The following is a 45,101-nucleotide window of genomic DNA, read 5'->3' on the forward strand; positions in this document are numbered from 1 at the left end:
CCTGCTCTGGGCCGCGGTGCTCGGCGCCGGGGGCGATCGGCGCGTCGGCGGCATCGGGGCGCTGCTGCTCACCTCGATGCACATGACGCTGCTGGGCGCGCTGATCGGCCTGGCGCCCCGTCCGCTCTACCCGATGATGGCGATGCATGGCGGCTTTGCCGGTCTCGGCCCGGTCGAGGACCAGCAGCTCGGCGGCGTCGTGATGCTGGTGATCGGCGGCGCCAGCTATCTGCTGGGCGCGCTGGCCATGCTCGGCGGATTGATCCGGCAGGAGGCACGGGCATGACCCTTCGCATCACCTGGCGTCGTGCGCTCGCGGCGCTCGTCGCCCTGGCGGCGGCGGGCCTGCTCTTCGCCTGGTCCGGCGCGTTCAACGTCGCCGCCTCCAGCGGCCATTGGGCGATCACCGACTGGTTCCTGCACTGGACCATGCGCAATTCGGTGCGCACCCACGCAGCGTTCGCCGCTGAAAAGGAGCCTCGGGACGACCTCGGCCTCGTCAGCGCCGCGGGCCACTTCAAGAACAGCTGCGCCGTTTGCCACGGCGCACCCGGCGTGCCGCCGTCGCCGGTGATGCGGGCAGCCACCCCCCATGCGCCGGACCTCTCGATCAACGCGCGCGAATGGGACGACCACCAGCTGTTCTGGATCATCCAGCATGGCGTGAAGTTCACGGGCATGCCCGCCTGGGCCGCCAAGGAGCGCCCGGACGAGATCCGCCGCATGGTGGCCTTCGTCCGCCGCCTGCCGCGGATGACGCCGGCACAATACCGGTCGCTGACGGACGAAACGCCCGCCGCGCCGCTGGCCGGCGTCTCCGATGCGACGCTGCGGACCTGCACCGGCTGCCACGGCGCCGACGGGCGCGGGCGCGGTGCCGACGACGTTCCGGTCCTGGGTGGGCAGCAGCCCGCGTATCTGCTCGCGGCGCTGCGCGGCTATGCAAGCGGGGATCGCCAGAGCGCGGTGATGCGGCAAGTCGCGGTCATGCTCTCGGATGCCGAGATGCAGGCCCTGGCGCGCCACTTCGCCGCCATGCCGGGCTTGCGTCCCCTCTCCGCTGGCCAGGGCACCGCCCCACGCCTGGTCTACCAGGGACTCCCTGAAAAGGAGCTTCCGGCCTGTCGCTCCTGCCACAAGCCGGGCGGACGCGCGCCGGCGATCGAGGGCCAGAAGGCGGGATATATCGCCGACCGCCTGCGCCACTGGCAGGGAGAGGAAGTCGAGGTCGACGCCCGTCAGTCGCAGGCGACGATGCCGGTGATCGCGCGCCGCATTCCCAAGGAGATGATCGAGCCGCTCGCCGCCTATCTGGAACAGGGCGCGGCGCGGCAGACGGACTGACGCCCAGGCCTCCACAGTGCTCCTGCGAAAGCAGGAGCCCAGGGTTCCGCACGCCGACGCTTGTTGTTCTACTTGGCCCTGGATTCCTGCCTGCGCAGGAATACGGATTCAGAAAAACAGACGGCGCGGCCCACCGGCCGCGCCGCCCAGCCGTTACGCCGCCTCGGCGAGATCCGCCGGGTTCAGGCGGATGAGGTAGTCGAACGCGGACAGCGCCGCCTTCGAACCCTCGCCCATCGCGATCACGATCTGCTTGTAGGGCACCGTGGTCGCATCGCCCGCCGCGAAGATGCCGGCCTGCGTGGTTTCGCCGCGATGGTCGATCTCGATCTCGCCGCGCGGGGTCAGCCCCACCGCACCCTTCAGCCACTCGGTGTTCGGCACCAGACCGATTTGCACGAAGATGCCTTCCAGCGCGATCTCGTGGGTCGTGCCGTGGTTGCGGTCCTTGTACGTCAGGCCGACGACCTTCTCGCCGTCACCCTTCACTTCGGTCGTGAGCGCGGAGGTGATGATCTGGACGTTCGGCAGGCTGGCGAGCTTGCGCTGCAGCACCGCGTCGGCGCGAAGGTCCGAGTCATATTCGATCAGGGTCACGTGCGCGACGATGCCGGCGAGGTCGATCGCCGCCTCGACGCCGGAGTTGCCGCCGCCGATCACCGCCACGCGCTTGCCCTTGAACAGCGGGCCGTCGCAGTGCGGGCAATAGGCCACGCCCTTGTTCTTGTACGCGTCCTCGCCCGGCACGTTCATCTGGCGCCAGCGAGCGCCGGTCGAAAGGATCACGGTACGCGCCTTCAGCGACGCGCCATTCTCCAGCCGCACCTCGTGCAGGCCGCCCGCCTGGGCTGCCGGGATCAGCTTGTCGGCACGCTGCAGGTTCATGACGTCGACGTCATATTCCTTGACGTGCTGCTCCAGGTGCGCGGCGAGCTTCGGCCCCTCGGTATGCGGCACCGAGATGAAGTTCTCGATCGCCATGGTGTCGAGCACCTGCCCGCCGAAGCGCTCGGCCAGCAAGCCGGTGCGGATGCCCTTGCGCGCGGCGTAGATAGCCGCCGCCCCACCGGCCGGGCCGCCGCCCACCACCAGCACGTCGAACGCATCCTTGGCCTTCAGCTTCTCGGCCGCACGCGCGGAGGCGCCGCTGTCGATCTTGGCGACGATCTGCTCCAGCTCCATGCGGCCCTGGCCGAACACTTCGCCGTTCAGATAGACGGTCGGCACCGCCATCACCTTGCGCGCCTCGACCTCTTCCTTGAACAGCGAACCGTCGATCGAGACGTTGCTGATGCGCGGGTTCAGCACGCTCATCAGGTTCAGCGCCTGCACCACGTCCGGGCAGTTCTGGCACGACAGCGAGAAATAGGTTTCGAAGGCGAAGTCGCCATCGAGGTTCTGGACCTGCTCGATCAGCTCCTGCGAAGCCTTGGACGGGTGGCCGCCGACCTGCAGCAGCGCCAGCACCAGCGAGGTGAACTCATGGCCCATCGGAATGCCGGCGAAGCGGACGCCGATGTCGGTGCCGGTGCGGCGGATCTGGAAGCTGGGCTTGCGCGCATCGTCACCGTCGACGACGGCGATCTTGTCGGAAAGGGCAGCGATTTCGTTCAGCAGCTCACCCAGCTCGCGCGACTTTGCGTCGGTCCCGAGCGAAGCGACGAGCTCGATCGGCTCGCGAATGTTGACCAGATAGGCCTTGAGCTGCTGCGTCAGATTGGCGTCGAGCATGGGGAAACTCCGGAAACTTGATACAAAACGGCCCGGGGCGAACGGATTCACCCCGGGCCGCCTGGTTACCCAAGGGGGCTGGGTAATTTAGATCTTGCCGACCAGGTCCAGCGACGGGGCGAGCGTGGTTTCACCCTCTTCCCACTTTGCCGGGCAGACTTCGCCCGGGTGCGCTGCGACATACTGCGCGGCCTTGATCTTGCGCAGAAGCTCGACGGCGTTGCGGCCGACACCTTCCGAGGTGATCTCGACGAACTGGATCACACCCTCCGGATCGACCACGAAGGTCGCACGGTCGGCGAGGCCGGCACCGTCGCGCATCACGCCGAAGTTGTTGGTGATCACGCCGGCCGGGTCACCCAGCATGGTGAAGTCGATCTTGCCGATCGCCGGCGAGGTGTCGTGCCATGCCTTGTGGCTGAAGTGCGTGTCCGTCGAGACGCTGTAGATCTCGACGCCCAGCTTCTGGAACTCGGCGTAGTTGTCGGCCAGGTCTTCCAGCTCGGTCGGGCAGACAAAGGTGAAGTCGGCCGGATAGAAGAAGAACACCGCCCACTTGCCCGCTACGTCGCGGTCGCTGACCTCCAGGAACTTGCCCTGCTTGTAGGCCTGCGTCGTGAACGGCTTCAGCGAGCTACCAATGATTCCCATTCCAAAAACTCCATGCTGCGGATGCGAATGAAATAGGGAGCCGCGGCGCGCGAGGGAAGTGATGAAATCCTATGGAGTTGATCGATTTCGTCGATGACGCATGATCGGGTTACAGGGGGTGCTCCCGCCCCTCACGCTCACTGGTCTGCGTGATCCGCAACGCCGGCACCAGCCATGCCATGGCTCTGCCGCGCCTCACGCTGTGCGCGGTGCAGATAGTCCGGCGCGAACAGCGAGGCTTCCTGCAGCGCGGCGAAGTTGGGAATGCGCAACACGCGGCCCGAGAGGCTGATCAGCCCCGATGCACGCAACTGCTGAAGCGTCCGGTTGATGTGGACCGAGGTCAATCCGGTCGCATCGGCGAGATCGGTCTGCGTGAGCGGCAGGTCATAGCATTCGCCGTTCGAAAGGCCGACGTCGCGCAGCCGCAGCGCCAGCTCGCACAACAGGCTGCCCAGGCGTTCCATGGCATTGCGCTGGCCCAAGTTGGTGGTCCATTCGCGCTGCACCGAAAGATGGACCAGCATCTGCCACCACAGGGCCTTGCCGATGCGGGGATGGTCCCGCGTCAGACGCTGGATGGCCTCGCCCGGAATTTCCATATAGCGGACATCGGTCAGCGCGCCGATGGAGTGATCCATCCGCCTGAGCACCAGGTTGTTGAGATCGCAGCTGTCGCCCGGAAGCAGGAAGCCCACGATCTGTCGGCGCCCGTCCTCCAGCGTCTTGAACTGGCACGCCCAGCCGGAGACGATCAGGAACACCGCCCGCGGCACTGCCCCCTCGGCGATGATGTCCCGCCGAGCGTGTGCCAGTCGGATCGGCAGCGCGAGCATCTGCTGGAGTGCCGCTTCGTCTTCGGGCGTCAGGCGTGCATAGTTGCCGAGGCGGCGGATCAACATCATTCCACCGCTTTGATGTCCGTCGTGCACCCATGCTCCCCTTGCTACGGGGAAGCGGCTTACCGGCGGTCCGTGAAGCGGTAACTCATCTATGTTATTCGTCCTGGCGGAGTTGCGGAACCGCACGACTCCACTGCCGCGCCCGCCGACCTGCGCCCCGGCTTGCGGGTGCTTCAGCAAGGCCTGCGGGGTTATCGGACCCGATCTCCCAGAAGCCAGGCGAAGGCGTGGCGGAGGTGCCGGGCGCCATGCCCCGCGAACACCGCCCCATGGGCAACGACCACCCGCTCCGGATCGAGGTCGATGAGCCCGCGGATCTTTGTCGCCGCCTCGTCGCCGTTCCAGCGGATCAGCACGCGCAGATAGCGTGCGGTGGTCCCGTCGGTCGCACCCGCTGCCGCCATCGCCGCGCGGGTGAAGGGCGGCAGCTTCTCCGGCTGGAGGTTCTCGACGAGGTCCACGAGCAACAGCGTGCGGCTGGCCTTGTGGAAGAAATAGGCCTCGCGAAAGCCCGCTGCGCCGGGAACGATCCCCTGCTCCAGTTCGGAGGACCACGGCTCCTCCGCCGCGTCCTGCAGGTCGCGGTCGATCCGCACACCCGAATTGCGCACCTGGCGCCGGTCGCGAAGTCCCGGAACGCCCCAGGTGGTCGCGTCCGGATAGGCTTCCTGCCAGGCTTTGAGGAACGTCCAGTGCGCGATATTCGGCGCCACCAGGTGCCGGATCGGCCCGATCGCCTCCAGCGCCTTGGCGAGTGCCGGCGTGTAGCGGATCGGGGAGTGAAGCCAAAGGTCACCGTTCCCCAGCCGCACCACCGTCATGCGCACCGGCAGGGTGATGCCCATGGGTGCGATCGGCGCGCCATCGACGATCCAGACATCGTCGGCGAGCGGCTTGGGCGTGTCGAGCGGCGGATAGGCGACTTCGCGATCCCCATGCTCGTGCGCCGAGAGGCGGCTATAGGCGAGCCCGACGGCAGCAGCGCCCAAAGCGAGGCCCGCCCCGATCTTCCAGGCATGGGTAGTGCGTTCAGCGTTCATCTGCCTGTCTCCCGGCTCGTCGCCGGTTCAGCGCGACGGCGCCCGGGAAGTTCCGCCGCCGGCTGCAATGCAGCCGGCGGACGGTTCAGGCGGCGGCCGCCTCTTCCCCGACCCCTTCGATCAGCACCAGCACGTCGTCGATCAGCTTCGCCATGGCGAGCCGCGCCCGGTCCGCATCCCCCGCGACGATCGCTTCATAGACGGCGGCATGGTCCGCGATGCTGGCGGAACGGCCCGCGATCCGGTTGGTGAAGCGGATCGACGTCCGCAGCGCCGTCGCCACCACGTCCCGGAACTGGATGTAGAAGGGATTTTCGGAAGCCCGCAGCACCGCCACGTGAAAGGCGATGTCGGCGTCCAGCGTCTCGTCACGTCCCTGTTCGGCAGCGCGCATCCGGTCGAGCCCGGCGAGGATCGCGGCATGCTGTTCCGGCCCCGCACGCCGGGCCGCAAGCGCTGCCGCCGCCGGCTCGACCGCGACGCGCAGTTCGTTGAAGTGGCGCAGGAGGTTGATCGAGAGCTTGCGCTCCAGCAGCCAGCGCAGCACGTCCGTGTCGAACAGGTTCCAGGATTCCTGCGGCAGCACGAACGTGCCCTGCTTGGGGCGGGCGCCCAGCAGCCCCTTGGCCGCCAGCATCTTCACCGCCTCACGCGTCACCGAGCGGCTGACGCCATGCTCCCTGACGATATCCGCTTCGTTCGGAAACGGCCGGTCGTTGTAGTAGCCGACGACGATCGCCCGTCCCAGCACCTCCTGAAGACCATAGGTAAGATTACGCCCTAACTCCTGCTGCACGTCGGCACACCCCTCCGGTGTTGCAGGCGTTTTCCGCCTGCTTGCTTGTTGCGTACGCCTGCCCCTCGAACCCTTCAAGCCAATTATCGTACAATTGGCTTGCAGTGCCTCCCTCAGGCGCTACACATGCGGGGATGCCATTCGGAGAAGGTGGCCGCAAGATGAGGAGAGAGCGATGCGCCAGGCGTGGATGTTGCTTGCGGCGGTGGCCGTGGCAGGCTTGACGGCCCATACAGCCCAGGCGGGCGAGGCAAAGCGCTCGACCTTCGGCCGCACCAGCGACGGAAAGCCGGTCCCGGCGGTCACGCTCACCAACAGCCATGGCGTCTCGGCGACGGTGATCGCCTGGGGCGCCAGCCTTCAGTCGCTCAAGATGCCCGACCGCGACGGCCGCATCGAGGACGTCACGCTCGGCTATCCGGACATGGCCGGCTATCTCAAGCAGCCCGAGTTCTTCGGCGCCACGGTCGGCCGCGTCGCCAACCGCATCGCGCAGGGCCGCTTCACCCTCGATGGAAAGACCTATCAGACGCCGGTCAACGACGGCCCGAATGCACTGCACGGCGGCACGCGCGGGTTCGACAAGGTCGTGTGGGACGTGGTCTCGGTGAAGTCGGGCACGACGCCTTCGGTCACGCTGCGCTACGTCAGCCGCGACGGCGACCAGGGCTATCCCGGGACGCTCACCGTCGACGCGACCTATTCGCTCGACGAGAACAACGCCCTCACCATCGACTATCGCGCCACCACCGATCGGCCGACCGTCGTGAACCTTTCCAACCACGCCTATTGGAACCTCTCGGGCGAGGGTTCGAGCGCGGGCGCGATGAACCACATCCTGGAGATCCCTGCCCAGCGCTTCACGCCGGTGGACGAGACGCTGATCCCCACCGGCGAGCTGCGTCCGGTCGCAGGCACCGTGTTCGACTTCCGCACGCCGCACCAGATCGGCGAGCGGGTGCGCGACGCCCGCGACATCCAGATGGTCTACGGCCGCGGCTACGATCATAATTGGGTGATCGGCGACCGCGTCACCCAGGACCAGCACCTGATGGCGCGCGTCCACGATCCGCTGTCGGGCCGCGGGTTCGAGCTCTGGTCCAACCAGCCGGGCCTGCAATTTTATTCCGGCAACTTCATCAACGGCACCGTCACCGGCAAGGCGCAGCGCATCTACCGCGGCGGCGACGCGCTCGTGCTGGAGCCGCAGCTGTTCCCGGACACGGTGAACCAGCCCGCTTTCGGGTCTGCGCGGCTCGATCCGGGCCAGATCTATCGCAACACCATGACCTATCGCTTCTCCACGGGGCAGACCACATCGCCCCAGCAGCGCTAATCCCAGGAGCCCCGAACATGACTCGTTTCCTGCTGCTCGCCGGCGCCGCCTTTGCCACGATCACCACCTCGCTTCCGGCCGACGCACGCGACCTGTGGACCCCGACCCAGGCCAAGAGCTGGTACGGCAAGCAGCCGTGGATGGTGGGCGCCAACTACACCAACCGCGGCGCGATCAACCAGTTCGAGATGTGGCAGCCGGAGACCTTCAACCCGCAGCAGATCGACCAGGAACTCGGCTGGGCCCAGGACATGGGCATGAACGTCATGCGCGTCTACCTCCACAACATGCTGTGGGAGAATGACGCGGCGGGCCTCAAGCAGCGGATGGACCAGTTCCTCCAGATCGCCGACAGGCACAAGATTCGCGTCCTGTTCGTGCTGTTCGACAGCTGCTGGGATCCGAACCCGGTGGCAGGGCCGCAGCGCCCGCCGATCCCCGGCGTCCACAACTCCGGCTGGATGCAGGCGCCGGGCGCCGCGCGGCTCGCGGACGCCAGCCAGTACGACAAGCTTGAAGGCTATGTGAAGGACGTCGTCGGCACCTTCGCCAACGACAAGCGCGTGCTCGGCTGGGACGTGTGGAACGAACCCAACAACGAAGGCGGCGGCGGCGGCTCCTACAAGCCTACCCCGAACAAGACCGCGCTGGTCGCGGGGCTGCTGGGCCGCGTGTTCGACTGGGCGCGCAGCGTCGACCCCACCCAGCCGCTCACCAGCGGCGTCTGGATCGGCGAGCATTGGGACAAGGCCGAGACGCTGGACGCGGTGGAGCGCATCCAGCTCAGCCAGTCCGACATCAACAGCTTTCACGACTATAACTGGCCCGAACAGTTCGAGACCCGCGCCAAGCAGGTGTTGAGCTACGGCCGCCCCGTCTTCTGCACCGAATATATGGCGCGCGGGAACGGATCGACGTTCGACGGGTCGCTGCCGCTCGGCAAGAAGTACGACATCGCGATGTTCAACTGGGGCTTCGTCGACGGAAAGACGCAGACCCGCATGCCGTGGGACAGCTGGAAGAAGCCCTACACCTATGAGGAGCCGACCGTCTGGTTCCACGAGGTGCTGCGCGCGGACGGCACCCCCTATCGCAAGGCGGAGGTCGACCTGATCAAGCGCCTCACCACCGAAGCGAACGGCACCCGCCGCCGCTGACCCTCGAAGGGCCGGGTCCGCACAAGCGGCCCGGCCCTTTCGGTATTTGGCTCCGGCCTCGCGTCCATTCCTGCACCGCATCGGGACTCCCCGCCCGATCGGCCGCACAACATGGTTTACACCAGCTTCGTCTTGTTTGACCCTCTCGCCAATGTCCGTCGTGTGGGAGAGCCCGATGCGCCGACTGCCGTCCCTCGCCGCTGCCCTTTCGCTGCTCGCGCTCGCAGGCTGTGAGCGAGCCGATCCCGGCGCCGACAACATCGCTGCGCTGGACGCGGAACTGACTGGGGACGACCAGGCGGCAGCCGCACTCGGCAACCGCATCCTGGTGGATCCCAAGCGCCTCGCCGGCACCAACCAGGGAAGCGCGACGGCGGGGGCCGGGCCCCGCCCCGGTACGTCGGCGAACCCCGCCACGGAGCGGTTGCTGGCAGCGCCTCCAGCCAAGCGTGCCGGCTCCTGCCCCGAGTGCGACGCCGCGCGCCGCGCCGTCACCCTCGCTGCATCGTCCCGGCGCGAGGGGACGGCGCCGGTCGAGTGCACGCGCAGCCTGACCTACGCGACCGACTGGGCAAAGCGGCTGCCGCCCGACCTGCCGCTCCACCCGCAAGCGACGCTCACCGAGGCAGCGGGCAGCCAGGTGTCCGGCTGCCAGTTCCGCGTGGTCAGCTTCACGGTCGAGGCGCCGCTCGGGCAGCTCGTCGACTGGTACTACACCCGCGCGACCCGCGCCGGCTATGCGAGTGGCCACCAGCTTGACGGCAACGAGCATGTGCTCGCCGGCAGCCGCGGGCGCGACGGCGGCGTCTATGTGCTGTTCCTCGCCCCCGATGGCCCCCGCACCAACATCGACATGGTGCTGAACAAGGGCGTTTGAGGCGTTCCCGGTACCACGCGCCTGTTCAGCCGCGCGCCGATGCGCTAGGCGCAGCCGATCATGGGCAATCTTTTACTCGTCATGCTCGGCGGCGCAGTCGGCGCCGGGCTGCGCCATCTGTTCGGGCGCGCCGCGCTCGTCCTCTTCGGCCCCGGCTGGCCGTGGGGGACGCTCGGCGTCAACCTGATCGGCGGCTTCGCCATGGGCCTGCTGGTCGCGGTGCTCGCGCGTGGCGCCTTGGGCGGTGAAACCGCGCGCCTGCTGCTCGGCGTCGGCGTGCTCGGCGGCTTCACCACCTTTTCGGCCTTTTCGCTCGATGCGGCGCTGATGATCGAGCGCGGTGAACTCGCCTCGGCGCTCGCCTATGTCGCCGCCTCGGTCGCCGGCGCGATCCTCGCGCTGTTCGCCGGCCTCTCGCTTGGAAGGATCGCCGCATGAGCGACACGCCCAACGCCGTCCGCCAGTTCACCGTCGGTGCCGACGACGACGGCGTCCGCCTCGATCGCTGGTTCAAGCGGCACCTGCCCGACGTCAGCTTCAACACCGTGTCGCGCTGGGCGCGGACCGGCCAGCTGCGCGTCGACGGCGCCCGCGCGACGCCCGGCGACCGGGTGACCGAGGGCCAGCAGATCCGCGTCCCCCCGCCCGAGCCGGAAAAGGCTCCGCGTCCAAAGGCCCAGCGCCCGCCGCTCGCGCCGGAGCAGGTCGAACTCGCCCAGTCGATGGTCATCCACCGCGACGCGCAGGCGATCGTGCTCAACAAGCCGCCCGGTCTCGCGACGCAGGGCGGCACCAAGACGCACGACCATGTCGACGGCCTGCTTGACGCGCTCCAGTTCGACGCGGAAGGCCGGCCCAAGCTCGTCCACCGGCTCGACAAGGACACATCGGGGGCGCTGCTGCTCGCCCGCACGTCGCGTGCCGCCGCCTTCTTCTCCAAGCATTTCTCCGGCCGCTCGGCGCGCAAGACCTATTGGGCGCTGGTGATCGGCGTGCCCGACATCGACGACGGCATGATCGACCTGCCGCTCGCCAAGCAGCCCGGCAGCGGCGGCGAGAAGATGCACGTGGACGAGGAAGAGGGCCAGCCCTCCCGCTCGCGCTACCGCGTGATCGAGCGCGTGGGCAACCGCGCCGCCTGGGTGGAGCTTCAGCCCTATACCGGCCGCACCCACCAGCTGCGCGTGCACATGGCGGCGATCGGCCATCCGATCGTCGGCGACGGCAAGTACGGTGGCGCGGCCGCGTTCCTGACCGGGGGCGTCAGCCGCAAGATGCACCTCCACGCCCGCCGCATCCGCATCGATCATCCCGATGGCGGCAAGATCGACGTGACGGCGGAGCTGCCCCAGCATTTCGCCGAGAGCATCGAGCTGCTGGGCTTCGACATGGCGCTCGGCAATGCGCTGGCGGAGGACACGCCCCCGCCCCCCAGCCGCGCGGTGGAGAAGGCCAAGGCCAAGGCGCATGCCAAGACCGTGCGCAAGGAACGCCGCGGCGAACGGCGCAGCCGGGGACGCGGATGACCCGACTCGCGGTATTCGACTGCGACGGCACGCTGGTCGACAGCCAGGCCAACATCTGCCGCGCGATGGAGCTGGCGTTCGACTCCGCCCAGCTGCCGCTGCCGGACCGCGCCGCGATCCGCCGCATCGTCGGCCTGAGCCTGGTCGAAGCCGTCGCCCGGCTCGCGCCGGAGGTGGAGCCGGCGCTGCACGCGTCCGTCGCGGAGGACTATAAGCGCCATTTCCGCGCGATGCGGACCGGCGGCGGCCTCGCCGACGAGCCGCTGTTCGACGGCGTCCGTGCGGCGATCGAACGGCTCCTCGCAGACGGCTGGCTGCTGGGCGTAGCCACCGGCAAGTCGGACCGCGGGCTCGCGCTGATCCTCGAGCATCACGGTCTTTCCGACCACTTTGTCACCCTCCAGACGGCCGATCGTCATCCCTCCAAGCCGCATCCTTCCATGCTGGAGCTAGCGATGGCGGAGGCGGGGGCCAATCCGGAGAACACCGTGATGATCGGCGACACCAGCTTCGACATCGCCATGGCCGCCGCCGCCGGGGTGCACCCGATCGGCGTCGCCTGGGGCTATCACACCGTCGCCGAGCTCACCGCCGCCGGCGCGCGCCACGTCCTCGACCATGCCTCGGCGCTTCCGGCGCTGGCCGAGACCCTGTGCCCCCTGCCCGTCGCGATGCGCGCATGAGCGCCGATCCCGCCCGCAACCGCTGGCTGGTGCTCGTGTTGGTCCGCATCGTCGCCTCGGCCGGCGCGGTGCTGGGGCTCATGCTGCTGACGCGCGCGGCCGAATGGCCGCCCAAGCTGCTGGGTGTCGCGATCGTGCTGTGCGCGCTGTACGTGATGGCGGTGGTGCCGCGCGCCCTGGCACACCGCTGGAGGACCCCGCCCAAGCCATGAAGCGCTTCTGGAAAACCGTCACGGTCGAGCCCACCGACGCCGGCCTCGGCATCGCCCTCGACGGGCGCCCCGTCCGAACGCCCGGTCGCGTGCCGCTGACGCTTCCGACGCCCGCGCTTGCTCAGGCGGTGGCGGACGAATGGAGCGCAGTCGAGGATCGGCTCGATCCCCGCGCCATGCCGCTCACCGGCCTCGCCAACGCGGCGATCGACCGGGTCGCGCCCGATCCCGCCGCTTTCGCGGCCGGCCTGGCCGCCTATGGCGAGAGCGACCTGCTCTGCTACCGCGCTGAGGATCCCGAGCCGCTGGTCGCGCGCCAGCAGGCTGCCTGGGATCCGGTGCTCGCCTGGGCCCGCCAGCGCTACGACGTGACCTTTGCGATCACCGCCGGCGTGATGCACGTCGCCCAGCCCCCCGCCACCGTCGCGCGACTCGCCGAGGCTACGGCCGCTCGCGACGCCTTCGCGCTCGCCGGCCTCTCGCCGATCGTCACCATCACCGGCTCGCTGGTGCTGGCACTTGCGCTCGCCGAACGCGCCTTCGATGCCGAGATGGTGTGGAACGCCGCCCATGTCGACGAGGACTGGCAGGTCGAACGCTGGGGCGAGGACCCGCTCGCGACCGAAGCGCGCCTGATCCGCCGTCGCGACTATGACGCCGCGGTGAGGTTCCTGGACGCGCTTCGCTAGGACGATCGCCCCCTACGTATTCCCGCGCAGGCGGGGATCCACGGGCAAGCAGAGCAACGAGCACTTGCGCGGGAGCACCGTCGCCAGCCGCAAGGCGACGCGCCTCAATCCTCCTGGATCAGGCTCCGGTGGCGCGTGTCCCGCATGCGCAGGTACACGACCAGCGACACCCCGATCATCGCCGTCACATACCAGTAGAAGCCGCGCTCCCACCCGGCATCCTTGAAGCTCAGCGCCACATATTCCGCCGTCCCGCCGAACAGCGTGTTGGCGAGCGCATAGGGCAGCGCCACGCCCAGCGCGCGGATGTGCGAGGGGAACAGCTCCGCCTTCACCACCGCATTGATCGAGGTATAGCCGGTGACAATGATCAGCGCCGCCATCACCAGCAGGCCGGCGGTCCACACGTCCTGGGTCTGCTCCAGCGCACTGAAGATCGGATAGGTGAACAAGACGCCCGCGACGCCGAACGCGACCATCAGCGGCTTGCGCCCGATCCGGTCCGAAAGCCCGCCGGCGATCGGCTGCAGGCACATGAACACGAACAGGGTGACGCCGTTGATCTGGCTCGCCGCCTCCTTCGAGAAGCCGGACGTGTTGACCAGGAACTTCTGCATGTAGATCGAATAGGCGTAGAAGGCGAGCGTACCGCCGGCGGTGAGCAGCATCACCAGCGCCGTCTCGCGCGGGTGGTGGCGCACCAGCTGCAGGAACCCGGACTTGGGCGCGCCGGTCGCCTTGGCGTTCTTGTAGCTCTCCGTCTCGGCCAGGCCCCGGCGCAGGCGGAACACCACCAGCGCCAGCATCGCCCCGATCACGAACGGGATGCGCCATCCCCATTGCTCCAGGTCGCGCGTATCCATCACCGCCTGGAGGACCAGCAGCACCAGGATCGCGAGCAGCTGGCCCGAGATCAGCGTGACATATTGGAAACTCGAGAAGAAGCCGCGCCGGTCCTGCCCTGCCATTTCCGAGAGGTAGGTCGCGCTCGCGCCATATTCGCCGCCCACCGACAGGCCCTGCATCAGCCGGGCCAGCACCAGCAGCGCCGGCGCCGCGATGCCGATCGTCTCATATCCAGGCGTGCAGGCGATGATCAGCGAGCCCAGGCACATCAGCGTGACCGACAGCGTCAGCCCCGCCTTGCGTCCCTGCCGGTCGGCATAGATGCCCATCACCCAGGCGCCGATCGGCCGCATCACGAAGCCGACCGCGAACACCGCCGCCGCGCTCAGCAGCTGCGCCGTCTGGTCCTCGCTCGGGAAGAAGTGCGGCGCGAAATAGAGGGTGAAGGCCGAATAGACGTACCAGTCGAACCACTCGACCATGTTGCCGGTCGATCCGCCGATAATCGACTTAAGGCGCGATCCGACACCGGAGCCGGCGGAGGCCGGCGCAGGCGAGCTTGCGGAGGACATAGGTCGTGGCTTCCGTGGTCTGATGGCAGGCATCGTCCGCGAGGACGGCACCAGAACGCCGGCGCCGAAGCGGACGTTCCGCTCAGGCCATCAGCTTGCGGATGAACCCGATCACGCCCGTCTGGCGGGAACGCTTCAGGCGCTCGGCCGCCAGGATCGTCTGCACCTTGCGGAAGCAGGCCTCGACGTCGTCGTTGACCAGGACATAGTCATAGCCGTCCCAGTGGCTCACCTCGGCCGCGGCGCGCGCCATGCGGGCGTCGATGATCTCGAGCGCGTCGGTGTTGCGGTTGAGCAGGCGCTGGCGCAGCTCGGCCATCGACGGCGGCAGGATGAACACGCGCACCACGTCGCCGCCGGCGATCTGGAACAGCTGCTGCGCTCCCTGCCAGTCGATGTCGAACAGCACGTCCTTGCCGGCCGCAAGCATCGCCTCGACCGGTGCGCGCGGCGTGCCATAGCGCTGGCCGAACACATGCGCCCATTCCAGGAACTCATGCTCGGTCGCCATGCGCCGGAATTCTTCCAGGTCAACGAAGTGATAGTCCTTGCCCTCGACCTCGCCCGGGCGCGGCGCGCGGGTCGTGGCCGACACCGACATCGACAATCCCGGCTCGTCGGCGAGCAGCTTGCGCGCGATGGTGGACTTTCCCGCGCCGGAGGGCGAGGAGAGGACAAACAACACGCCACGGCGCTTGAAGCCGTGCGGATCGGACTCTGGCGGCAGTTCCATGCGCGCTAGTGGCGCGAGGAGGAGCGATACGTCAAGGCATGGCGACCACCTTCCCTACCCGCACCCCGTCCCATTCTGCCCGCTGGTGGTGGGCGACGCTGGCTATCGTCGCGCTCGCAGCGCTGGTGCTGCTGGCGATGGACCGCACCCCGATCTGCACCTGCGGCACGGTGAAGCTCTGGCACGGCACCGTCCAATCGGCGGAAAACAGCCAGCACCTCGCAGACTGGTACAGCCTCAGCCACGTCGTGCACGGGCTGATCTTCTATGGTCTCGGCTGGCTGGTCCTGCGCCGCCAGCCATGGCAGCTGCGCCTGGCGTTCGCGACCCTTGTCGAGGCGGCGTGGGAAATATTGGAGAACTCCCCGATCATCATCGATCGCTATCGCGCGGTCACGATCGCGCTCGGCTACGAAGGCGACAGCGTCGTCAATTCGGTCGCCGACATTGGCTGGATGGTGGTGGGATTCGCCGTTGCGCGTCGGTTGCCGCCCTGGGCCACCATTGCTCTGGGGATCGCGCTGGAACTCGTCGCCCTCGCCGCGATCCGCGACAACCTGACGCTCAACGTCTGGATGCTGCTCGCGCCCAACGACGCGGTCCGCAGCTGGCAGGCGGGGGCCTGAACCCCCGCCGCGGCCTCTTAGTAGCCTCGACGCGCCTTGCGCCGGTCGTACGCCTTCTTCGCGGCATAGCCACCGCCCAGCACAAGGCCCAGCGGCCCCATGCGCCGCAGCGCGCCGCCGACCATATAGCCGAACGCCGCACCCTTCACGCCGCCGCTGCCGTCACGCCGATCGAGCTCGCGCCCGACCAGCATCCCTACGATCCGTCCGATCACGCCGTCTTCTCCCGCTGGAACAGTTGTTCGCGCAGCTGCTCGGCGCCGCGCAGCACCGCCCAGCCGACCGCGTAGGTGACCACCACCGGCACCACCAGCTTCAGCACATTCGCCGTCACCGCACCGATGATCGCGCCGTCCGCGGCACCATCGTCACCGCTCATGCTGTCGATCGCGCCGCCGATCAGCGCGCCTACCGTCGTCGTACCCATGAAGTACCTCGCTTTCGTGTCGAGGGGTAAGCGCCGAAAGGGCACGAGGGTTCCGGTGGTGAGGTGCCGTGCCGGCATTCCCGTCGCCCTCCCCGCTCGCCTCGATCAACCGCCGAGCTTGTCGAGGCGGCCTCCCTCCCGTTCGCATCGAGCAGCCATCGAACCTGTCGAGACGGCCTCCCCCTTCCGTTTGCTTCGAGCAGCCGTCGAGCTTGTCGAGACGGCGTGTCGAGAAGTCGCGCGCGCCGCCCCTCTCGATACGGGCTCTCGACAAGCTCGATCCCTACTCGAGGCCAACGGAAGTGGGGGAACGACCGGCTGCTCAGTGCAGGAACCCAGCCCTACCGCCCGACCATCGTCTCCGGCCGGACGTACTGGTCGAACGTCGCCTCATCCACCAAGCCCAGCTCCAGTCCCGCCTCCTTCAGCGTCAGGCCCTTCTCATGCGCATATTTGGCAATCTTGGCCGAATTGTCATAGCCGATCACGGGCGCCAGCGCGGTCACCAGCATCAGCGAGCGGCCGACCAGGTCGGCGATCTGCTGCTCGTTCGCCACCGTCCCGTCGACGCAGCGCTCGGCGAAGCTCGTCATGCCGGTGGCGAGCAGGTGGATCGAACGCAGCACGTTCGCGCCGATCAGCGGCATGAACACGTTCAGCTCGAAATGCCCCTGCATGCCGCCGACGGTCACCGCCTGGTGATTGCCGATCACCTGCGCCGCGACCATCGTCAGCGACTCGGCCTGGGTCGGGTTCACCTTGCCCGGCATGATCGAGCTGCCCGGCTCATTGGCCGGCAGCGACAGCTCGCCCAGCCCCGAACGCGGCCCCGAGCCCAGGAAGCGGATGTCGTTGGCGATCTTGTTGAGCGCCACCGCCAGCGTGTTGAGCGCGCCTGAGAAGAACACCAGCCCGTCCTTGGCCGCCAGCTGCTCGAACTTGTTCGGCGCACTCTCGAACTGCGTGCCGGCGATGTCGCTGATCGCGGCGGTCATGTCCTCAGCCCAGCCCTCGGGCGCGTTCAGGCCGGTGCCGACCGCCGTGCCGCCGATCGCCAGCTTGCGGATGTTGCCGTTCAGCGCGCCCTCGATCCGCGCCTTGCAGCTCACCAGCTGCGCCGCATAGCCCGAGAATTCCTGCCCCAGGGTCAGTGGCGTCGCGTCCTGGGTGTGGGTGCGGCCGATCTTGACGATATGATCCCACGCCTCCGCCTTGGCGGCGAGCGAGGCGGTCAGCCGGTCGAGTGCGGGCAGCAGCGCATCGCGGGTGGCGATCGCGGTCGCGACGTGGAGTGCGGTCGGGAAGCTGTCGTTGGACGATTGGCTCATATTGACGTGGTCGTTCGGGTGGACCGGCGACTTGCCGCCGCGGGTGCCGCTCAGCACCTCGTTGGCGCGGCCGGCGATCACCTCGTTCACGTTCATGTTGGTCTGGGTGCCGCTGCCGGTCTGCCAGATCACCAGCGGGAACTGGTCGTCGAGCTTGCCGGCGACGATCTCCTGCGCTGCCGCCTCGATCGCGTCGACGATCTTCGCGTCCAGGCCGTGCTTGCGGTTCACCCGCGCCGCCGCCTGCTTCACGATCGCCTGGGCATGGACGATGCCGATCGGCATACGCTCGGTCGATCCGAACGGGAAGTTCTCGATCGATCGCTGGGTCTGGGCGCCCCAATAGGCGGTTGCGGGGACCTCGATCGCGCCGATCGAGTCGGTTTCGGTGCGCGTGCTGTCGGTGCTCATGGTCCGACAACGCTGGGAGCGGCCGGCTTGTTGCACCGGCCGCATACCAACGGCTTACTTCTTGCGCTTGAAGTCCACGGCGACGACGTTCGACCCGTCCTCGACCGGCTTCGCCTGCGGGCCGTCGTTCTCGGCCGGATCGTGCGGCTCCGGGCCGCCGTCCGGGCCTTCGGCCGCCTGGAAGCGCAGCTCGAAATTGACCGCCGGATCGTGGAAACCGGTGATCGCAGAGAACGGAATGATCAGCGTCGACGGGATCTGGTTGAAGCTCAGCCCCACCGAGAAGCGCGACGCATCCACCGTCAGGTCCCAGAAGCGGTGCTGGATGACGATCGTCATCTCGTCCGGGAAGCGCTCGACCAGCCGCTTGGGGATGTCGACCCCGGCTGCCTGCGTCTTGAAGGTGATGTAGAAATGATGGTCGCCCGGCAGGCCGCCGTTGGAGGCGACTTGCCCCAGCACGCGGCCGACGACGGCGCGCAGGGCATCCTGCACGATCTCGTCATAGGGGATCAGGCTGTCGGGCACTTGAGCGTTCATGCGCCTTGGGTAGCGGGGTTTCGGGTGCGGTCAAGATTCGTTGCGTTGCTTGCGCGACGGGCGGCGCTATGGGGACGATCATGCGCACTGGCACCATCACCCGCTCGACCAGCGAAACCTCGATCGAGGTGACCGTCAACCTGGACGGCACCGGCGTCTATGACGTTCAAACCGGGGTCGGCTTCTTCGATCACATGCTCGAGCAGCTCTCGCGGCATTCGCTGATCGACCTGACCGTCCGGACGAAGGGCGATCTGCACATCGATGCGCACCACACCGTCGAGGACACCGGCATCGCCATCGGCCAGGCCTTTGCCCAGGCGCTCGGCGACAAGCGCGGCATCCGCCGTTATGGCGAGGCGCTGTCGCCGATGGACGAGACGCTGACCCGAGTCGCGCTCGACATCTCCGGCCGCCCCTGGCTGGTGTGGAAGTCGCGCTTCACCCAGGCGCAGCTCGGCACCATGGATACCGAGATGTTCGAGCATTTCTGCCACAGCTTCGCGCAGGCGGCCGGCATCACGCTCCACGTCGAGACGCTCTACGGCACCAACAACCACCACATCGCCGAGAGCATCTTCAAGGGGCTGGCGCGGGCGCTTCGCACCGCGACCGAGATCGACCCACGCAAGGCCGACGCCGTGCCGTCGACCAAGGGTGTCCTGTGAGCGTCGCCCGCCCCAACCAACCGCTGAGCCTCGCGCTGCTCAGCTATGTGAAGCCAATCGCCGAGATCGACGCGCTGCGCCCGCGCCACCTGGAGTGGATCAGCGCGCGCATCGACGCGGGCGAGGTACTGCTCGCCGGCCGCCGCGCGTCGGCCACGGGCGGCGTGATGCTGTACCGCGGTGACGCCGAGGCCGTCGAGGCGATCGCCCGCACCGATCCGTACATCCTCGAGGGCGCGGCCACGCTCGAAGTCGTCGGCTTCACCGCCGCCATCGCCAGCGCCGAGATCGGCGCGCTGCTCGCATGACGCTGGCGCTGATCGACTATGGCGCGGGCAACCTCCACTCGGTTGCCAATGCGCTGAAGGCCGCCGGCGTCGCCGACATGGCGATCACCGCCGATGCCGACGCCGTGCGCCGCGCCGACCGCATTGTCCTGCCCGGCGTTGGCGCCTTTCGCGCCTGCATTGACGGGCTCGCGGCCGTTCCCGGCATGATCGAGGCGATGGAAGAGCGCGCGCTGCGTGGCGGCGTGCCGTTCCTGGGCGTGTGCGTCGGCATGCAGCTGATGGCGAGCCAAGGCGAGGAGTTTGGCACCCACGCCGGCCTCGGCTGGCTTCCCGGCACCGTCCGCAAGCTGGATGCTTCCCCGGAAGCGCGCGTGCCGCACATGGGCTGGAACGACGTGGTGCCCCTGGGCGACCATCCGATCGTCCAGCCCGGCGAAGCCTATTTCCTGCACAGCTACGCCTTCGAAGGCGACGGCGTCGTCGCCACCACCACCCATGGGCAGCCGGTGACCGCGGCGATCGGCCGCGACAATCTGCTCGGCGTCCAGTTCCACCCCGAAAAGAGCCAGCGCTACGGCATCGCGCTGCTGGAGAGATTCCTCGCATGGCAACCGTGACCGACCGGCTGATCGTCTTCCCCGCGATCGATCTCAAGCGCGGCCAGGTCGTCCGGCTGGCCGAAGGCGACATGGACCGCGCCACCGTCTACGGCGACGATCCCGCCGCGCAGGCCCGCGCCTTTGCCGAAGCGGGCGCCGACCACCTCCACGTCGTCGACCTCGACGGCGCCTTTGCCGGTGACTCGGTCAACGGCGATGCCGTCGCGAGCGTCGTGCGCGCCTTTCCCGGCCGCGTGCAGTTGGGCGGCGGCATCCGCACCCGCGCCGCGATCGATGGTTGGCTCGAACTCGGCGTCGCCCGCGTCGTCATCGGCACCGCTGCGCTGGAGAACCCGGAGCTGGTCCGCGACGCCGCCCGCGCGCTGCCCGGCCGCATTGTCGTCGCGGTCGACGCGCGCGACGGGCTGGTCGCGACCCGCGGCTGGGCCGACGTGTCGACCGTCACCGTCGCCGACCTCGCCCGCCGCTTCGAGGACGCCGGTGTCGCCGCGCTGCTCTTCACCGACGTCGGTCGCGACGGGCTGCTCAAGGGCTGCAACGTCGCCGCCACCGCCGCACTCGCCGCGGAAGTCGGCATCCCGGTCATCGCCAGCGGCGGCGTCGCCGGCATCGAGGACATCCACCAGCTGCGCGGCAAGCCGGGTATCGAGGGCGTCATCACCGGCCGCGCGCTCTACGACGGCCGCCTCGACCTCGCCGAGGCGCTGCGGGTCGCCGCATGAGCGTCCGCGTCCGCATCATCCCCTGCCTCGACGTCCACGCCGGGCGGGTGGTGAAGGGCGTCAACTTCGTCGACCTGCGCGATGCCGGCGACCCGGTCGAGCAGGCACGCGCCTATGACCTCGCCGGCGCCGACGAACTCTGCTTCCTCGACATCGGCGCCAGCCACGAGGGCCGCGACACCATCGTCGACGTGGTGCGCCGCACCGCCGAGGTGTGCTTCATGCCGCTGACCGTCGGCGGCGGCGTCCGCTCGGCCGCCGACGCCCGCGCGCTGCTGCTGGCAGGCGCGGACAAGGTCGCGGTCAATTCCGCCGCCGTCGCCCGCCCCGAAGTGGTGGCCGAGATCGCCGACCGGTTCGGCAGCCAGTGCGTCACCGCCTCGATCGACGCGCGTCAGGTCGAGCCCGGCCGCTGGGAAGTCTTCACCCACGGCGGCCGCCGCGCGACTGGCATCGACGCGCTGGAGCACGCCGCCCGCCTGGCCGGCCTCGGCGCGGGCGAGTTGCTGGTGACCTCGATGGACCGCGACGGCACCCGCGACGGCTACGACCTCGCGCTCACCCGCGCGATTGCCGACGCAAGCGACGTGCCGGTGGTGGCGTCCGGCGGCGTCGGCAAGCTGGACGACCTGGTGGCCGGCGTGGTCGAAGGCCATGCCAGCGCTGTGCTCGCCGCCTCGATCTTCCACTTCGGCGAAGCCAGCATCGCCGACGCGCGAGCAGCTCTTGCCGCTGCCGGCGTTGCCGTGCGCGGCGTGCACTGAGGCGCAGGCGAGACTAGCGTCGCGAGCGGCGGGTCGCATCACCCCGCTCGCCGCCCCGGAAGGAGCACGCAAGAGTTTCCTCAAGCGACCCGCACCCCGGCGAAGGCCGGGGCTCAGTTGCGAGGACTTCCGAGTGTCGCGTCCCCTCTCGACCGACACCCGACTGGGCCCCGGCCTTCGCCGGGGTATAGGGAAGAAGCAGGGGGAGGCACTTCTGCTCCGTCGCCTTCTACTTTACACAACGCCCATGCGCTTCGCCCCGCTCCTCCTCATGCCCCTGCCTGCCCTTGCCGCCCACACCGGCGTCGCGGCAGAGCGCACCGGCTTCGCGCCCTCCGACGTGGCGCTGTTCCTCGTCGCCGCCGCCGGCCTCTGGATTGCCCGGCGCGCCCTGCGCGCGCGTCGCAGGCCGCCGCGGGATTGACTTGGGCGCGGCGCACGGGAAAGCGGGCGCGATGGCAGACACCGACCCGCTCGACCAGCTTCAGGCCGTGATCCGCACCCGTCTGGGCGGCGATCCCGCGACCTCCTATGTCGCCAAGCTCCACAGCCGCGGCCGTGCCAAGATCGCCCAGAAGGTTGGCGAGGAGGCGGTGGAGACGGTGATCGCGGCCATCGCCGACGATCGCGAGGGACTGGTGTCCGAGTCCGCCGACCTCCTCTTCCACCTGCTGGTGCTGCTCGCCGACGCCGGCCTGTCGCTCGACGACGTGCGCGCCGAACTCCACCGGCGCGAAGGCCTGTCGGGGATCGCCGAAAAGGCCGCCCGCCCCCGCTGACGCGCAAAGGACCGCTCCCATGCCGATCGACGCCACGCTTCCCTACGACGACAGCAACATCTTCGCGCGGATCCTGCGCGGCGAGATCCCGGCCAAGCGGGTCTATGAGGACGATTTCGCCCTCGCCTTTCACGACATTTCCCCGCAGGCGCCTACCCATGTGCTGGTGATCCCCAAGGGCGCCTATGTCTCCTGGGACGATTTCAGCGCCCGCGCACCCGATGCCGAGATCGCTGGCTTCGTCCGCGCGGTCGGCCATGTCGCGCGCGAGCACGGGCTGGTGGCGCCTGGCTACCGCCTGCTCGCCAACGTCGGCGGCCATGGCGGGCAGGAAGTGCCGCACCTCCACGTCCATCTGTTCGGCGGCCAGCCGCTCGGGCCGATGCTGGCGCGTTGAGCAAGCCCCTGCGCCACCACAGGGATTCGCCTTGCGCGCACTCGATTTAGCTTTACGCTCCACACTTTCGCGGCTGCGAAACGAACCGGTTCAGGGGAAAACCGCATGATCTTCGGGCGCGTCAAACCACTCGACGCCATTCTAGCGACTGCCGAGAAAAAGTCGCTCCATCGCTCGCTCGGCGCGCTGCAGCTCACCCTGCTCGGCGTCGGCGCCATCATCGGCACGGGTATCTTCGTGCTCACCGCAGAGGCCGCGCAGAAAGCCGGCCCCGGCATGATGATCTCCTTCGTCATCGCAGGCGCCGTCTGTGCCGTCGCCGCGCTCTGCTATTCCGAGCTCGCCTCGATGGTGCCGGTCTCCGGCTCCGCCTACACCTACACCTATGCGGTGATGGGGGAGCTCCTGGCCTGGATGGTCGGCTGGGCGCTGATCCTCGAATATGCGGTGGCGGCCTCGGCCGTGTCGGTCGGCTGGTCCGGCTACTTCGTCGGCCAGCTGGGGGGCTGGTTCGGCATCACCCTGCCGCAAGAGATCATCGCCGGCCCCTATGCCGGCGGCATCATCAACCTGCCCGCGGTCGTGATCGCGCTGCTGATCACCGGCCTGCTGGTCGTCGGCACCAGCGAGAGCGCCAAGGTCAATGCGGTGCTGGTCGCGATCAAGGTGACGGCGCTGACCGCCTTCATCATCCTCTCGCTGCCCGTCATGCAGATGGAGAACTTCGAACCCTTCATGCCGCAGGGCTGGGGCGACGGCTCGGGCGCGGGCGTGATCGGCGCCGCCGCGTCGATCTTCTTCGCCTATGTGGGCTTCGACGCGGTCTCGACCGCGGCCGAGGAGACCAAGAACCCGCAGCGCAACGTGCCGATCGGCCTGATCGGAAGCCTCGCGATCTGCACCGTCTTCTACATGCTGGTGGCCGCCGGCGCGATCGGCTCGCCGATCGGTTCGCAGCCGGTGACCGCGGCCGACGGCAGCTGGCTCGCCCCGGGCTCGACCGAGCTCGCCGCCCGCTGCGCCGCGATCAGCGCGGCTGCTGCCGAGCCGCTGTCCTGCTCCAAGGAAGCGCTCGCCCACGTCCTGCGCCAGATCGGCTACCTCAACGTCGGCAACCTGATCGGCCTCGCCGCCTTCCTGGCGCTGCCGTCGGTCATCCTGGTGATGATCTATGGCCAGACGCGCATGTTCTTCGTGATGGCGCGTGACGGCCTCCTCCCGGAGAAGCTGTCGACGATCCACCCGAAGTGGAAGACGCCGCACGTCATCACCATCATCACCGGCCTGAGCGTGACCTTTGCGGCGGCGTTCCTGCCGGTCGGCAAGCTCGCCGACATCGCCAATGCCGGCACGCTGTTCGCCTTCTTCATGGTGGCGATCGCGGTGATGCGCCTGCGCAAGACCGAGCCGACCCGCCGTCGCCCGTTCCGCGCACCGCTGCTCTTCGTGGTGGCGCCGCTCACCATGATCGGCTGCGTGGTGCTCTACTGGTTCCTGCCGCCGGATGCGAAGCTGGTGCTGCCGGGCTGGGGCGCGATCGGCCTGGTGCTCTACTTCGCCTATGGCTTCCGCAAGAGCCACCTGGGTCGTGGGCTCGTCGATGTGCCCGAGCACACCGCCTATGAGGAGGTCGACCCTCCCGTCCCCGGCACCCGCTGAGGCCTACCAACAAGAAGGGCCGGAGGATCGCTCCTCCGGCCCTTTCTTTGCCTTCGCGACGTTTGCCGCGGGTTCAGCGGAGCTTGTCGGCGATCAGCTTCTTGAGGTCGACGTTCGGGCGCGCGCCATAGTGGGAGATGATCTCCGCCGCGCAGATCGCCCCCACGCGGAGCGAGTCCGTGACGCTGCTGCCCTGTGCCTGGCCATGGAGGAAGCCGGCGGCGAACAGGTCGCCCGCACCGGTCGTGTCGACCACGGCCGCGACCGGCTCGGCCGGCACCGCGACCCGCTCGCCGTCCACGATCGCGATCGCGCCGCGCTCGCTGCGCGTCACCACCAGGGTCGGCACCTGCGGCGCGACCTTGGCGACGGCATTCTCGAAATCGTCGTCCTGGGCCAGCGCCAGCAGTTCGTTCTCGTTCGCGAACAGGATGTCGATCATGCCCTCCGCCAGCAGCGTGCGGAAATCGTCGCCGTGGCGCGATATGCAGAACACGTCCGACAGGGTGAAGGCGACCTTGCGGCCGGCCCCACGCGCAACCTCGATCGCCGCGCGCATCGCCTGGCGCGGTTCCTCCGGATCCCAGAGATACCCCTCCAGGTACAGGATCGCCGCATCGGCGATCATCTGCCGGTCGAGCGCCGCCTCGGGCAGGAACTGCGAGGCGCCCAGGAAGGTGTTCATCGTGCGCTGGCCGTCCGGCGTCACGAAGATCAGGCAGCGCGCGGTGGTCGGGTCGCCCGCTCGCGCCGCGGTATCGAAGCGGATGCCGACCGCCTGCACGTCGTGCGCGAACACCTTGCCGAGCTGGTCGTCGGCGACCTGGCCGATGAAGCCGCACTTGCCGCCCAGCGCCGCGATACCGGCGACGGTGTTGGCTGCGGAACCGCCCGAAACCTCGCGGCCCGGCCCCATCTTGGCATAAAGCGCATCGGCCTCGGCGGGCGAGAACACCAGCTGCATCGAGCCTTTGTTCATGCCTTCTGCTTCCAGGAACGAATCTTCGGCCTGGGCGAGAATGTCGACGATCGCGTTGCCGATCGCGACAACGTCGTAGGTGGGTTCGGTCAAGTGAGTCTCCAATGCGGGATCCGCAAACGCCCTCGCGGTAAAGAGCAGCGTGCGTGCGTGCAACCGCGTTGACGCCGGCGCACGCGCCCCCCATTCCCCCGCCATGATCCGCGCCCTCCTCCTCTCCGTCGGCCAGCTCGGCGACCGGCGCATCCTGGCGGTGCTGGCGAAGTCGCTCGCGGTGACGCTGCTGCTGTTCCTGGTCGTCGCGGCGCTGTTCGCATTCGGCGCCCGCGCACTGGTGCGGGACGGCCTCCGCTGGGGAACCGGCGTCGGCGACCTCGCGGCCGCGGCGGCGGCGATCACGACCATCGGCCTCGGCTGGCTGCTGTTCCGCGCCGTGGCCATCGCCGTGACCGGCATCTTTGCCGACGACGTCGTCGCGGCGGTCGAGGCGCGCCACTATCCCGCCGCCCTCGCCAGCGCCCGGCCGGTCCCGTTCGCGCGCGGTGCCGCGATGGGGATCGGCTCGGCCGGCCGGGTGATCGGCGTCAACCTGCTGCTCGCGCCGCTCTACCTCCTGCTGCTGGCGACCGGCGTGGGTACGGCCGTCGCCTTCTTCCTGGTCAATAGCTGGCTGCTCGGCCGCGACCTGGGCGACATGGTGGCGGCACGGCACCTCCCCGCCCCGTCGATGCGCGCGTGGCGGCGCACCACCGCGGGCGGACGCCTGCTGCTGGGGTTTGCAGGCACCGGGCTGCTCCTGATCCCGTTCGTCAACTTCGTCGCGCCGGTGCTCGGCGCGGCCATGGCGACCCACTGGTTCCACGAAAGGCGAGGCAAATGAAGCGTTGGGCAGGATTGGCAATGCTGGGCATGGGGCTGGGCGGCTGCGCGACGGGGCCCAGCGTCGGCCCCGGCAACCTCCCCCCGCCCCCGCCGAGCGCCAGCTACAGCGCCGTGGGACTGGAGCGGATCCTGGGCCAGCCGGCGAACGCGCTCACCAAGCTGTTCGGCAAGCCCGACGCCGAGCTGACCGAGGGCGCCGGCCGCAAGATGCAGTTCGGCTCCGACATCTGCGTGCTCGACGCCTATCTCTACGCCCCGAAGGGCGGCGGCACGCCCGTCGTCACCTATGTCGACGCCCGCCAGCGCAACGGCGCCCCGATCGACCGCGCCAGCTGCGTCGCAGCCCTCGTCCGCCGCGAAGGCGGGCGGTAGGGCCCCTGCCACGACGCCCACCTCGTATCCCCGCGCAGGCGGGACCTCTGCGAAACTCTAACAGTGCTCCTGCGAAGGCAGGAGCCCAGGGTTCCAAGCACCGCAAGCCGCTGGTCTGCTTGGCCCTGGATTCCTGCCTGCGCAGGAATACGGGCCTGCCAAGTACGAACCGTCCCTCAGGCGCCCCACTCCGCCCGAACCTCCGCGTCCGCTTCCCCGGCCAGCCGCGCACCACGCTCGCCGGCAAAGCGCTCCGGATCCAGTCGCCCCAGCGCCCAGACCGCAGCCCCCCGCACCACCGGCGCCGGATCGTCCAGCAGCCGCGCGACGGGCGCCGCCAATCCCGGGTCGCCGCTGTTCCCCGCCGCCACCAGCACGTTGCGCACCATCCGGTCGCGCCCGATCCGCTTGATCGGCGATCCCGCGAACACCTGCCGGAAGCTCGGGTCGTCCAGCGCCATCAGCTCCGCGAGCCGCGGCGCCGCCAGTTCGGCGCGGGGCACGAACGCCTTGTTGGCCGCCGACGTCGCCGCAAACCTGTTCCACGGGCACACCGCCAGGCAATCGTCGCAGCCATAGATGCGATTGCCGATGCCGGGCCGCAGCGCCGCCGGGATCGGCCCCGCATGCTCGATCGTCAGATAGCTCACACACCGCCGTGCATCGAGCTGGTAGGGCGCGGGAAAGGCGTCGGTCGGGCACGCCCGCTGGCACGCGTCACACGATCCGCAGCTTCCCCCCGGACGCGCGTCGGGTGCCAGCTCCAGCGTGGTATAGATCGCCCCCAGGAACAGCCAGCTGCCGTGCTCCCGGCTCAGGAGGTTGGTGTGCTTGCCCTGCCAGCCGAGCCCTGCCGCCTCGGCGAGCGGCTTCTCCATCACCGGCGCGGTATCGACGAACACCTTGAGGTCGCACCCCGCTTCGTTCGCAAGCCAGCGGCCGAGCGCCTTCAGCGCCTTTTTCACCACGTCGTGGTAATCGGCGCCCTGCGCATAGACCGAGATCCGCCCGCGGTCCCCCACCCCGGCGAGCGCCAGCGGATCCCGCGCCGGCGCATAGCTCATGCCCAGCGCGATCACCGATCGCACCTCCGGCCACAGTCCCTGGGGCGAGCCGCGGTGGTGGGCGCGCTCCTCCATCCAGATCATGCTGCCGTGCCGGCCCGCCTCCAGCCACTCCCGCAGCCGGGCGGCCGTCTGCGGCGCGGCATCCGCGCGCGCAAAGCCGCAGGCCGCGAAACCGAGCTCCGCCGCCTTCTCTTGGATGCGCGATTCCAGGGACTTGTGCTGGTCCACGCCGCCCCGCTACCACGATGACGCGGCGCGCAGCACCCCTTGCGTGCGCCACGCGTTACGTCAGTGTGCAACAAGGGCAGCGCGTGGGGGGAATGACCTCGCCCGGCCGTACGGAGGTTGGATGGAGTCGAACGCTGCTGCCACGGGCCTGGCGCTGACTGCGAGTGGATTGGTCAAGCGCTTCGGCGGACGCCGCGTCGTCGACGGCATCGATCTTCAGGTCCCGACCGGCGCCGTCTATGGCGTGCTCGGCCCCAATGGTGCTGGCAAGACGACGACGCTGCGCATGCTGCTCGGCATCATCGAGCCCGACGCGGGCCACCGCAGCCTGCTTGGGCACGACGCGCCGCGCGATGCCTCCGATCGGGTCGGCTATCTGCCCGAGGAGCGCGGGCTGTACCCGGGCATGAAGGCCCGCGAGGCGATCGCCTTCATGGGGGCGCTGCGCGGGCTCGACTGGGCGACGGGTCGCAAGCGTGCGGCCGTGATGATGGAGCGCGCGGGCCTGGGCGACTCGGTCGACAGCAAGATCCGCAAGCTGTCCAAGGGCATGGCCCAGTTCGTGCAGCTCCTCGGCTCCGTCGTGCACGAGCCCGAGTTCCTGGTCCTCGACGAGCCCTTCTCCGGCCTCGATCCGGTCAACCAGGAGCGGCTCGAGGGGCTCGTCATGGCCGAGCGGGACCGCGGCGCCACCATTCTCTTCTCCACCCACGTCATGGCCCATGCCGAGCGGCTGTGCGACCGCCTGGCGATCATCGCCGGCGGCAGGCGCCGGTTCGAAGGCACGGTGGCGGAGGCGCGCGGCACGCTGCCGATGCGCGCCCATTATGTGCCCCATCACCCCGGCGACGGCATCGCCGCGCTGCTGCCGCCGGACGCGCGGCGCGATCGCCAGGGCGACGGCTGGACCTTCTCAGTGCCGGACGAGGGCGTGGAGCAGACGCTCAGCCGCCTCATCGCCGGCGGCTTCGGCATCGCCGGCCTCTCGATCGAACGCCCGGGGCTCCACGACGCGTTCGTCCGCATCGTCGGCAAGGCTGCGGCCGAAGGAACTCCCGCATGAGCAATCTTCGCCGCATGCTGCGCCAGACGCTGACGATCGCCCGCCGCGACTTCATTGCGACTGTGCTGACCCCCACCTTCCTGATCTTCCTGCTGGCCCCGATGCTGTTCGCCAGCTTCGGCGCGCTCGGCAGCCTCGGCGCACGCGCAGTCGGTGAGAGCGGCGAGGACCGCGAGCGGCTCTACGCCATCGCCGTCCCGGCCGATGGCGCCCGCTTCCTGGCGGCCGATCGCCTCGCCCGCGGCTTCCTCTCGCAGGAGACGCTGCCGCCCGTGCTGGAGGTGGTGACCCCGGATGCCGACCCCGCAGCGCAGGCGCGCAAGCTCCTCGCCCAGCAGGACCGCGACGTGCCGGCGGTGCTCTATGGCGCGCCGGAGCAACCGCATATCGTCCACGGCAATGCCGTCTCGCGCGGCTCCAAATATCTCGCCATGCTGTCCGAACAGGTCGCGCGCGACGGCCGCGCCGGCCTCACCGGCCCGATCAGCCAGCCGCGCTTCGAGCAGGTGGCGCGGGAGACCAGCACGATCGGCGGCAAGAACACCGCGGCCGGCTTTGCCGTGATCGCGCTGTTCGCCGTCACGCTGATCCTCGCCAGCCAGGCGGTCGGCACCATGGCGGAGGAACGCTCCAACAAGGTGATCGAGGTGCTCGCCGCCGCCGTGCCGCTGGAGGCGGTCTTCCTCGGCAAGCTGATCGGCATGTTCGGGGTCGCGGTGTTGTTCGTGCTGTTCTGGGGCACGCTGATCGGCAACGTCGGCGCCCTCCTGCCGAGCAGCGAGGCGGCGACGCTTGCGGGCCTCGCGCCGGCGGTCGGGCTGCCGACCTTCGCGCTGCTGTTCGCCGTCTATTTCGCCGCCGCCTTTCTGCTGCTCGGCGCGGTGTTCCTCGGTATTGGCGCGCAAGCGTCCACCCCGCGCGAAATCCAGATGCTGTCGCTGCCGCTGACGCTGTTCCAGATGGGTATGTTCGCGCTGTCGCTCACCGCCGCCGGCAAGCCGCACAGCTGGATCGCCACCTTCGCGGAAGTCTTCCCCTTCAGTTCGCCCTTCGCGATGGCCGCGCGCGCGGCGAACCGGCCGGAGCTCTGGCCCCATCTGCTCGCGATCGGCTGGCAGGTCCTCTGGGTGGCGCTGACGATCACGATCGGCGCACGGCTGTTCCGCCGCGGCGTGCTGCAGTCCGCGGGTCCCAAGTTCCGCTGGGCCACGCTGCTCCGCCGCTAAGTAGTTGGGGCGGCTGGAATCCACGCGGCCGCCGCCCCATCTTCCCGGCTGATGACACAACCCCTTCTCGATCGCCGCCGCCTGCTCGGTCTGGTCGGCCTGGGCGGCACCGCGCTCGCGATCGGCGTTTCCGCTGAGGCAGCGCCGCCTGCGCCGTTCAAGCTCAGCGACGCCCAGTGGCGCGCCCGCCTCACCCCCGCGCAATATCATGTGCTGCGCGAGGAAGGCACCGAGCGCGCCTACACGAGCCCGCTCAACAAGGAGAAGCGCGCCGGCGTCTTCGCCTGCGCCGGTTGCGGCCAGCCGCTCTTCACCTCCGCGACCAAGTTCGAGAGCGGCACCGGTTGGCCCAGCTTCTGGGCGCCGATCCGAGGCGCGGTGATGACGCGGTCGGATCGGTCGCTGTGGATGGCACGCACCGAGGTGCGCTGCGCCCGCTGCGCCGGTCACCTCGGCCATGTGTTCGACGACGGCCCCAAGCCCACGGGCAAGCGCTACTGCATGAACGGCGTCGCGATGGTGTTCCGCCCGAAGGCGTGACGCCGCCGCGCTGGGCTGGAATCAGAAGCGGCCCGTTTCCACCGAAGGAAACAGGCCGCTTCTGTTTGGGGGTAGGCAGGCGATCAGTCGACCAGCGCGGTGATGCCCTTGCCGATGTTGTTGCCGCCGCTGGCGATCTCGACGGTGCCGAGCGTTTCGGTCTGCGGCGCCCGGCCCGAATAGATGAAGCCGTTGGTCACGTAGGACGAGGTGCCGAGGCCGCCGACCGGACCGAACCACACCCGCACTTCGCTCCAGTCGCCGGCGGGCGAAACATCCACTGCGCGCACGTCGCGCTCGATGCCGCCGCGGCGCGACCAGTTGGCGTGGGTCAGCAGGACCTCGCGGTCGCTCACCACCTTGGAGACCATCGCGACATGTCCCATCCGCATGCGGCGGCTGGCTTCGAACGACAGGACCGCGCCTTCCTTGGGGGTGTTGCCGCGCTCGTACTTGCCGGCGGCCTGGTTCCACCAGGTGTTGGCATTGCCGTGGATGTCGATGCCGGAAATCTCGCGGGCATAGGGGGCGCACTGCCAGAAGCGTGCCTGTGCCGGAACCGTGGTCAGCAGGCAAAACGATACCGCCAGCGCGCAACGCGCTGCAAAAGCCCGGAAATTCATGGACCCCCCAAAGGTCGTTGAAGCTCGTGTCAGCGTGTGAAGCAGGATTTTTTCACGGGCGAAAGATCATGCACCTCGTCGACGGAACCTTTTCCGACGAAGCGTGTTTAGGCGTCGGTGGTTGCCCGGCGGAAGGTCCGTCGCGGCCCCGACTGTCCTGCGGGATGGCTGATTTCGCGGCCTTTTTCTGCGTGCCTGCCGCATCGGCATCGTCGGCGCAGGTCCCTTCGGTGCGGCGAATCGCCGTCGTTCCCGCCCGCGCCCATCCCGTCTAGAAGAGGCCGATGCGACCCTGGTTCTTCGCCGCGCTGCTGCTCGCCGGCTGCAACAACAGTCCGCTTCCCGAGGAGGATTTCCGCCCCGCGGCTGAGCAGACGAGCGCACCACTCTCGCCTGGCACCAGGCCAGTCCGGATCGGCGAGCAGGGGCCGAGCTTCGCCGCCTGCGGCATCGGCGGCGACGTGATCGCGCCGACCATCCCCGTCCGCGCGGCGCCGTTCGAAGAGGCAGCAGTCATCGACGCGATCGAGAAAGGACGCACGCTGTTCGTCTGCACCCGCTCGATCGACCAGCGCTGGCTGGGCGTGGTGGTGCCGCCGGCCGCGGCACCCCAGGAAGGGTGCGGCGTCAGCAGTCCCGTGGGCAGCCGCCGCCCCTATGAAGGCGCCTGCCTCTCCGGCTGGGTTCCTGCTGCCGCAGTTCGCGCCCGCGCCCGCTAAGGCCCCTCCCCTCGGTTCGTCGCAACCTTTGTTGCGCTGCAACAGATTTCATGGTCCGTTCGTTGGCACGCGCCGGATCGGTTCAGCATGCTGTTAACCGCCGCCCGGCAGAATGACGGGTGATGGAGCACGTTCGGGAGCGAGATCGATGGGCGCAAGGATGAAGCCGGCCGAAGGCGCGATGACCCTGGCCGAGATGAAAGAGTTCGCAGGCTTCAGCGCCGCGACCCAGCGCTACATCCGCCGCTCGCTCGATATCGGCCTCGACCGTCAGGACGCGATGGAGCGCTGGTCGCGCGACGTGGTCGAGGCGGCCAGCATCCGCGCCCAGGCACGGCTCTACGATCGCCTGCCCGAAGTCCGCGCGCTGGTCCCCGACGACAGCGGCCTGGAAGCCGTCGAACCCTTCATGGCCCCGCTCCTGGTCGTGACCGCGTTCGATCTCGGCCAGGGCCGCCTCACCTCCTTCTCCGCCTATCGCTTCCTCTATGAGCGCCTCCTGGGCGCAGAGGCGCGGCCGTGGCTCCCGTCCGCCTTCTGCGCGTCGGCGGCACTGCCCCACCTCCACCCCGAGCTGCGTCGCAAGCTGCTCCAGTCGATCAGCGAAGCCGCCGCCACCGCCTCGGGCTGGTCGCTGCGCCAGCCGGCCTTCTTTCCGGCCTGGGTGGAAAAGGTCGATCAGCGCTCGCTGCCGAACTGAGCGGCCGGCTCACACCACGGGAGGGTCGGAGACCCTGAGGCCCAACCATCCCGCCAGCCGCTGCAGTTCGCCGCCCAGCGCCTCCGGCGTAGCGGCCGGTGCGTTCGGCTCGATGCTCGCCTGCTGCACGACCAGCGTCCCGCTCCTGCGGTCCGCCTTCAGGTCGACGCGCGCGACCAGCGCACCGTCGAGCAGGAACGGCAGGACGTAATAGCCATGCTCGCGCTTGTGCGCGGGCGTGTAGATTTCGAGGCGGTAGCGAAAGTCGAACAGGCGCTCGGTCCGGTCGCGGTTCCACACGAGCGGATCGAACGGAGACAGCAGCGCCGGCCCATTCGCCCGCCGACCCGCCCGCGCGTCGCAATGGAGATAGGCCTGCTGGCGCCAGCCACGCACCCGCACCGGCACGATCGTCCCCTCCTCGACGAGCTCGGCGATCGGCTGCGGGGCGTCCGCAGCGGGGACCCGGTAGTAATCGCGCAGATCCCCTGCGGTCGCGATACCGAGCGCCCGCGCCGATCGCGCCAGCAGTTCGCGCCGCGCCTCCGCTCCGGTCGGCGTAGGCTGGTCGAGGATGGCACGCGGCAGCACGCGCTCCGGCAGATCGTAGACGCGCTCGAAATTGCCGCGCCGATGCGTCGCCGCGACCAGGCCTGCCCAGAACAGCCATTCAAGGGCGTGCTTGCCCTCGCTCCACACCCACATACCCTTGGCCCGCGCCTTGCCGGCCAGATCGGAGGCCGCGAGCGGCCCTTCGCTGGCGATGCGGGCGAGCAGCATCTCGGCCTCGGCCCGCCGCGGGCCGGCGAACGGCTCCAGTTGGCGCCATACGCCCCTGCCGGCGCGCGCCCGCGCCATCCGCCAGCGCAGCAGCGGGTGGCAGTCGATCGGCAGCAGCGATGCCTCGTGCCCCCAATATTCGAAGAAGCGCTTGGGGCGCTCCGCCATGATCCCGTCGAGCAGTGCCCGATCATAGGCGCCCAGCCGCGAGAACAGGGGCAGATAGTGCGCGCGGGCCAGGACGTTGACGCTGTCGATCTGAAGCAGGCCGAGCTTCGCGATCGTCCGGCGCGCCCGTGCCGAACCGACGTCGCCGTCCCGGTCGCGCGCGTTGAACCCCTGCGCGGTGAGCGCGATCCGCCGCGCTTCTGCAACCGAGAGCTCCACCGTCAGAACCGGCCTCCCCTCGGCGTCGCGCGGCAAGATTTTACCGGCACGCCCGCCATCCCATCGCCCCCCGCCGCGCCTGGTCCAGGTGGAGGTGATCGCGGTGCGCGGCGTTGTAGTCGGGCGACAGCACGGTCGAGAACAGGTCGCAGGCGCCATCCCGCACCTCGCGCAGGAAGGCGGCGCGCTCCCCGTCGCCCTTCCAGTCGCCGACCACCGTCACCCGTTTGCCGTTCGCCAGCACGAAGCCGGCGACGTCCAGCGCGTTGGCCGCGGCATGCTCGCTCCAATCCCCGCTCGATCGGCCGTACATGCGCCGGCAGTTGTAGCTTCCGAAATGCTCGATGCGCACGACCGCGCTGTCGAAGTGCCGGCGCGCGGCAGGCTGCACCACCTGCCACTCCCACATCGCAAGCGCGGCCGCGACCGGGCAGGACGTGCCCAAGTCGCGCGGCGCAAAGCGGATCGCGCGCGCGCCTCCCGCCGTCAGCCGCGCGCCGTCGGCATAGCCGCACTGGCCCGACACCAGCGGCGCGAGCGGCAGATAGTGCACGCCCGCCTGCTCCAGAAGCTGTCGGCACTTGGGAAAATCGTCCGCAAGCCCGGCCAGCTTGCGCCCGGTGAACATCCCTACCGGCTCGCTCAGGTCGAGCGGCCGCCACGGCAGGTCCTGCGGACGGTTGCGGACCAGCGCATAGAGCGCAAAGCCGATCGCGAGCAGCACCAGCCCCCAGAGGATCGCCCGCGTCGCCTGGCGCACGCGGTTCACCGGCGCTGCGCTTTGGCCAGCGGCTCGGCGGTGACGGGATAGCCGAGGTCGTCGGGAATGCAGAGCTGGTCGACGCCGTCGCGCCGCTCGATCCAGGGGGTGATGGTGCGCACCGGATAGGCGGCCGCATGCGCCGCCGCCGCCGCGAAGCTCCCCAGCATCGCCAACCGCTCGAGCACCCGCCGCGTCGGAAAGATCAGGTGCGCGCGGCCTGCCTCCGCATCCGCCAATACCTGCGCGGCGCTCGCCCAGAAGGCGCGCGCCGTCTCGGTCCCGTCTTCCACGGGTGTCGGCGCATCTTCGGGCGCCGCTGCTAGGAAGAAGTGCGTGTCGAACAGCCGCGCGACCAGCCGCTCCGGCTGCCAGCGCGCAAAGGGCACCAGCCGCTCCGGTGCGATGCGATGGCGTCCCAGCACCGCGGACAGCGGCTCGCCCGCATGCAGCCGCGCCCGCATCGCCTGGAGGTCGCCCGCGCCCGGCTGTGGCTCCAGCCCTACCGCCAGCCCGACCTCCTCGATCGTCTCGCGGATTGCCGCCGCCTTCGCCGCCAGCGCCGGATCGCCAAGCTCGCTCGCCAGCGCCACGTCGCCTGGGTCGATGCGGCCGCCGGGGAAGACCAGCGCACCGCCCGCAAACGCCATCTGCGCGGCCCGCTCCACCATCAGCAGCTCCGGCGCGCCCGGTGCGTCGCGCATCACGATCAGCGTCGCGGCGGGGATCGGCTGGGGCAGGTCGGGCATGATGGGCAGCGTCTTCTTGAGGGCGCCGGCGCGGCCGATCCGCCTATCCACGGGAGCGGTCGGCGAGGCAAGCGCCTCCGGGATGGAAGCAATCCGCACGCCCTCACAGAGGGCCCGCGCAGGGACCGGACCATAACGGTGCGGCCATCTTGCCTGTTCCGGCCAGCCTGCGACCACCTGTGCCCATGGATGCGATGTTCGAGCGGGTGGAGGAATTGGCAGAGCGGGTGCGGCACACCGTCACCCCGCTCGCCGACCTGTCGGGCGGCTACGCGCTGCTGGACTTTCCGGATTATTCCAACGTGGGCGACAGCCTGATCTGGCTGGGGGAACTCGCCTTTTTTGATCGCGCGGCCGCGCAGCCGCCCGGCTATGTGAGCACCATCCACGCTTTCGATCTCGACGCGCTGCTCCGCCGCGTACCGGAAGGGCCGGTGTTCCTGAGCGGCGGCGGCAACTTCGGGGACCTGTGGCCACGTTTCCAGCAGTTCCGCCGCATGCTCCTGGCCGCTCTGCCCGGCCGGCCGATCGTCCAGCTACCGCAGACGATCCACTTCGCCGACCCCGAGCAGGTGCGCCTGACGCGGGAGGCGATCGCCGCGCACGGCAACTTCACCCTCCTGGTGCGCGATCGCGCCAGCCTCGCCTTTGCGGAGGCCGAACTCGGCTGCCCCGCCGAACTCTGCCCGGACATGGCCTTTTGCCTGGGCAGCCTCTCGCGCCCGGCGCTTCCGGTCCACGACATTGTCTACCTCTTGCGGACCGACCAGGAGCGCAGCGCCGGGCGCGGCGTGCCGGAACTGCCCCGCGACACGCTGCTCGTCGACTGGATCCACGGCACCCGCGCGCCCAGCCGCTGGGATCGCGCCGTCGCGCGGCTCGGCCGCACCGCACGGATGCTTGCCGGTGGGGAGCCCGACTATCGCCGCTTCCGCGCCCGCGCGCGCTCGGAGCTGGAGCGCGGCCGCGCGCTGCTCGGCTCGGGCGACGCGGTGGTGACCGACCGGCTGCACGGCCACATCCTCAGTGTGCTGATGGGCATTCCCCACGCGGTCCTTGACAACAGCTATGGCAAGGTTCGCGGCTTCGCCGAGCTATGGACCGGCGACCTTCCCGGTGTCGCCGTATGCGAGACGCTGGACGACGCCACCGCCCACGCGCTCGCAACCCTGCGGGAGATCGCCTGACGGCGGGCGGCTTCCCCACCGCCCACCCTCCCCAACCTAGGCCCGGCGCCGCCGCCGTCTTCCCGACGCGCCGGGTGCCGGCAGGCTGTCGTTTCCGCCACCGCCATGCGCCCGCACCGGAACAGGACCCAGATAGCTCGGTGGCACCGGCACGGTGCTCAGCACCAGCTTCTGGAGCACGACATTGTCGTCGATCCGCCAGACCCGTACGACGTGCCGGCCCGGAGAGACCGGCCCCAGGTCCGCGGACAGCCGGACCGCATTGTCGCGCACGGCCTGCGCCCAGCGCTCCTTGCCCGGCGTATCCTCCGGACCGCCCGTCGCCTCCAGCCGCGCCTGCAGCACCTGCACCGCGGCGCCGTCCAGCGACACGCCGATCCGGACGCCACTGCCGCCGCTCGTGTCGAGCGTGGGCGCAAGGAAGAGCGTCACCTGCGCCGGCCCGCCCTTCTCCACCGTCACGTCATATTCTAGGCTGACGCCATCCTGTTGGGTGGTCGCCGCCTGCCCTTGGGGAAGCGCAACCAAGGCACCCGCCGTACGGCCCAGGTTCGGGATCACCGTCCAGCGCATCCCCTTGCCGTCCCGCGCGCGGCTGAACGCCGGCGCCTCGATCGCGATCACGCCTTCGGGCGCGCCCCCCGGCGCCACGAAGCGCGGCTGCGGCCGGCGCCGGTCGTTCGGCGTATCGGCAGCGACCCGCGTGATGCTCGGCATGGTCTGCTGCGTGGGGTCGTTCCAGATCACATAGCTCATGTGGATCTGGGCCATCATGCCGTCCCACTTGCCGCCGTTGATGCTGTGATAGCGTTGGGTGAGCGCACCGTCGCGGCGGAACGTCGCCTCGACCTGGTCGGCGAAGTAATTGGCCCGCGCGTCGTTCTTGGACGCCAGCAGCTTGTTCCACGCCGCGGCATAATAGAGGCGATAGAGGTTCGCCATCGCCGCGATCGGGAACTCGACGATCTGGTAATAGGCGTCCAGCTGCTCCGCGCCCAGTTGCGATCGCGTATCGAGCATGCGCGCTTCCAGCGCATCCCATTCCGCAACGATCGTGCCGAACTCGCCGCCGTCCAGCCCTTGCGGGGTGATGCCGCCGAGCGGGAAGCTGTGCGGATCGATCAGCTCGGGTTTCCGCCGCGCGGCATATTTGCTGTAGCGGGTGAGCAGGTCGCCGATCGCCGGCCCATGCGTGGCCCCGAACGTCGCCGTCGCCCAGTCCTCGGGATAGGCAGCGAGCGCCGCGGGCGTCATCGCCTCCGGGTCCCACGCCATGTCCAGGAAGAAGCTCAGCGGATATTCCATCGGCTTGATGTCGCCGACGTTGACGATCCACATCGTCCGCACGTCGCGCCGATAGGCGAGATCCATCTGCTGCCAGACCTTCTCGATCTGGCTGGTGTTGATCCACTTGTAGTTCCGCGGACCGCCCACATAGTCATAGTGGTAATAGATGCCGTATCCACCGCGTCGCGGCGCTGCGCCCACATCGGGAAGCCTGCGGATCTGCCCCCAATTGTCGTCGGAGAACAGCAGGGTGACGTCGTCCGGCACCTTCATGCCGTGGTCGTAATAGTCCTGCACTTCCTTGTAGAGCGCCCACACCTGCGGCGTTTCGCTGGCGGGCTTGCCCGTCACCTCGGCGATGATCGCACGCTGGTCCGTCACGACCCGCTCCAGCAGCGGGATGGCCGTCCCCTCGCCCATCGCCTCGTCGCCGTCGCCGCGCATGCCGACCGTCACGACCGATTCATAGCCGCGGCCGTCGCCCTTCGACATCATCCGCTCGATGCCGCCCCGCCAGAAGCGACGCAGGTTCTCGGTATTCTTGGTATAGTCCCAGGCGCCGCCGGTGACGCCCTGCTCCTTGTTGCGGTGCCATTCGTCATGGGCGCGCAGCATCGGCTCGTGGTGGGAATTGCCCATCACCACGCCCATCGCATCGGCCAGCACCATGTTCTGGGGATCATCGGCCGCAAACGCCCGCGGCGCCCACATGGCGGGCCACAGGTAATTGCCCTTCATGCGCAGCAGCAGCTCGAAGACGTGCGCGTACATCTTCGAATTGACGCCGCCGAACTTCTTGGCCGCCCAGCCGCTGAGTGCCGGTGCCTCGTCGTTGATGAAGAAGCCGCGATAGCGCACCTTGGGCTGGTCGCGCCGCGCGCCTGCGGGAATGGAGACCTCGCGCCGGCGCCGCACCGGCACGTCGGCGAACCAATGCCAGGGCGACACGCCGATCCGTTCGCACAGGTCATAGGTCCCGAACGCCGCCCCCCGCCGGTCGGAACCAACGACGACCAGAGCGCGCGGAACGCCTGGCAGCGGGTCGTCCACCACGATCTGGCGAAACGCCTCCCACTCGCCGCGCAGGTCCGCCGCGTCGATCTTGCCCGCGGCCGCAAGCGCGTCGAGCATCGGGCTCTGGCCGAGCACCCCGATCAGCACCGCCAGGCCGCGCAGGCCGGCCATGTCGCCTTCGATCAGCCGCGCGCGATTGCCGCTCACCCGCTCCAGGTCGGCAGCGAAGCTTCGGGCGGCGTGGCCGACGGCGGAGTCTGCCTGGGCATCGATCACCACGGCGGCCGGCACCCCACCCGCGATCAGCGGAAACGCGCCCTGGCCCGCCTGGGCACTGCGCGCCTCGGCATGCACCGGCCCCGGAAGCGAGCCGAGTGCCAGGGCCCCGACGCAGGCGGCGCCGCCCATCAGGCTTCGCCGAGTCACCATCATCCCTGCACGCACCACAACATCTTCTCCCTCAAGCCACGGCACGACCTTCTCACCGGCGTCGCATCCGCATTTGGTATCGCTATCATGCCGCTTGTACGAAGAGAAGCCGGTCGCACGACCCCTTGTTGCCCGCTGCGACTTGGGCCGGAGCGAAGCTTCGGCTAAGGCTCGACCATGGATTTCGACCAGCTCCTCATCCGCTTCTTCGGCTCGGCCGACATCGCCGCCCTCTCGCCGGGTCAAATCGCCGACGGCGCCGATCGGCTGCGGCTCGAATTCGGCCTGGAAAAGGACAGCGGTCGCCGCTTCGCGCTGTGGTGCCTGATGTACATGCTGGGAATCGCGCCCGACCTTGACGCCTTCGAGGATGAGGCGGACCGCGAAGCCGCACGCGACTTCATGGACGCGGTCGACCAGGAAGCCGAAGAGGACTAAGCTTCCGCGTCTGGCGAAAGGCCGACTTCCGTCCGCCGCACAGACGCCTGCTGACAGCCAGCTCCAGTCCCGTCGACGCCTGTTCTTGGCTTCGAAGCGTCGCCATCCCGTTTTCGGCAGATGGCGCGCCGCTTCGCCGTGGAAGTTCATGCCGCTGGTATCACAGCGCTGCGCTCCGGCTGCCGCAAAGTCGGACCACAGCTTCCGAACCAGCCCTCTTTGGTCTCGCCGCCGCTCTCATTTCACCGGAAAACATTGCTCGGTACATGTAGGACCGCTTCGATTTTTTGCGTCCGCAAGCGACCAACGTCGGCGCCCTCCCGCCATCCCTTTCTGCCCCAGCAGGAGGAGCCCTCCCGTTTCTCAAGCACCGGGCCCGTAAAAGAACTGCATAGTACAATAATACCAATCGTCACGATCGGTATTGTCTAGATGAAACCTTTGTGACAGCATCGTAACACTGGTGCTCGGGGGCACGATTCACAGCCGGCAGGACGCGGCGCGCAGAACGCGTGCCGGGGAACTGATCGCACGTGCGGCATGCACGTGCGGCCGACGACCAGGACTGAAACGGGGGAAGACAATGCTGTTCAAGGGATTGCTGGCCACAAGTTGCTGCGTGGCCGCGCTGGTTTCCATGCCTGCTTCCGCGCAGGTCCTTGCCGACACCACCGACGCCGCGACGCAGGACGCGCCGGTTTCGATCGGCGACCCGGTCGCCTCCGCCAAGCTGGCCGCGGACAGTGCTCGCGACGACACTGCCAGCAGTGACGAGAGCGGCAACGTGATCGTCACCGGCACGCGCATCCAGCGCCCGAACAACCACTCGGCAGCCCCGATCGTCACCACCACTGCGGCAGAAATTGCGGCCCAGGGTGCGACCACGATCGAGGAAGTGCTCAACCGCCTGCCGCAGGTGCAGGTGAACTCCGAGCAGAACTTCAGCGACTCCGAAGGGCGCCAGCGCATCAAGCTGCGCAGCCTCGGCTATGAGCGCACCCTGACCCTGATCGACGGCATGCGTGTCGGCCTCGCCAACACGATCGACGTCGGCATCATCCCGACCGCGCTGGTCGAGCGCATCGACGTGCTCACCGGCGGCGCCTCGTCGGTCTACGGCTCGGACGCGGTGTCGGGCGTCGTCAACTTCATCCTCAAGAAGAACTTCGAAGGCGTCCGCCTCGATGCCAACTACAGCTTCTTCAACCACCACAATCGCGCCAATGCCGTGACGGACGCGGCCGAGCGCGCCGGCTTCAACGGCGTGACCGGCATGACCAACGATGGCGGCCGCGCCGAGATCAACCTTTCGGCAGGCGCCAACCTGTTCGACAACCGCGTCAACATCACCGGCTTCGTCGACTATCGCCAGTCGGAACTGGTACGGCTGCGCGACCGCTCGTTCAGCCAGTGCGAAGTGGTGATGCCGACCAACGACGCGCAGCTCTCCTGCTCGCGCGCCAGCTTCACCCCCGCCGGCACCATCATCCCGCAGGCCGGTCCGAACGCCGGCCAGATCCTGGTCAACAACCCGAACGGCAACGGCACCTTCATCCCGATCAACAGCGGTCCGGCCGGCAGCTCGGCCAACCCCTATGACGACTGGGCCTTCCAGCGTCCGTTTGACCGCATCAACGCCGGCGGCTTCCTCACGGCGCAGATCACCGACCACGTCGAGCTCTACAGCACCGTGCTCTACTATCGCGACAAGTCGTACAACACGCAGCTCAACCGCACCTTCAACTTCGGTGCCTATGGCACCGATCCGTTCCGGGTGAACTGTGACAACCCCTTCCTGTCGGGCTCGCAGGCACAGGTGCTGTGCGGCGAGAACGCTGGCGTCGCGGGCCAGTACGCGCCGATCGACGTGCGCTACCGCTTCGACGGCCTGCCGCTGGTGGAGCAGGAGTTCACCAACGAAGGCTATCGCATCGTCGCCGGCCTGCGCGGGCGCGTGTTCGACGACGTCTGGTCCTATGACGTGGCCGGCATGATCTCGCGCGCGAAGCTCAAGACGATCGACGTGCCCTTCGCGCAATATGCGAACATCAACCGCTCGCTCGACGTCGTGAACGTGAACGGCACGCCGACCTGCCGCTCGGTGGTCGACGGCACGGACCCGAACTGCGTCCCCTTCAACGCGTTTGCGCCGTTCAACACCGACATGGCGACCAACGAGTATCTCTTCGGCGGCGCGACCGGCGGCATCCTGACGCGCGTCCCGCGCCTGCTGCAGTTCGTCGGCACCGTCACCGGCGACCTCGGCAAGTACGGCGTCACCTCGCCGTTTGCCGAACAGGGCATCGCGATCGCGATCGGCGCCGAATACCGCGAGGAGATGGAACGCACGACCGTCAACGAGATCTTCCAGCAGAACAACGGCTACGGCGAGAACCAGCGCGTCACCCAGAACATCCTGGAGGGCAACGTCGAAATCCAGGCGCCGCTCGTCGAGCACCAGTCCTGGACCGAGCTGCTCCAGCTCAACGCCGGCTATCGCCAGTCGAAGTACAACCGCCTCGACGGCAGCTTCGGCACCTGGAAGGTCGAAGGCATCTGGTCGCCGATCAGCGACATCACGCTGCGCGCGTCCTACAACAAGTCGCAGGCAGCGCCGGGCGTGGGCGCGGCAGCGGGCGCGGCCAACGTCTTCTGGAACCAGGGCTTCTACGCCGATCCGTGCGCGCCGCGCGTCAATCCGGCGAACCCGAACGGCCCGCGCCTGGCACCGTCCGCGACGATCGAGCAGTGCCGCAACACCGGCCTTGCCGACAATCTCTACGGCAGCGCGACGCTGATCTGCCCGGACGATCGCTGCACCGTGCGGGAGGGTGGCTTCAACCTCACGCCGGAGACCGCCTACACCACGACCTTTGGTGTGGTGCTGCGCCCGCGCTTCCTGCCGGGCCTCACGGTGTCGATCGATCGCTGGCTGATCGACCTCAAGGATCAGCTCGATTTCCTGCAGCCGCAGAACCTGCTCGCCGAGTGCCTCACCACCGGCAACGACTATTTCTGCCGCGGCGTCGTGCGCAATCCGGACGGCACGCTGTCGAGCTCGCCGGCCACCAGCCCGTCGACCGGCTGGGTCGCGCGCGGTGCAGCGAACGGCTACCGGTCGCAGTCGCATGGCTGGGATTTCCAGGGGCAGTACGACCTGAGCCTGGGGACTGCCGGGCGGCTGGACTTGAGCTTCAACGGCACGCTGATGACGCTCGTCGGCTCCCAGTCGTCGCCGACCGTCGAACCGCGCGATTGCACCGGCTATTGGGGCAACCTGTGCGGCGAGAGCATGCCGAAGTGGGCGCACCAGTTCCGCACCACCTGGACGTCGCCGGATCGCACCGCCAGCGTCTCGCTGAACTGGCGTCATCGCGGCGCCATGCCGCTCGACGTCTATGCGCCCGCCGACACCGGCATTCCGGAGCAGCCGGCGAGCGCGCGTCGCGACCAGTATCCGGGTATCGACGCCTACAACTGGTTCGACCTGGCGTTCAGCTTCGACATCAGCAAGCAGATGACGCTCCGCCTCGCGGCCAACAACATCTTCGACAAGGATCCGCCGATCGTGCCCGACAGCCGCTCGCGGATCGGCCTGCTGCGCGGCAACACGATCATGGGCTACGACCTGCTCGGTCGCCAGCTCGTCGCCGGTGTGTCCGTGCGGATGTAACCCAGACGACGGCCGCCCCCCGGAAGATCGCTTCCGGGGGGCGCTCGCCCAAGATCGCGCCTCGCCGCACGACGCGGCCCCTCTCCCTCGATCGCACGGCAGCAGCGCTTCGCCCGGAAACCGCAGCGCCAGTCCGCCAGTCGCAAGAAGCGCTCGACCTGAGCCGGTCCGACGCATGACCGCTAACGGTTCTCACTACGAGAAACTCAACGCCAGCTGCTGAAAGAGGAAGAGCGTGGGTCGATCTTCCTACAGGAAGTGTCCCAAGCAGGCTCCACGTACACCGCTCACCAAGACGCTTTCGCCTCAGTCGCCGCCGTTATCCTGCTGGAAGTGCCTCTAGGAAGGTGGTGCCGCACAGAGGCCAAAGATGGGCACTCAAATCACTGGAGAATTTGTGTCAATCGTCGCAAAGGGGGCCGCTAAACAAGGGAAGACAGTGGCCCTGCGTTGTGGCAATCACGGACGACACACTGGTGATCAAGAGCATTGAATGGGCATCTCATTTGATCGCGACCGGCGGATCGCAGGCTACCGAACGTCGACCTTCAAGAACGCTTTGGCAGGCTACCTTCGGACGGAAAGCCCAGCCCGCTTGATTGATCTCAAAAGCGTCTTTCCTCACCGAAGGGACGGCGCGATCGTTTATGAGGAGTGCCTCGATCGTGGTTTGATCGATCGCGCCTCCGGGGAAGTTACCGAAGCTGGACTGACGCTCGTCAGATCGAAGATGGTAGCACGGACTCCGCTGGAAAAGGCGAAGAGGGTGCTCGATGAATTTCTTGAACGGGTAGATCAGCTTAATCACGATCCGGAAGCCATCAGCAGGGTAGACGAAGTTTGGCTGTTCGGAAGTTTGATGAGAGAGGAAGCTGCGGTCGGCGACATTGATATTGCCATCGCACGTTCAAGGTCGGACCGCTTCCCAAATCTCGACGCGCAGGTGTGTCAGGCCAAAGCGCTTCTGGCGAACTTCCCTGATGCGCCATCCCGTTGGAGGTGGCCGTGGGACCGGGTCGATTGGCTCTATGGAAGAGCAGTCTTCGGCGCTCGTCGGCATCCTCTGCTAGCCGGTGCGAAGGACGGAATGGACGATCTGGCTTCGCTCGGAGTGCCATGCAAGCTGATATACGATCGTGTCCGCCGTCAGCACCAATGGCACAGATTTGAGGTTGTGATTTAAGGAGGATCTGGGCTTCGTCGTAGTGACGAAGGAACGAAGATGAAGCCCAGATCCTCCAATGTAAAATCGCCCGCCAAGGCCCCAGCAGAGCGGGTAGTGAAGGACATCCGCCGACAGACCCGGCGCCACTTTTCGGCCGAGGACAAGATCCGCATCGTGCTGGATGGCCTGCGCGGGGAAGACAGCATCGCCGAGCTATGCCGCAAGGAAGGCATTGCCCAGAGCCTGTATTACACCTGGTCGAAGGAGTTCATGGAAGCTGGCAAGCGCCGCCTGGCCGGCGACACCGCCCGTGCCGCGACCACCGGAGAGGTCCAGGACCTGCGCCGCGAAGCCCGGGCCCTGAAGGAATGCGTGGCCGATCTGACACTGGAAAACCGTCTGCTCAAAAAAAGCATGGTCGCGGATGGGGGCAACGACGAATGAGATATCCCGCATCCGAGAAGCTCGAGATCATCAGAACCGTCGAGCAGTCGCACCTGTCGTCGA

At 68.6% G+C, this 45,101-nt stretch carries 49 protein-coding genes and 1 pseudogene (1 of these 50 running past the window's edge); 32 read left to right on the forward strand and 18 right to left on the reverse strand.

What is annotated here, in order from left to right; all coding sequences use genetic code 11:
* Both MHZ35_RS04385 and MHZ35_RS04390 read left to right on the forward strand, forming a co-directional pair.
* Window positions 1–286 carry the end of a cytochrome c oxidase assembly protein gene (locus tag MHZ35_RS04385; RefSeq protein WP_239434541.1) on the forward strand. Its footprint begins 320 nt before the window's first position, so only the last 286 of its 606 coding nucleotides appear in the window; its start codon lies beyond the left edge, outside the window; the stop codon is at window positions 284–286.
* Window positions 283–1,344 (forward strand): c-type cytochrome, encoded by a 1,062-nt coding sequence (locus tag MHZ35_RS04390; RefSeq protein WP_239434542.1) that lies wholly within the window; start codon window positions 283–285, stop codon window positions 1,342–1,344. Before MHZ35_RS04385 ends, MHZ35_RS04390 begins: the two co-directional genes overlap by 4 nt.
* 153 nt (window positions 1,345–1,497) lie before the next feature.
* Here MHZ35_RS04390 and ahpF read toward each other — a convergent pair whose 3' ends face one another.
* From ahpF to MHZ35_RS04415, 5 genes are all read right to left on the reverse strand, one after another.
* Window positions 1,498–3,075 carry an alkyl hydroperoxide reductase subunit F gene (ahpF, locus tag MHZ35_RS04395; RefSeq protein ID WP_239434543.1) on the reverse strand — a complete coding sequence of 526 codons (1,578 nt, stop codon included), beginning with the start codon at window positions 3,073–3,075 and terminating at the stop codon, window positions 1,498–1,500.
* Window positions 3,076–3,162: 87 nt separating this feature from the next.
* Window positions 3,163–3,726, reverse strand: a complete 564-nt coding sequence (gene ahpC, locus MHZ35_RS04400; RefSeq protein WP_125959837.1) for an alkyl hydroperoxide reductase subunit C — start codon at window positions 3,724–3,726, stop codon at window positions 3,163–3,165.
* Between the two features lie 137 nt (window positions 3,727–3,863).
* Complete coding sequence (locus tag MHZ35_RS04405) at window positions 3,864–4,631, reverse strand: Crp/Fnr family transcriptional regulator (RefSeq protein WP_239434544.1); 768 nt, start codon at window positions 4,629–4,631, stop codon at window positions 3,864–3,866.
* Window positions 4,632–4,819: 188 nt separating this feature from the next.
* Window positions 4,820–5,668: a DUF4336 domain-containing protein gene (locus MHZ35_RS04410; protein WP_239434545.1), complete on the reverse strand. Its 849-nt coding sequence runs from the start codon at window positions 5,666–5,668 to the stop codon at window positions 4,820–4,822.
* Between the two features lie 85 nt (window positions 5,669–5,753).
* Window positions 5,754–6,464, reverse strand: a complete 711-nt coding sequence (locus MHZ35_RS04415) for a FadR/GntR family transcriptional regulator (protein ID WP_239434546.1) — start codon at window positions 6,462–6,464, stop codon at window positions 5,754–5,756.
* Window positions 6,465–6,639: 175 nt separating this feature from the next.
* On the opposite strand from MHZ35_RS04415, the gene MHZ35_RS04420 reads away from it, so the two are divergent.
* From MHZ35_RS04420 to MHZ35_RS04455, 8 genes are all read left to right on the forward strand, one after another.
* Window positions 6,640–7,800 carry an aldose epimerase family protein gene (locus MHZ35_RS04420; RefSeq protein ID WP_239434547.1) on the forward strand — a complete coding sequence of 387 codons (1,161 nt, stop codon included), beginning with the start codon at window positions 6,640–6,642 and terminating at the stop codon, window positions 7,798–7,800.
* A gap of 17 nt (window positions 7,801–7,817) precedes the next feature.
* Window positions 7,818–8,957, forward strand: coding sequence for a cellulase family glycosylhydrolase (locus MHZ35_RS04425; RefSeq protein ID WP_239434548.1), 1,140 nt, complete (start codon window positions 7,818–7,820; stop codon window positions 8,955–8,957).
* 151 nt (window positions 8,958–9,108) lie between these two features.
* Window positions 9,109–9,834, forward strand: a complete 726-nt coding sequence (locus MHZ35_RS04430; RefSeq protein WP_239434549.1) for a hypothetical protein — start codon at window positions 9,109–9,111, stop codon at window positions 9,832–9,834.
* A gap of 60 nt (window positions 9,835–9,894) precedes the next feature.
* Window positions 9,895–10,272, forward strand: a complete 378-nt coding sequence (crcB, locus tag MHZ35_RS04435; RefSeq protein WP_239434550.1) for a fluoride efflux transporter CrcB — start codon at window positions 9,895–9,897, stop codon at window positions 10,270–10,272.
* Entirely contained in the window at window positions 10,269–11,360 is a 1,092-nt protein-coding gene (locus MHZ35_RS04440; protein ID WP_239434551.1) for an RluA family pseudouridine synthase, read from the forward strand. The genes crcB and MHZ35_RS04440 overlap by 4 nt, the downstream gene beginning before the upstream one ends.
* Window positions 11,357–12,043 (forward strand): HAD-IA family hydrolase, encoded by a 687-nt coding sequence (locus MHZ35_RS04445; RefSeq protein WP_239434552.1) that lies wholly within the window; start codon window positions 11,357–11,359, stop codon window positions 12,041–12,043. Before MHZ35_RS04440 ends, MHZ35_RS04445 begins: the two co-directional genes overlap by 4 nt.
* Window positions 12,040–12,255: a hypothetical protein gene (locus tag MHZ35_RS04450; RefSeq protein ID WP_132884314.1), complete on the forward strand. Its 216-nt coding sequence runs from the start codon at window positions 12,040–12,042 to the stop codon at window positions 12,253–12,255. Before MHZ35_RS04445 ends, MHZ35_RS04450 begins: the two co-directional genes overlap by 4 nt.
* Window positions 12,252–12,944, forward strand: a complete 693-nt coding sequence (locus MHZ35_RS04455) for an ATP12 family chaperone protein (RefSeq protein ID WP_239434553.1) — start codon at window positions 12,252–12,254, stop codon at window positions 12,942–12,944. Before MHZ35_RS04450 ends, MHZ35_RS04455 begins: the two co-directional genes overlap by 4 nt.
* Window positions 12,945–13,048: 104 nt before the next feature.
* On the opposite strand, the gene MHZ35_RS04460 is transcribed toward MHZ35_RS04455, so the two are convergent.
* Window positions 13,049–14,362 (reverse strand): MFS transporter, encoded by a 1,314-nt coding sequence (locus tag MHZ35_RS04460; RefSeq protein WP_239434554.1) that lies wholly within the window; start codon window positions 14,360–14,362, stop codon window positions 13,049–13,051.
* Between the two features lie 82 nt (window positions 14,363–14,444).
* Window positions 14,445–15,095, reverse strand: coding sequence for a guanylate kinase (gmk, locus tag MHZ35_RS04465; protein WP_125959849.1), 651 nt, complete (start codon window positions 15,093–15,095; stop codon window positions 14,445–14,447).
* A gap of 38 nt (window positions 15,096–15,133) precedes the next feature.
* On the opposite strand from gmk, the gene MHZ35_RS04470 reads away from it, so the two are divergent.
* A complete protein-coding gene (locus tag MHZ35_RS04470; RefSeq protein WP_239434555.1) occupies window positions 15,134–15,721 on the forward strand; it encodes a DUF2585 domain-containing protein in 588 nt (195 codons plus the stop codon).
* Between the two features lie 17 nt (window positions 15,722–15,738).
* On the opposite strand, the gene MHZ35_RS04475 is transcribed toward MHZ35_RS04470, so the two are convergent.
* The 4 genes from MHZ35_RS04475 to MHZ35_RS04490 all read right to left on the reverse strand — a co-directional run bounded on the left by MHZ35_RS04475 (window position 15,739) and on the right by MHZ35_RS04490 (window position 18,427).
* Window positions 15,739–15,936 carry a hypothetical protein gene (locus tag MHZ35_RS04475; RefSeq protein ID WP_132884286.1) on the reverse strand — a complete coding sequence of 66 codons (198 nt, stop codon included), beginning with the start codon at window positions 15,934–15,936 and terminating at the stop codon, window positions 15,739–15,741.
* Window positions 15,933–16,148 (reverse strand): hypothetical protein, encoded by a 216-nt coding sequence (locus MHZ35_RS04480; RefSeq protein ID WP_125959852.1) that lies wholly within the window; start codon window positions 16,146–16,148, stop codon window positions 15,933–15,935. Before MHZ35_RS04480 ends, MHZ35_RS04475 begins: the two co-directional genes overlap by 4 nt.
* Window positions 16,149–16,489: 341 nt before the next feature.
* Window positions 16,490–17,887 (reverse strand): class II fumarate hydratase, encoded by a 1,398-nt coding sequence (gene fumC / locus MHZ35_RS04485; protein ID WP_239434556.1) that lies wholly within the window; start codon window positions 17,885–17,887, stop codon window positions 16,490–16,492.
* Window positions 17,888–17,941: 54 nt separating this feature from the next.
* On the reverse strand, window positions 17,942–18,427 hold the full coding sequence (locus MHZ35_RS04490) for an SspB family protein (RefSeq protein ID WP_125959854.1): 486 nt from the start codon (window positions 18,425–18,427) through the stop codon (window positions 17,942–17,944).
* Window positions 18,428–18,507: 80 nt separating this feature from the next.
* On the opposite strand from MHZ35_RS04490, the gene hisB reads away from it, so the two are divergent.
* The 9 genes from hisB to MHZ35_RS04535 all read left to right on the forward strand — a co-directional run bounded on the left by hisB (window position 18,508) and on the right by MHZ35_RS04535 (window position 24,326).
* The gene (gene hisB, locus MHZ35_RS04495) at window positions 18,508–19,095 is read left to right on the forward strand and encodes an imidazoleglycerol-phosphate dehydratase HisB (protein ID WP_239434557.1); all 588 of its coding nucleotides are present in this window, start codon (window positions 18,508–18,510) and stop codon (window positions 19,093–19,095) included.
* Window positions 19,092–19,403, forward strand: a complete 312-nt coding sequence (locus MHZ35_RS04500; protein ID WP_239434558.1) for a YciI family protein — start codon at window positions 19,092–19,094, stop codon at window positions 19,401–19,403. The genes hisB and MHZ35_RS04500 overlap by 4 nt, the downstream gene beginning before the upstream one ends.
* A complete protein-coding gene (gene hisH, locus MHZ35_RS04505; protein ID WP_239434559.1) occupies window positions 19,400–20,002 on the forward strand; it encodes an imidazole glycerol phosphate synthase subunit HisH in 603 nt (200 codons plus the stop codon). The genes MHZ35_RS04500 and hisH overlap by 4 nt, the downstream gene beginning before the upstream one ends.
* Window positions 19,990–20,727, forward strand: coding sequence for a 1-(5-phosphoribosyl)-5-[(5-phosphoribosylamino)methylideneamino]imidazole-4-carboxamide isomerase (gene hisA, locus MHZ35_RS04510; RefSeq protein ID WP_239434560.1), 738 nt, complete (start codon window positions 19,990–19,992; stop codon window positions 20,725–20,727). Before hisH ends, hisA begins: the two co-directional genes overlap by 13 nt.
* Entirely contained in the window at window positions 20,724–21,491 is a 768-nt protein-coding gene (gene hisF, locus MHZ35_RS04515; RefSeq protein WP_239434561.1) for an imidazole glycerol phosphate synthase subunit HisF, read from the forward strand. The genes hisA and hisF overlap by 4 nt, the downstream gene beginning before the upstream one ends.
* A gap of 271 nt (window positions 21,492–21,762) precedes the next feature.
* Window positions 21,763–21,915 (forward strand): hypothetical protein, encoded by a 153-nt coding sequence (locus MHZ35_RS04520; protein WP_239434562.1) that lies wholly within the window; start codon window positions 21,763–21,765, stop codon window positions 21,913–21,915.
* A 31-nt stretch (window positions 21,916–21,946) separates the two neighbouring features.
* Window positions 21,947–22,270, forward strand: a complete 324-nt coding sequence (locus MHZ35_RS04525) for a phosphoribosyl-ATP diphosphatase (protein ID WP_129340266.1) — start codon at window positions 21,947–21,949, stop codon at window positions 22,268–22,270.
* A 19-nt stretch (window positions 22,271–22,289) separates the two neighbouring features.
* Complete coding sequence (locus MHZ35_RS04530) at window positions 22,290–22,667, forward strand: histidine triad nucleotide-binding protein (protein ID WP_239434563.1); 378 nt, start codon at window positions 22,290–22,292, stop codon at window positions 22,665–22,667.
* A gap of 105 nt (window positions 22,668–22,772) precedes the next feature.
* Window positions 22,773–24,326, forward strand: coding sequence for an amino acid permease (locus MHZ35_RS04535; RefSeq protein ID WP_239434564.1), 1,554 nt, complete (start codon window positions 22,773–22,775; stop codon window positions 24,324–24,326).
* A gap of 73 nt (window positions 24,327–24,399) precedes the next feature.
* Here the strand turns inward: MHZ35_RS04535 and MHZ35_RS04540 are convergent, their stop codons facing one another.
* Window positions 24,400–25,398, reverse strand: coding sequence for an adenosine kinase (locus MHZ35_RS04540; RefSeq protein ID WP_239434565.1), 999 nt, complete (start codon window positions 25,396–25,398; stop codon window positions 24,400–24,402).
* 103 nt (window positions 25,399–25,501) lie between these two features.
* On the opposite strand from MHZ35_RS04540, the gene MHZ35_RS04545 reads away from it, so the two are divergent.
* Together MHZ35_RS04545 and MHZ35_RS04550 are read left to right on the forward strand one after the other, a co-directional pair.
* Window positions 25,502–26,185, forward strand: a complete 684-nt coding sequence (locus MHZ35_RS04545) for an EI24 domain-containing protein (RefSeq protein ID WP_239434566.1) — start codon at window positions 25,502–25,504, stop codon at window positions 26,183–26,185.
* Window positions 26,182–26,559: a hypothetical protein gene (locus MHZ35_RS04550; protein WP_239434567.1), complete on the forward strand. Its 378-nt coding sequence runs from the start codon at window positions 26,182–26,184 to the stop codon at window positions 26,557–26,559. Before MHZ35_RS04545 ends, MHZ35_RS04550 begins: the two co-directional genes overlap by 4 nt.
* A gap of 176 nt (window positions 26,560–26,735) precedes the next feature.
* Here MHZ35_RS04550 and queG read toward each other — a convergent pair whose 3' ends face one another.
* The gene (gene queG / locus MHZ35_RS04555) at window positions 26,736–27,854 is read right to left on the reverse strand and encodes a tRNA epoxyqueuosine(34) reductase QueG (RefSeq protein ID WP_239434568.1); all 1,119 of its coding nucleotides are present in this window, start codon (window positions 27,852–27,854) and stop codon (window positions 26,736–26,738) included.
* A gap of 121 nt (window positions 27,855–27,975) precedes the next feature.
* Here queG and MHZ35_RS04560 point away from each other — a divergent pair, with 121 nt between their 5' ends.
* From MHZ35_RS04560 to msrB, 3 genes are read left to right on the forward strand one after another with little or no spacing between them, the layout of a single operon-like run.
* The gene (locus MHZ35_RS04560) at window positions 27,976–28,917 is read left to right on the forward strand and encodes an ABC transporter ATP-binding protein (RefSeq protein WP_239434569.1); all 942 of its coding nucleotides are present in this window, start codon (window positions 27,976–27,978) and stop codon (window positions 28,915–28,917) included.
* Window positions 28,914–30,143 carry an ABC transporter permease gene (locus tag MHZ35_RS04565; RefSeq protein WP_239434570.1) on the forward strand — a complete coding sequence of 410 codons (1,230 nt, stop codon included), beginning with the start codon at window positions 28,914–28,916 and terminating at the stop codon, window positions 30,141–30,143. Before MHZ35_RS04560 ends, MHZ35_RS04565 begins: the two co-directional genes overlap by 4 nt.
* Before the next feature lie 51 nt (window positions 30,144–30,194).
* The gene (gene msrB / locus MHZ35_RS04570; RefSeq protein WP_239434571.1) at window positions 30,195–30,683 is read left to right on the forward strand and encodes a peptide-methionine (R)-S-oxide reductase MsrB; all 489 of its coding nucleotides are present in this window, start codon (window positions 30,195–30,197) and stop codon (window positions 30,681–30,683) included.
* Window positions 30,684–30,766: 83 nt separating this feature from the next.
* Here msrB and MHZ35_RS04575 read toward each other — a convergent pair whose 3' ends face one another.
* Window positions 30,767–31,306: a CHAP domain-containing protein gene (locus MHZ35_RS04575; RefSeq protein ID WP_239434572.1), complete on the reverse strand. Its 540-nt coding sequence runs from the start codon at window positions 31,304–31,306 to the stop codon at window positions 30,767–30,769.
* A gap of 284 nt (window positions 31,307–31,590) precedes the next feature.
* On the opposite strand from MHZ35_RS04575, the gene MHZ35_RS04580 reads away from it, so the two are divergent.
* Together MHZ35_RS04580 and MHZ35_RS04585 are read left to right on the forward strand one after the other, a co-directional pair.
* Complete coding sequence (locus MHZ35_RS04580; protein WP_239434573.1) at window positions 31,591–32,025, forward strand: hypothetical protein; 435 nt, start codon at window positions 31,591–31,593, stop codon at window positions 32,023–32,025.
* A 148-nt stretch (window positions 32,026–32,173) separates the two neighbouring features.
* Window positions 32,174–32,725 (forward strand): hypothetical protein, encoded by a 552-nt coding sequence (locus tag MHZ35_RS04585; protein WP_239434574.1) that lies wholly within the window; start codon window positions 32,174–32,176, stop codon window positions 32,723–32,725.
* Between the two features lie 9 nt (window positions 32,726–32,734).
* Here MHZ35_RS04585 and MHZ35_RS04590 read toward each other — a convergent pair whose 3' ends face one another.
* Genes MHZ35_RS04590 through MHZ35_RS04600 form a run of 3 tightly spaced genes read right to left on the reverse strand, consistent with a single transcriptional unit; the run spans window position 32,735 to window position 35,401 of the window.
* Entirely contained in the window at window positions 32,735–33,892 is a 1,158-nt protein-coding gene (locus MHZ35_RS04590; protein ID WP_239434575.1) for a winged helix-turn-helix domain-containing protein, read from the reverse strand.
* Window positions 33,893–33,932: 40 nt separating this feature from the next.
* Window positions 33,933–34,661, reverse strand: a complete 729-nt coding sequence (locus MHZ35_RS04595; RefSeq protein ID WP_446741010.1) for an extensin-like domain-containing protein — start codon at window positions 34,659–34,661, stop codon at window positions 33,933–33,935.
* A complete protein-coding gene (locus MHZ35_RS04600; protein ID WP_239434583.1) occupies window positions 34,658–35,401 on the reverse strand; it encodes an NUDIX hydrolase in 744 nt (247 codons plus the stop codon). Before MHZ35_RS04600 ends, MHZ35_RS04595 begins: the two co-directional genes overlap by 4 nt.
* A gap of 185 nt (window positions 35,402–35,586) precedes the next feature.
* Here MHZ35_RS04600 and MHZ35_RS04605 point away from each other — a divergent pair, with 185 nt between their 5' ends.
* Window positions 35,587–36,588 carry a polysaccharide pyruvyl transferase family protein gene (locus tag MHZ35_RS04605; RefSeq protein WP_239434576.1) on the forward strand — a complete coding sequence of 334 codons (1,002 nt, stop codon included), beginning with the start codon at window positions 35,587–35,589 and terminating at the stop codon, window positions 36,586–36,588.
* A 36-nt stretch (window positions 36,589–36,624) separates the two neighbouring features.
* On the opposite strand, the gene MHZ35_RS04610 is transcribed toward MHZ35_RS04605, so the two are convergent.
* Window positions 36,625–39,318, reverse strand: coding sequence for a glycosyl hydrolase 115 family protein (locus tag MHZ35_RS04610; protein WP_239434577.1), 2,694 nt, complete (start codon window positions 39,316–39,318; stop codon window positions 36,625–36,627).
* A gap of 177 nt (window positions 39,319–39,495) precedes the next feature.
* Here MHZ35_RS04610 and MHZ35_RS04615 point away from each other — a divergent pair, with 177 nt between their 5' ends.
* From MHZ35_RS04615 to MHZ35_RS04630, 4 genes and pseudogenes are all read left to right on the forward strand, one after another.
* A complete protein-coding gene (locus MHZ35_RS04615) occupies window positions 39,496–39,756 on the forward strand; it encodes a hypothetical protein (protein ID WP_125959875.1) in 261 nt (86 codons plus the stop codon).
* Between the two features lie 637 nt (window positions 39,757–40,393).
* Window positions 40,394–43,429 (forward strand): TonB-dependent receptor domain-containing protein, encoded by a 3,036-nt coding sequence (locus MHZ35_RS04620; protein ID WP_239434578.1) that lies wholly within the window; start codon window positions 40,394–40,396, stop codon window positions 43,427–43,429.
* 493 nt (window positions 43,430–43,922) lie between these two features.
* On the forward strand, window positions 43,923–44,612 hold the full coding sequence (locus MHZ35_RS04625; protein ID WP_239434579.1) for a hypothetical protein: 690 nt from the start codon (window positions 43,923–43,925) through the stop codon (window positions 44,610–44,612).
* Between the two features lie 39 nt (window positions 44,613–44,651).
* Window positions 44,652–45,101: pseudogene (locus tag MHZ35_RS04630) on the forward strand (transposase); the annotation flags it as partial.

It is taken from the genome of Sphingomonas sp. ACRSK, from assembly GCF_022346685.1.
Classification (GTDB): Bacteria; Pseudomonadota; Alphaproteobacteria; order Sphingomonadales; family Sphingomonadaceae; genus Sphingomonas; species Sphingomonas molluscorum.

Coding starts and splice junctions, on each gene's coding strand:
- MHZ35_RS04480 (WP_125959852.1), bottom strand. CDS start 16,148: ATGGGTACGACGACGGTAGGCGCGCTGATCGGCGGCGCGATCGACAGC.
- MHZ35_RS04545 (WP_239434566.1), top strand. CDS start 25,502: ATGATCCGCGCCCTCCTCCTCTCCGTCGGCCAGCTCGGCGACCGGCGC.
- MHZ35_RS04410 (WP_239434545.1), bottom strand. CDS start 5,668: ATGAACGCTGAACGCACTACCCATGCCTGGAAGATCGGGGCGGGCCTC.
- MHZ35_RS04580 (WP_239434573.1), top strand. CDS start 31,591: ATGCGACCCTGGTTCTTCGCCGCGCTGCTGCTCGCCGGCTGCAACAAC.
- MHZ35_RS04520 (WP_239434562.1), top strand. CDS start 21,763: ATGCCCCTGCCTGCCCTTGCCGCCCACACCGGCGTCGCGGCAGAGCGC.
- hisF (WP_239434561.1), top strand. CDS start 20,724: ATGAGCGTCCGCGTCCGCATCATCCCCTGCCTCGACGTCCACGCCGGG.
- MHZ35_RS04445 (WP_239434552.1), top strand. CDS start 11,357: ATGACCCGACTCGCGGTATTCGACTGCGACGGCACGCTGGTCGACAGC.
- MHZ35_RS04440 (WP_239434551.1), top strand. CDS start 10,269: ATGAGCGACACGCCCAACGCCGTCCGCCAGTTCACCGTCGGTGCCGAC.
- hisB (WP_239434557.1), top strand. CDS start 18,508: ATGCGCACTGGCACCATCACCCGCTCGACCAGCGAAACCTCGATCGAG.
- MHZ35_RS04535 (WP_239434564.1), top strand. CDS start 22,773: ATGATCTTCGGGCGCGTCAAACCACTCGACGCCATTCTAGCGACTGCC.
- MHZ35_RS04460 (WP_239434554.1), bottom strand. CDS start 14,362: ATGTCCTCCGCAAGCTCGCCTGCGCCGGCCTCCGCCGGCTCCGGTGTC.
- MHZ35_RS04390 (WP_239434542.1), top strand. CDS start 283: ATGACCCTTCGCATCACCTGGCGTCGTGCGCTCGCGGCGCTCGTCGCC.
- MHZ35_RS04430 (WP_239434549.1), top strand. CDS start 9,109: ATGTCCGTCGTGTGGGAGAGCCCGATGCGCCGACTGCCGTCCCTCGCC.
- gmk (WP_125959849.1), bottom strand. CDS start 15,095: ATGGAACTGCCGCCAGAGTCCGATCCGCACGGCTTCAAGCGCCGTGGC.
- MHZ35_RS04450 (WP_132884314.1), top strand. CDS start 12,040: ATGAGCGCCGATCCCGCCCGCAACCGCTGGCTGGTGCTCGTGTTGGTC.
- MHZ35_RS04625 (WP_239434579.1), top strand. CDS start 43,923: ATGGGCATCTCATTTGATCGCGACCGGCGGATCGCAGGCTACCGAACG.
- MHZ35_RS04565 (WP_239434570.1), top strand. CDS start 28,914: ATGAGCAATCTTCGCCGCATGCTGCGCCAGACGCTGACGATCGCCCGC.
- MHZ35_RS04605 (WP_239434576.1), top strand. CDS start 35,587: ATGGATGCGATGTTCGAGCGGGTGGAGGAATTGGCAGAGCGGGTGCGG.
- ahpF (WP_239434543.1), bottom strand. CDS start 3,075: ATGCTCGACGCCAATCTGACGCAGCAGCTCAAGGCCTATCTGGTCAAC.
- fumC (WP_239434556.1), bottom strand. CDS start 17,887: ATGAGCACCGACAGCACGCGCACCGAAACCGACTCGATCGGCGCGATC.
- ahpC (WP_125959837.1), bottom strand. CDS start 3,726: ATGGGAATCATTGGTAGCTCGCTGAAGCCGTTCACGACGCAGGCCTAC.
- MHZ35_RS04560 (WP_239434569.1), top strand. CDS start 27,976: ATGGAGTCGAACGCTGCTGCCACGGGCCTGGCGCTGACTGCGAGTGGA.
- hisH (WP_239434559.1), top strand. CDS start 19,400: ATGACGCTGGCGCTGATCGACTATGGCGCGGGCAACCTCCACTCGGTT.
- MHZ35_RS04585 (WP_239434574.1), top strand. CDS start 32,174: ATGGGCGCAAGGATGAAGCCGGCCGAAGGCGCGATGACCCTGGCCGAG.
- MHZ35_RS04530 (WP_239434563.1), top strand. CDS start 22,290: ATGCCGATCGACGCCACGCTTCCCTACGACGACAGCAACATCTTCGCG.
- MHZ35_RS04620 (WP_239434578.1), top strand. CDS start 40,394: ATGCCTGCTTCCGCGCAGGTCCTTGCCGACACCACCGACGCCGCGACG.
- hisA (WP_239434560.1), top strand. CDS start 19,990: ATGGCAACCGTGACCGACCGGCTGATCGTCTTCCCCGCGATCGATCTC.
- MHZ35_RS04550 (WP_239434567.1), top strand. CDS start 26,182: ATGAAGCGTTGGGCAGGATTGGCAATGCTGGGCATGGGGCTGGGCGGC.
- MHZ35_RS04610 (WP_239434577.1), bottom strand. CDS start 39,318: ATGGTGACTCGGCGAAGCCTGATGGGCGGCGCCGCCTGCGTCGGGGCC.
- MHZ35_RS04615 (WP_125959875.1), top strand. CDS start 39,496: ATGGATTTCGACCAGCTCCTCATCCGCTTCTTCGGCTCGGCCGACATC.
- msrB (WP_239434571.1), top strand. CDS start 30,195: ATGACACAACCCCTTCTCGATCGCCGCCGCCTGCTCGGTCTGGTCGGC.
- MHZ35_RS04425 (WP_239434548.1), top strand. CDS start 7,818: ATGACTCGTTTCCTGCTGCTCGCCGGCGCCGCCTTTGCCACGATCACC.
- MHZ35_RS04525 (WP_129340266.1), top strand. CDS start 21,947: ATGGCAGACACCGACCCGCTCGACCAGCTTCAGGCCGTGATCCGCACC.
- MHZ35_RS04405 (WP_239434544.1), bottom strand. CDS start 4,631: ATGATGTTGATCCGCCGCCTCGGCAACTATGCACGCCTGACGCCCGAA.
- crcB (WP_239434550.1), top strand. CDS start 9,895: ATGGGCAATCTTTTACTCGTCATGCTCGGCGGCGCAGTCGGCGCCGGG.
- MHZ35_RS04600 (WP_239434583.1), bottom strand. CDS start 35,401: ATGCCCGACCTGCCCCAGCCGATCCCCGCCGCGACGCTGATCGTGATG.
- MHZ35_RS04455 (WP_239434553.1), top strand. CDS start 12,252: ATGAAGCGCTTCTGGAAAACCGTCACGGTCGAGCCCACCGACGCCGGC.
- MHZ35_RS04420 (WP_239434547.1), top strand. CDS start 6,640: ATGCGCCAGGCGTGGATGTTGCTTGCGGCGGTGGCCGTGGCAGGCTTG.
- MHZ35_RS04470 (WP_239434555.1), top strand. CDS start 15,134: ATGGCGACCACCTTCCCTACCCGCACCCCGTCCCATTCTGCCCGCTGG.
- MHZ35_RS04490 (WP_125959854.1), bottom strand. CDS start 18,427: ATGAACGCTCAAGTGCCCGACAGCCTGATCCCCTATGACGAGATCGTG.
- MHZ35_RS04575 (WP_239434572.1), bottom strand. CDS start 31,306: ATGAATTTCCGGGCTTTTGCAGCGCGTTGCGCGCTGGCGGTATCGTTT.